The organism is Cryobacterium sp. PH31-O1, from assembly GCF_030063455.1.
GTDB lineage: Bacteria > Actinomycetota > Actinomycetes > Actinomycetales > Microbacteriaceae > Cryobacterium.
The window spans coordinates 57,672-115,342 of the sequence record NZ_JASITB010000009.1; the positions used below are offsets into that span (position 1 = coordinate 57,672).

At 66.2% G+C, this 57,671-nt stretch carries 43 protein-coding genes and 1 riboswitch (1 of these 44 only partly in view); of the genes, 16 read left to right on the forward strand and 27 right to left on the reverse strand.

Annotated elements, in window-relative coordinates; genetic code table 11:
- Nucleotides 1-689, forward strand: partial view of an MATE family efflux transporter gene (locus QMK31_RS16735; RefSeq protein WP_283502149.1) — the 3' portion only. 637 nt of this gene lie to the left of the window's left edge; only the last 689 of its 1,326 coding nucleotides appear in the window; its start codon lies off the left edge, out of view; it ends in the stop codon at nucleotides 687-689.
- A 61-nt stretch (nucleotides 690-750) separates the two neighbouring features.
- Here the strand turns inward: QMK31_RS16735 and QMK31_RS16740 are convergent, their stop codons facing one another.
- From QMK31_RS16740 to QMK31_RS16795, 12 genes are all read right to left on the reverse strand, one after another.
- Nucleotides 751-2,247: an aldehyde dehydrogenase family protein gene (locus QMK31_RS16740; RefSeq protein ID WP_283502083.1), complete on the reverse strand. Its 1,497-nt coding sequence runs from the start codon at nucleotides 2,245-2,247 to the stop codon at nucleotides 751-753.
- The gene (locus tag QMK31_RS16745) at nucleotides 2,244-2,927 is read right to left on the reverse strand and encodes an HD domain-containing protein (protein ID WP_283502084.1); all 684 of its coding nucleotides are present in this window, start codon (nucleotides 2,925-2,927) and stop codon (nucleotides 2,244-2,246) included. Before QMK31_RS16745 ends, QMK31_RS16740 begins: the two co-directional genes overlap by 4 nt.
- 2 nt (nucleotides 2,928-2,929) lie before the next feature.
- Nucleotides 2,930-4,210, reverse strand: a complete 1,281-nt coding sequence (locus QMK31_RS16750; protein ID WP_283502085.1) for an NAD(P)/FAD-dependent oxidoreductase — start codon at nucleotides 4,208-4,210, stop codon at nucleotides 2,930-2,932.
- 2 nt (nucleotides 4,211-4,212) lie between these two features.
- A complete protein-coding gene (locus QMK31_RS16755) occupies nucleotides 4,213-4,524 on the reverse strand; it encodes a 2Fe-2S iron-sulfur cluster-binding protein (protein ID WP_283502086.1) in 312 nt (103 codons plus the stop codon).
- Nucleotides 4,525-4,533: 9 nt separating this feature from the next.
- Nucleotides 4,534-5,316 carry an SDR family NAD(P)-dependent oxidoreductase gene (locus QMK31_RS16760; RefSeq protein WP_283502087.1) on the reverse strand — a complete coding sequence of 261 codons (783 nt, stop codon included), beginning with the start codon at nucleotides 5,314-5,316 and terminating at the stop codon, nucleotides 4,534-4,536.
- The gene (locus QMK31_RS16765; RefSeq protein ID WP_283502088.1) at nucleotides 5,309-7,210 is read right to left on the reverse strand and encodes a PEP-utilizing enzyme; all 1,902 of its coding nucleotides are present in this window, start codon (nucleotides 7,208-7,210) and stop codon (nucleotides 5,309-5,311) included. Before QMK31_RS16765 ends, QMK31_RS16760 begins: the two co-directional genes overlap by 8 nt.
- Nucleotides 7,211-7,290: 80 nt before the next feature.
- Nucleotides 7,291-8,382 (reverse strand): PEP/pyruvate-binding domain-containing protein, encoded by a 1,092-nt coding sequence (locus QMK31_RS16770; protein WP_283502089.1) that lies wholly within the window; start codon nucleotides 8,380-8,382, stop codon nucleotides 7,291-7,293.
- The gene (locus QMK31_RS16775; protein ID WP_283502090.1) at nucleotides 8,379-9,707 is read right to left on the reverse strand and encodes a cytochrome P450; all 1,329 of its coding nucleotides are present in this window, start codon (nucleotides 9,705-9,707) and stop codon (nucleotides 8,379-8,381) included. The genes QMK31_RS16770 and QMK31_RS16775 overlap by 4 nt, the downstream gene beginning before the upstream one ends.
- Nucleotides 9,708-9,811: 104 nt before the next feature.
- Nucleotides 9,812-10,618 carry an IclR family transcriptional regulator gene (locus QMK31_RS16780; protein WP_283502091.1) on the reverse strand — a complete coding sequence of 269 codons (807 nt, stop codon included), beginning with the start codon at nucleotides 10,616-10,618 and terminating at the stop codon, nucleotides 9,812-9,814.
- Between the two features lie 177 nt (nucleotides 10,619-10,795).
- The gene (locus tag QMK31_RS16785; RefSeq protein WP_283502092.1) at nucleotides 10,796-12,025 is read right to left on the reverse strand and encodes an ABC transporter ATP-binding protein; all 1,230 of its coding nucleotides are present in this window, start codon (nucleotides 12,023-12,025) and stop codon (nucleotides 10,796-10,798) included.
- Nucleotides 12,025-13,605: an ABC transporter permease gene (locus QMK31_RS16790; RefSeq protein ID WP_283502093.1), complete on the reverse strand. Its 1,581-nt coding sequence runs from the start codon at nucleotides 13,603-13,605 to the stop codon at nucleotides 12,025-12,027. Before QMK31_RS16790 ends, QMK31_RS16785 begins: the two co-directional genes overlap by 1 nt.
- A 72-nt stretch (nucleotides 13,606-13,677) precedes the next feature.
- On the reverse strand, nucleotides 13,678-14,721 hold the full coding sequence (locus QMK31_RS16795) for an extracellular solute-binding protein (protein ID WP_283502094.1): 1,044 nt from the start codon (nucleotides 14,719-14,721) through the stop codon (nucleotides 13,678-13,680).
- Between the two features lie 405 nt (nucleotides 14,722-15,126).
- On the opposite strand from QMK31_RS16795, the gene QMK31_RS16800 reads away from it, so the two are divergent.
- Both QMK31_RS16800 and nucS read left to right on the forward strand, forming a co-directional pair.
- Nucleotides 15,127-16,359, forward strand: coding sequence for an MFS transporter (locus tag QMK31_RS16800; RefSeq protein WP_349361576.1), 1,233 nt, complete (start codon nucleotides 15,127-15,129; stop codon nucleotides 16,357-16,359).
- Nucleotides 16,360-16,368: 9 nt separating this feature from the next.
- The gene (gene nucS / locus QMK31_RS16805; RefSeq protein ID WP_283502095.1) at nucleotides 16,369-17,064 is read left to right on the forward strand and encodes an endonuclease NucS; all 696 of its coding nucleotides are present in this window, start codon (nucleotides 16,369-16,371) and stop codon (nucleotides 17,062-17,064) included.
- Here the strand turns inward: nucS and QMK31_RS16810 are convergent.
- Entirely contained in the window at nucleotides 17,061-18,002 is a 942-nt protein-coding gene (locus QMK31_RS16810; RefSeq protein WP_283502096.1) for an aldo/keto reductase, read from the reverse strand. The two genes, nucS and QMK31_RS16810, sit on opposite strands and share 4 nt — an antisense overlap.
- 126 nt (nucleotides 18,003-18,128) lie before the next feature.
- Here QMK31_RS16810 and QMK31_RS16815 point away from each other — a divergent pair, with 126 nt between their 5' ends.
- Complete coding sequence (locus QMK31_RS16815; protein WP_283502097.1) at nucleotides 18,129-18,797, forward strand: HAD hydrolase-like protein; 669 nt, start codon at nucleotides 18,129-18,131, stop codon at nucleotides 18,795-18,797.
- A gap of 97 nt (nucleotides 18,798-18,894) precedes the next feature.
- Here the strand turns inward: QMK31_RS16815 and QMK31_RS16820 are convergent, their stop codons facing one another.
- From QMK31_RS16820 to hxlB, 3 genes are all read right to left on the reverse strand, one after another.
- On the reverse strand, nucleotides 18,895-20,325 hold the full coding sequence (locus QMK31_RS16820; protein ID WP_283502098.1) for an NAD(P)/FAD-dependent oxidoreductase: 1,431 nt from the start codon (nucleotides 20,323-20,325) through the stop codon (nucleotides 18,895-18,897).
- Nucleotides 20,326-20,686: 361 nt separating this feature from the next.
- Nucleotides 20,687-21,310, reverse strand: a complete 624-nt coding sequence (gene hxlA, locus QMK31_RS16825; RefSeq protein WP_283502099.1) for a 3-hexulose-6-phosphate synthase — start codon at nucleotides 21,308-21,310, stop codon at nucleotides 20,687-20,689.
- Nucleotides 21,311-21,373: 63 nt separating this feature from the next.
- Nucleotides 21,374-21,955 (reverse strand): 6-phospho-3-hexuloisomerase, encoded by a 582-nt coding sequence (hxlB, locus tag QMK31_RS16830; RefSeq protein WP_283502100.1) that lies wholly within the window; start codon nucleotides 21,953-21,955, stop codon nucleotides 21,374-21,376.
- A 113-nt stretch (nucleotides 21,956-22,068) separates the two neighbouring features.
- Between hxlB and QMK31_RS16835 the strand changes: the two genes are divergently transcribed.
- On the forward strand, nucleotides 22,069-22,932 hold the full coding sequence (locus QMK31_RS16835) for a helix-turn-helix transcriptional regulator (protein WP_283502101.1): 864 nt from the start codon (nucleotides 22,069-22,071) through the stop codon (nucleotides 22,930-22,932).
- 19 nt (nucleotides 22,933-22,951) lie between these two features.
- Nucleotides 22,952-23,059: riboswitch (TPP riboswitch) on the forward strand.
- Nucleotides 23,054-24,724: a phosphomethylpyrimidine synthase ThiC gene (gene thiC / locus QMK31_RS16840; RefSeq protein WP_283502102.1), complete on the forward strand. Its 1,671-nt coding sequence runs from the start codon at nucleotides 23,054-23,056 to the stop codon at nucleotides 24,722-24,724. Its footprint overlaps the riboswitch before it by 6 nt.
- Before the next feature lie 13 nt (nucleotides 24,725-24,737).
- On the opposite strand, the gene QMK31_RS16845 is transcribed toward thiC, so the two are convergent.
- The 7 genes from QMK31_RS16845 to QMK31_RS16875 form a co-directional block, all read right to left on the reverse strand.
- A complete protein-coding gene (locus tag QMK31_RS16845; RefSeq protein ID WP_283502103.1) occupies nucleotides 24,738-25,910 on the reverse strand; it encodes a glycoside hydrolase family 1 protein in 1,173 nt (390 codons plus the stop codon).
- Nucleotides 25,911-25,929: 19 nt separating this feature from the next.
- Nucleotides 25,930-27,594 carry an ABC transporter ATP-binding protein gene (locus QMK31_RS16850; protein WP_283502104.1) on the reverse strand — a complete coding sequence of 555 codons (1,665 nt, stop codon included), beginning with the start codon at nucleotides 27,592-27,594 and terminating at the stop codon, nucleotides 25,930-25,932.
- The gene (locus tag QMK31_RS16855) at nucleotides 27,591-28,535 is read right to left on the reverse strand and encodes an ABC transporter permease (protein WP_283502105.1); all 945 of its coding nucleotides are present in this window, start codon (nucleotides 28,533-28,535) and stop codon (nucleotides 27,591-27,593) included. The genes QMK31_RS16850 and QMK31_RS16855 overlap by 4 nt, the downstream gene beginning before the upstream one ends.
- Nucleotides 28,532-29,512, reverse strand: coding sequence for an ABC transporter permease (locus tag QMK31_RS16860; protein ID WP_283502106.1), 981 nt, complete (start codon nucleotides 29,510-29,512; stop codon nucleotides 28,532-28,534). Before QMK31_RS16860 ends, QMK31_RS16855 begins: the two co-directional genes overlap by 4 nt.
- Nucleotides 29,513-29,662: 150 nt before the next feature.
- Entirely contained in the window at nucleotides 29,663-31,318 is a 1,656-nt protein-coding gene (locus QMK31_RS16865; RefSeq protein ID WP_283502107.1) for an ABC transporter substrate-binding protein, read from the reverse strand.
- Between the two features lie 239 nt (nucleotides 31,319-31,557).
- Nucleotides 31,558-33,069, reverse strand: coding sequence for a glucoamylase family protein (locus QMK31_RS16870; protein WP_502853488.1), 1,512 nt, complete (start codon nucleotides 33,067-33,069; stop codon nucleotides 31,558-31,560).
- Nucleotides 33,070-33,380: 311 nt separating this feature from the next.
- Nucleotides 33,381-34,478, reverse strand: coding sequence for a LacI family DNA-binding transcriptional regulator (locus QMK31_RS16875; RefSeq protein ID WP_283502109.1), 1,098 nt, complete (start codon nucleotides 34,476-34,478; stop codon nucleotides 33,381-33,383).
- A gap of 227 nt (nucleotides 34,479-34,705) precedes the next feature.
- Here QMK31_RS16875 and QMK31_RS16880 point away from each other — a divergent pair, with 227 nt between their 5' ends.
- The 4 genes from QMK31_RS16880 to QMK31_RS16895 all read left to right on the forward strand — a co-directional run bounded on the left by QMK31_RS16880 (nucleotide 34,706) and on the right by QMK31_RS16895 (nucleotide 38,610).
- Nucleotides 34,706-35,296, forward strand: a complete 591-nt coding sequence (locus QMK31_RS16880; protein WP_283502110.1) for a hypothetical protein — start codon at nucleotides 34,706-34,708, stop codon at nucleotides 35,294-35,296.
- Between the two features lie 100 nt (nucleotides 35,297-35,396).
- Entirely contained in the window at nucleotides 35,397-36,386 is a 990-nt protein-coding gene (locus QMK31_RS16885; RefSeq protein WP_283502111.1) for an AfsR/SARP family transcriptional regulator, read from the forward strand.
- A 159-nt stretch (nucleotides 36,387-36,545) separates the two neighbouring features.
- Entirely contained in the window at nucleotides 36,546-37,271 is a 726-nt protein-coding gene (locus QMK31_RS16890) for a response regulator transcription factor (RefSeq protein WP_283502112.1), read from the forward strand.
- Nucleotides 37,264-38,610 (forward strand): sensor histidine kinase, encoded by a 1,347-nt coding sequence (locus tag QMK31_RS16895; RefSeq protein WP_283502113.1) that lies wholly within the window; start codon nucleotides 37,264-37,266, stop codon nucleotides 38,608-38,610. The genes QMK31_RS16890 and QMK31_RS16895 overlap by 8 nt, the downstream gene beginning before the upstream one ends.
- Here the strand turns inward: QMK31_RS16895 and QMK31_RS16900 are convergent.
- The 3 genes from QMK31_RS16900 to QMK31_RS16910 all read right to left on the reverse strand — a co-directional run bounded on the left by QMK31_RS16900 (nucleotide 38,567) and on the right by QMK31_RS16910 (nucleotide 47,099).
- Nucleotides 38,567-39,559 (reverse strand): hypothetical protein, encoded by a 993-nt coding sequence (locus QMK31_RS16900; RefSeq protein WP_283502114.1) that lies wholly within the window; start codon nucleotides 39,557-39,559, stop codon nucleotides 38,567-38,569. The two genes, QMK31_RS16895 and QMK31_RS16900, sit on opposite strands and share 44 nt — an antisense overlap.
- On the reverse strand, nucleotides 39,559-41,247 hold the full coding sequence (locus QMK31_RS16905) for a multicopper oxidase family protein (RefSeq protein ID WP_283502115.1): 1,689 nt from the start codon (nucleotides 41,245-41,247) through the stop codon (nucleotides 39,559-39,561). Before QMK31_RS16905 ends, QMK31_RS16900 begins: the two co-directional genes overlap by 1 nt.
- Nucleotides 41,248-41,345: 98 nt before the next feature.
- Nucleotides 41,346-47,099: a peroxidase family protein gene (locus QMK31_RS16910; RefSeq protein ID WP_283502116.1), complete on the reverse strand. Its 5,754-nt coding sequence runs from the start codon at nucleotides 47,097-47,099 to the stop codon at nucleotides 41,346-41,348.
- A 343-nt stretch (nucleotides 47,100-47,442) separates the two neighbouring features.
- On the opposite strand from QMK31_RS16910, the gene QMK31_RS16915 reads away from it, so the two are divergent.
- From QMK31_RS16915 to QMK31_RS16935, 5 genes are all read left to right on the forward strand, one after another.
- Entirely contained in the window at nucleotides 47,443-48,192 is a 750-nt protein-coding gene (locus QMK31_RS16915) for a TetR/AcrR family transcriptional regulator (protein WP_283502117.1), read from the forward strand.
- Between the two features lie 74 nt (nucleotides 48,193-48,266).
- Complete coding sequence (locus QMK31_RS16920; RefSeq protein WP_283502118.1) at nucleotides 48,267-49,448, forward strand: acyl-CoA dehydrogenase family protein; 1,182 nt, start codon at nucleotides 48,267-48,269, stop codon at nucleotides 49,446-49,448.
- 41 nt (nucleotides 49,449-49,489) lie between these two features.
- Nucleotides 49,490-51,130, forward strand: a complete 1,641-nt coding sequence (locus QMK31_RS16925; RefSeq protein WP_349361577.1) for an AMP-binding protein — start codon at nucleotides 49,490-49,492, stop codon at nucleotides 51,128-51,130.
- A gap of 38 nt (nucleotides 51,131-51,168) precedes the next feature.
- The gene (locus QMK31_RS16930; RefSeq protein WP_283502119.1) at nucleotides 51,169-53,640 is read left to right on the forward strand and encodes an excinuclease ABC subunit UvrA; all 2,472 of its coding nucleotides are present in this window, start codon (nucleotides 51,169-51,171) and stop codon (nucleotides 53,638-53,640) included.
- 292 nt (nucleotides 53,641-53,932) lie between these two features.
- Nucleotides 53,933-55,399: an MDR family MFS transporter gene (locus tag QMK31_RS16935; RefSeq protein ID WP_283502120.1), complete on the forward strand. Its 1,467-nt coding sequence runs from the start codon at nucleotides 53,933-53,935 to the stop codon at nucleotides 55,397-55,399.
- Nucleotide 55,400: 1 nt separating this feature from the next.
- On the opposite strand, the gene QMK31_RS16940 is transcribed toward QMK31_RS16935, so the two are convergent.
- A complete protein-coding gene (locus QMK31_RS16940; protein WP_283502121.1) occupies nucleotides 55,401-56,036 on the reverse strand; it encodes a hypothetical protein in 636 nt (211 codons plus the stop codon).
- A 190-nt stretch (nucleotides 56,037-56,226) separates the two neighbouring features.
- Between QMK31_RS16940 and QMK31_RS16945 the strand changes: the two genes are divergently transcribed.
- Complete coding sequence (locus QMK31_RS16945) at nucleotides 56,227-57,615, forward strand: MFS transporter (RefSeq protein ID WP_283502122.1); 1,389 nt, start codon at nucleotides 56,227-56,229, stop codon at nucleotides 57,613-57,615.
- Nucleotides 57,616-57,671 lie beyond the last annotated feature (56 nt).

Below are 57,671 nucleotides of genomic sequence, written 5' to 3' on the forward strand. Positions count from 1 at the left end.
GCCGCCACAGCGCCCCGCTGCGCCCGCACCGGGCCGGGCTGCTGCTCGGCGCCAAGAGCGGCGGCTGGCTGTTCGTGCGCACGCTGAGCCTTCGCGCCGCCATGCTGCTCGCGGTGTTCGTTGCCGCCCAGCTCGGCTCGCCCGAACTCGCCGCGTTTCAGATCGCGATGACCCTGTTCGCGACGCTCGCCTTCGCCCTCGACGCTCTCGCGATCGCCGCCCAAGCCCTCGTCGGACGCGGACTCGGCGCGGGGGACGTGCCGCAGGTGCGCGCGGTGCTCCGGCGCTGCCTGGAGTGGGGCCTGCTGGCCGGCCTCGTGCTCGCCGTCGTCGTGATCGGCACAAGCGGGGTTCTCGGGCACGCGTTCACGAACTCTGACGCGGTGACCCGGCTGCTGCCGCCGACCCTGATCGTGCTGGGGGCATCCGTTCCCCTCGGCGCGGTCGTGTTCGTGCTCGACGGTGTGCTGATCGGAGCCGGCGATGCCCGATACCTGGCCCTGACCGGGCTGCTCAACCTCATCGTGTTCGTTCCGCTCGCCGTCGCCGTGCTGCGGTGGGCGCCGGCGGGCTCTTCCGGACTCGCGCTGCTCATGGCCGCGTTTGCCCTCGGCTACCTCGGAGCCCGGGCAGTGACGCTGAGCCTGCGCGCCCGCAGCCTGGCCTGGATGGTCGTCGGCGCCCGCTAACTCCCCGCGGGTGCGCGCCCCGAGGCTGCTCGCGCGCCCGATCCGCTAGGCCGCCACCACCTCAGCGGATGCGACGGTGCACCGACTGCGGCGCGAGATAGGCCTTCAGACCCTCCGGCCCGAACTCGGCGCCGAGGCCAGAATCGTGCCGACCGGCGAACGGCGCAGCGTGATTAGAGGCGAAGAAGCCCAGGCCCACCGAACCGGTGTCGAGACGCCCGGCGATCCTGAATGCGCGTTCAGGATCCCCGGAGAAGATCGTGCCGCCGAGCCCGAACGCGGTGTTGTTGGCGAGTTCAATACCCTCGTCGAGCGAGGAGTAGCGAAGGATCGACAGTACCGGGCCGAAGATCTCTTCCCTGGCGATGCGCATGCCAGGCGTCACATCGGCGAACACCGTGGGTTTCACGAAGAACCCCCGATCAAAGCCGCTCGAAACGTCACCGCCGGTCGTGGCGCGGGCGCCCTCGGCCACGCCGCTGCGAATGTACTCCCGCACGGTCTGCTCCTGCGCGCGCGTGGCGGCAGGCCCGAACACGGTGTCTGGCTGCATCGGGTCGCCCTGTTTGGCGGCAGCGATGGTGGCGGTGACCATGTCGACGAGCTCGTCGTAGCGCTGCGCCGGAGCGAGAATGCGGGTCGAGATGTAGCAGGTTTGGCCGGTGTTACGCATGCAGGTTCTGATGAGAACCTGCGACAGGGCGTCTAGGTCAACGTCGGGCAGCACGAGCGCCGACGATTTTCCCCCCAGTTCGAGCGTGACCGGTCGCAGCAGCTGACCGCAGGCCCCGGCGATCGTTCGGCCGACCGGAGTCGACCCCGTGAACGCCACCTTGTCGATGCCGGGATGTTTGACCAGGGCATCGCCAAAGGAGCCGGGCCCGGTGACGAGGTTGATCACCCCGGCCGGAATGCCCGCCGCCCGCGCCGCGTCGATGATGAGTCGCACCGACAGCGGCGTCGGCGAGGCCGGCTTGATCACGACGGTGCAGCCGGCCATGAGTGCCGGCGCGAGCTTGGCAACGACGAGGTTGATCGGAAAGTTCCACGGCGCGATCAGAGCGCAGACCCCGATCGGGTCCTGCCGCACCACTGTTTCGCCCGATCCGTCGGGAAACGGCCGAATATCGGGTGTTTCGAGCAGACCCGCGAGCGAGGCGAAGTAGCGAAAGATCGAGGCGGCGTTGCCGGCGGCGCGCGAGGATTCCGCCACCGGCGACCCGTTCTCCCAGGTGTTGGTGTGCGAGATGGCCTCCGCGCGCTTCTCGACCTCGTCGGCCAGGCGCAGTAGAAAGCCGGCACGCTCTGTGGGAGTGAGGTCGCGCCATCCGTTTGCGTGGCCCGCACCGGTGAAGGCTCGGCGGGCAGCCGCGACGGCCCGGTCGAGGTCGGCGACGGATGCCTGCGGCACCGACCCCCAGACCTCTTGCGTCGCCGGGTTGGTCACCAGGGTGCGGCCGGTGCCGGTGGCAGGCGACCAGTCCCCCTCGATGAAGACGTCGTCGGTGTGCTGGTAGGGCAGGTTCGCGGTCACGGGAAGAGCGACCAGACTGCTCATGCGCCGCTGCCATCGAGCGCGGGGGCGACGACGCCGGTGGCCAGCACGTCTGTTTGCAGCAGGGCTTCGGCGCGTTCGAGCTCGGCGAGGGCCATCTCGTGGGCGGCCGCGGTGATCAGCTCGGGAATAATATCGGTGCGCAGGCGTCGGCAGTAGGCCGAGGGCTCCTGGCCGAACCAGCCCGAGGCGAGCGCGATGCCGGTGGTGGTGAAGCGCCACAGACGATCAGCGTCGCGCACCAGGGAATCCTCGATCGAATAGCTCTCTGCGCGGGTGTCATGGCCGTCGATGATGTCGGTCACCCTGGCCACGAAATCCGGGTCGTAGCCAAGGGCGGGCAGTACCTCGCGGGCGATCTCGCAGCCCTTGACCTCGTGTTCATAGCGGATATCGGCCTGGCGCCAGTTGGCGCCGAAACCCTCCGAGATGATCTTGGTCTCATCGACCCTGGCCCAGCCGGTGTCGTGCAGCAGAATGGCCACGCGCACGACGAGGGCGTCGGCCTCGGGGTAGGCCAGGCAGAGTCGCTCGGCGAACGCGAACGAGATCGGTATGTGAATGTCGTTCGAGCGTGATCGCATCTCGGGGCGCACCGCCCGCCACAGTGCGTTGAGGTCGATTGAGGTCACGCCCACCGCGATCGGTGAGGTGTCGACGAGTTCTTCGGTCTGCAGGGTCATGATTACTTTCCGATCAAAACGGGAAGAGGGGCGGGCAGGGCGAGTTTCTTGAGCGGGAGCGATAGGTCGACCGCACGGTCAGCGGGCAGGTGCTGCCCGGAGTGCAGCATGGCGCGCACGGCGATGAAGTCGAGCGGCCGGTTGACGCAGTCGGCGGCGATGAGCTGCCCGGCTCGGTAGTAGAGCACAGAGAACTTCTCGGTCTCGGGATCGCCGCGCAGCACGATCTGGTCGTGGCCGCCGCTCAGGCCGGCGATCTGTAGTTTGAGGTCGGCCTGGTCGCTCCAGAACCACGGCACGGTGGAGTATTCGGCGGGCAGGCCGAGCAGGGTCGCAGCGGCGACCTTGGCCTGTTCGACCGCGTTCTGCACGCTTTCCAGGCGCAGCCGGGCGATGCCGCCGGGAGTTGACGACGAGTTCGGCGTGGGGTTGGGCGTGTTGGCGCAGTCGCCGGCGGCGACGGTGAGCCCGTCGGAGCACAGCGCGCTGGCGTCGACGACAATGCCGTTGTCGACGGTGAGGTCGAGCTGTTCGGCCAGTTCGGTGCGGGCGATCACGCCAACACCGATCAGAACGACGTCGGCCTTGATCACGTCGCCGCTCGCGAGTTCAACCCCGGTGACCCGGTCGTGCTGGCCGAGAAAACGGCTGACCTGGGCGTTCAACACCACCCGGGTGCCGCGGCGCCGGTGCGCCGCGAGGTAGAAGGCGCTCGTCGCCTCGGATACCGCTCGCCCGACCAGGCGCGGCGCTGCTTCGAGCACGGTCACGGTCTTACCGGCGGCGCGAGCTCCGGCGGCCACTTCGAGGCCGATGAAACCTCCACCCACAACGACCAGGTCGGTCGCGCTGGCCAGTCTCTGTTCGAGCAGGGCGGCATCCGTTGCGGTGCGCAGGTAGCTGACCCCCTCGAGTTCGCTGCCGTCGAACGGAATCTGGCGCGGAATGGCGCCCGTGGTGAGGGCGAGCCGGGCGAATTCGAAGCGCCGGCCCGATTCGGCGGTGGCCACCCCGCCGCTGGCATCACGCTCGATCGTTACGATGCGTTCCCGGGTGACGAGCTCGATGCTGTGCTCGGCGTAGAACTCGTGGGTGCGAAAGGTCAGCGAATCTGCTGTGGCCTCACCCTTGAGAAAAGCCTTCGAGAGCGGCGGCCGCTGGTACGGGGCGTGCGGCTCTTCGCCGACGAGCACGATCGGCTCGGTGTCGCCAAGTTCCCGCAGGCTCGAGGCGAGCTGCACGCCGGCCTGGCAGGCACCGATGATGAGGGTTCCGATTCGCATGGTCAGACCTGCGTTTCTGGGGTGGTCACGCGAATGTCCGCGTCGCGCAGCTTGAGCTGGCAGGAGAGTCGGGAGTTAGCCTCGCGGTCGACGGCGGTGCCGTCGAGCATGTCGTCTTCGAGTTCTTGCATCGGGTCGAAGACGCTGTCGGCGCAGACGAAGACATGGCAGGTGGCGCAGGAGAGGCTGCCGCCGCACTCGGCAACGATGCCGGGAACGCCGTTGCGCACGGCGGTCTCCATAACGGAGTCACCCGCGAATCCCGCGACGGCCGTTTCATTGCCGGCGGCGGATATGTAGGTTACAGAAGGCATTGTTTCTCCTTACAGAAACTGTCGTCCACCGTCGACCACGAGGGTCTGGCCGGTGATGTAACGGGAGCCGGGGCCGGCCAGAAACAGGGCAGCCCCGACGATGTCGTCGGGCTCGCTGGCCCGTTTGATCGAGCCGCGGTCAACGCCGTATTCGGCGGCGCCCTGGATGAGGCCGTAGCTGGCCTCGGTGAGGGTGAAGCCGGGTGCGATCGCGTTCACGGTGATATTGCGGTCGCCGAGCTCCTTGGCGAGCACCCGGGTGAGGGCGATCACACCGCCCTTCGACGCCACATAGTGAGCCCACTGGGCGGAACCGCTGAGCACGGTGGCGCTGGACAGGTTGATCACTGCGGCATTGTTCGCGAGATAGGGCGAGCAGGCGCGGGTGACCAGCCAGGGGCCCTTGAGGTTGACCGCCATGACGCGGTCCCACTCGTCCACATCGATCTCCTCGAACGGTGACCGGGTGATGGTGGCGTAGATCGCCGCGTTGTTGATGACGACGTCGATCTGGCCGTCCAGGCCGGAGAAGGCGGCAGCATCCGCGGCCAGTTGGGTGACCGAATCGAGCTGGGTCACGTTGGCCTGCACTGCGAGGGCGGTGCCGCCGGCCGCCTCGACGAGCACGGCGGTCTGCTGCGCACCCTCAAGGTTGGTGTCGGCGACGACCACCCGGTCGCCCTGAGCCGCGAAGCCCAGGGCAAAGGCACGGCCCAGCCCACCGGCGGCGCCGGTGATCAGCACCGTTCGAACGGGTCGAAGAATGGGCTGGTCCGTGCGCGGATCAGGCATGGCTGCCTTCGAGAACCGGGCCGTCGAGCGCCTGCTCCAGCTGAACGGCCGCGTCGCCCGCCAGGGTGAGGTCGTGACTGTGCCCCTCGACGATGGTCACGGTGCCGTTGTTGCCGTCAACACGCAGCCACTGGCCGGTCACGATCTGCGACGAGGCGGTGCCGGTTCCGGTGACGGCCGGCATGCCGTACTCCCGGCAGACAATGGCCGCGTGGCTCATCATGCCGCCGATGTCGGTAACCGTGGCGCGAATCTTGCCGAAGATCGGTCCCCACGATGGTGCCGTCACGGGGGCGACGAGGATGTCGCCCTCCTGCACCTCGGAGAGCTGATCCGAGCTGCTAATGACGCGCGCCGGGCCTTCGGCCACGCCGCTCGAGGCCGCCATGCCGCGAAATTCTCCCTCTGGCGCATCGGAATCACCGAGCCAGTTCTTGATCTGGTCGCTCGTGATGCCCCAGAGCATGAGGGTGAACGGTTCGGTGATAACGGCCGGCGGCGTGTTCAGCGCCGGCTGCGGACGCTGCTGCTGCAGGGCATCCACTATGACGCGACGACGCTCGACCTCCTCGGGCCAGTACGACGGGCCGATGGCCGGCGCGCCGACCGCCCAGCCGGTGACGTAGTCGAACAGGGCCTCACGCACCTCGTCGCGGCGCAGAAAGAACATGCCGTCGGCGTCGGGCCAGAAGCCCTGCTCCTGCAGCATCGCCGAAAGCTGGCGGGCCTTACGCCAGAAGACGCCCATGGTCCAGTGCTCGATGTAGAAGTTGTGGTTCTCGACGTAGGGGTAGACCTGACGGGCCAGACCGAGCTTGCCCTCGAAGGCGGCGAGCTGCTCGGAGCTGAGCAGTTCCGAGTACTCCTCGGTGATGCGGTCGCGTTCGGCGACGAGTTCGGCGACCGGGCGGTCGATGGTCTGGCCGGCCTGCAGACGCCCGATGTAGTCGCTGATGTAGCCCAGCGGCAGTTCGAGGTGGTCCAGCCAATACTTGTCGTGGGCGTAGAAGCCGTTGCCGACGGTGAAATTGAACCACGGGTCCTTGGCCGCGTTGAAGGCGGCGAGCCACTCGGCGCCGCGGCTGGCGGCCTCGATGCCGGCGAGGGTCTGCTCGGGATCCGCGGTGTTGCCGAACAGACCGGTCAGGCCCAGTTCGATGGCGAGCTTGGCGAGCTTCTTGAGCTCGTCGTCGGGTCGGAACAGCTCCATGTCGACGCCCTGCACCATCTTCGCGACGGCCTGGTCGGGGATACCCGGAAAGACCTCCTTGCAGAAGCTGAAGAAGTCGAGGTAGGCCACGTAGCCGAGATTGAGGAATTCGAAGTGGTACTGCCAGGCGCGGTAGGTGAGCGCGATCAGCGCGTCGTACTGCGCGAGCAGGTCGTTGTTCGGACCGGTGCCCTTGCCGCTTGTGACGTCGCCCATGTCGACCCTGTCGGGCAGCGCGTCAAAGTTCAGCGCGCCCAGTTCGTCGATCGTGCCGCGAACCTTGCCCTGCCACTGCTCGAGCAGGCCGTCCCAGTTCTGAAAGTAGTGGCCGGCGCGCGCCATGAACTCGGGCACCCGGGCGGCGATCTCCGACTCGGGCACGCCCACCGGCGACATGAAGACGTAGCCGTTGTGAATGCGAAACTCGATGCCGTTGGCCGGCGGAATCAGCAGGTGCCTGGTGTTGTATTGGCCGAGGCACGACACGGCGAACTCGAAACCGATGGTCTCGAACGGCTTGGTCACCGTGGGCCAGTGCTGGCTGTCGCAGAACCAGAACTTGCCCTCTTCAACCTCGCGGCGGTTCTGCTGAAACACGAGGTTGTACGCGTACAGGTCCTTCCAACCCTCGGCGCCCGCGGCGGGAGCCTGGTCATAGGGGCTGGGAAATGACTTCTCTGTCATAAGAAAACCGTTCTCGAAGGTGGTGCGCGGGTGAGGTGTTTGCACGTGCGGTACTGCGCAAGCGGATGCTGCGGGTCGGGTTAGTCCGGTGCCTTACCGGCCTGCACCAGGAGTGATCTGGTGATGCTCTCGATGCCGTAACCATTGCTCGGAGCGGGGCTGGCGGCATCCGCTTTCGCGGCCGAGGAATGCACCGTCTCTGGGCGGGACTGCAGCAGCAACAGATTGTGGCCGTCGGGCAGGTCGCGATCGAGGGCCCACTCGATGTCCTGCGGGCATTTGAAGTGTTTCTCGGCCTTCTTGGCGATGGTCGCGATGGCGGTTATTTCGGTTTCGCTGATCGAGAGCACGGCGCGGCGTTCTGGCGAGACCTCGAGTTCGACCAGCCCCGTGTTGGCCGCGTCGGGTACCAGCTCGGCGTGCTTGTCGCCGATCACCCGCTTGACGACCATGAGCATGATCTTGTCGACGGTGACGTTGTCGGGGGTGACGAGGCCGGAGACGACGAGCTCGCCGAGGCCGTAAGAGGCTTCCATGACGATCTTGGAGCGGTCGCCGGTGGTGGGATCCATGGTGATGGCGACCCCGGCGGCGCGAGCGTTGACCATCTTCTGCACGGCGACGGCCATGGAGAGGCCCTCGTTGGGGATGTTGTTCTTGAGGCGGTAGGTGATGGCGCGGGAGGTGAACAGCGAGGCCCAGCAGCGGCGGATGTGCTCGGTCACGTCGACGATGCCGCTCAGCCAGAGGTAGGTATCCTGCTGGCCGGCGAAGCTCGCATCTGGTAGGTCCTCGGCGGTCGCCGAGGACCGCACGGCCACCGGAACCGGCTCACTGAACCGCGCCTGGAGTGCGTGGTATGCGGCCACGAAGTCGGCGCGCACGTCGGCGGGCACCGGACGGCTCTCAATCTCGAAGCGCAACTGGGCCGACACTCGGTCGACCTCGGCCACATCGTCGGCGTCGAGGTTGGCCAGCAGGGCGTGGATGTCCTGCTCAATGCCGGCGGCCGCGATGAACGCGTCGTAGGAGGCGGTGGTGATGGCGAATCCGGGCGGTACCGGCATGCCGGCCTGGGTGAGGGCGACGAGCGAGGCGCATTTGCCGCCGAGCAGCTCGTGGCGGGGCGAGTCGGTGCCGTCGAAGAACTGAATATACGGTGCGGTGGTCATTTCTGATCCCCCCAGGTAACGGGCACCGCGGTGGGCGCCCTGAACGACAGGTTGTCTCCGAACACGATCTTCTCGGCGTCGATCAGGCGCAGGCCGGGAGCCGCCTTCAGGGTCTCTTCGACGACGATTTTGTCTTGCATCTTGGCGAGCATGTTGCCCAGGCAGTAGTGAATGCCGAAGCCGAACGACAGGTGATTGCGGGCGTTGACCCGGTTGATGTCGAAGGTTTCGGGTTGCTCGAAGGTGTCGCCGTCACGGTTGGCCGACCCCATCAGCAAGAGGATGTTCGACCCGGCCGGAATCGCCACCCCGCCGATCTCGGTGTCGACGAGCGCCTTGCGCCGCCAACCCACGATGCTCGGGGAAAAACGCAGTGTCTCGTCAATTGCGGCCGGGATGCGGCTTGGATCCTCAAGCAGCTTCTGCCACTCGGCGGGATGGGCGAGCAGCTCACGAATGGTGTTGGAGATGAGCGTGGTCGTGGTCTCGTGGCCGGCGAAGAGCAAACTGTAACAAACCGAGGCGATCTCGTGGTCGGAGATCTCAGAGCCGATCGACTGTGCCTGCACGAGGTCAAAGACGAGGTTGTCGCCGTTCTCGTTTTTGTCGAGTTGCTCGTGAGCGTTGGAGACGAGGCGCAGACACTCGGTCCAGTAGTCGACGAGGTTGTGCGCGTGCGGAATCTGCTCGTCATCGCTCAGATCACCCCAGGTCATCGCGGCCCGGGAATCCGACCATTTCTTGTAGGTCGAGACCATCTCGGGGCCGACGCCGAGCAGCCCGAGGATGGTTATCGTGGGGATGTCCACCGCGACGTCTTTCAGAAAGTCGCCGCGTTCACTGGGGTGGGCGAGCATCTGCTGCAGCAGACGCGCGGTGTTCTCGCGAATGGTGGGTTCGAGCTTCTTGTAGCGGCGGGGCGTGAATTCCTTCTGCACGATGGCGCGCATGCGGGTGTGCTCCGGGGGAATGCGGGCGGAGAGGCCGGAATAGGCGGTGAAGCCGCCGTCGTTCATGATCGTGGTAGCGGCCGCGCCGCGGGCTCGCACGGGTGCCTGGGCGTTCTCGCTGCTGAAGACCTGCCAGTTGTCGAAGGTGGCTTTGACGTCGTCGTAGCGGGAGACGACGAAGTAACCGATCTCCTCATCGAACATGACCGGTTCGTTCTCGCGCAGGGCGGCATACGAGGGGAACGGGTCGGTCATCGCGAAGGGGGCGTAGCCGTGGTGTGCGCTTGCGGCACCGTTTTCGGCGCTGCCACCGCGGGCGACCGGGCATTGGCCGGTCGCGGCGGCCGGGTGGGCGAGTGCGGGTTGAGCGGTCACGATGGCTCCTTGGTCAGCAGTTCTCAACGTTGAGGTCGACGAGGTCTATCTAAGACGCGTTGGTAGCCGTAACTGCCGCGCTGTCCCACTGGATGGAAGTGGCTTCACGGTTGGGCTGGTTTTGGCACGCTGGCCGGCAGCCGCAGAGTGGCGGGCGGCAGGTGCGCGATTCCAGCCTGGATGCGCTCAGCCGTGCCCTGCAGCACGGGCAGGTAGCGCTCCAGCTGGTGCGCGCGCGAGGTAGGCAGCACGATGCCGAGCGCGCCGAAGATCTGCCCCGACGCCTGGAACACCGGCACCGCGAGCGAACAGGAGCCCTGCCGCACCTCTTCGGAGGCGAGGGCGAACCCGAGTTCCTTGATCTTGCCGAGCTCCCGACGCAGCTCGGCCGGATCGGTTTTGGTCAGCGGGGTGCGGCGCACGAGTTCGCCGTCGAGCACCGCGTTCTGCACCCACTCCTCTTCAAAGGCGAGAATGGCGCGGCCGACCGCGGTGGCGTGCAGCGGTAGGCGACCGCCGACCCGGCTGGCTTGAGGGACCCGGCGGCTGCCGTAAACCCGGTCGATGTAGAGCACCTCGGCACCGTCACGAATGGCCAGGTGCACGGTCTCCTGGGTGAGCCCGAACAGGTCTTGCAGGTAGGGCCTGGCCACGTCGCGCAGCTTGCGGCCAGCGTGCTGGCCGAGTTCCCAGAGGCGTAGCCCAATTTGGTAGCGGCCCTGGGCGTCCCGCTGCACGGCGCCCCAGGCCTCGAGTTCACCGAGCAGGCGGTGCGCTGTGCTCTGCGGCAGCCCGCTCTCCCGGCTGATCTCCGATAATGACCGAGCGGATGCGCTGTGCTCAAACGCCGCCAGAACGCTCAGCACGCGGCTGGTCACCGACTGACCGGGGGCGTTCGTGTGGCCGGCCATGGTGCCTCGTCTCGAGTTTTCGCTCCCCTTCATCGGCGGGCAGGCTCAATCTAACCAGCGGCGACCGGGCGGCGCGAGGGCCGAAGGTCCCCCGTTCGGGGCTGCGCCCCAACGCTTCTCACGCCACCCAACGCCGCAGCGCACCGTCTGGTCGGCGCCCCGGGCTGCCGGAATCCGCTACGCCAGCGGGTAGGCGAGGGCGTTCTGGCGCACCCCAAGAGTCAGCCGGTCGCCGATGCGCGGCAGGTCGGGAGCCGCCACCCTGGCCCGCACGACGAGGCCGCCGGCGAGGGTAAAGCTCACCAGTGCGTCGTGGCCGGCGTAGGCGATGGCGGTGGTGACGGCATCCGTTTGTTGCGTGGCCGATGGCCGCGTTAGCGTCAGCCACTCGGGTCGCAGCAGCACGCGCACCCCGGTGCCGTCGACCGGAGCGGATGCCGAGCCCGACGACGACCCGCCCATGCCGTCCGCCGGGAGCGAGCCGAGGGCGCAATCGACGCGGCCGCCCTGCCAGACGCCGTCGAGTTCGACGGTATCGCCGACGAACCCGGCGACCCACGGGTCAACCGGGCGCTCGTAGACGTCGGCGGGGGTGCCGAACTGCAGGATCTCGCCGCCGCGCATCACGGCCACAAAATCGGCAAGGGAGAGCGCCTCTTCCTGGTCGTGCGTCACGAGCAGGCTCGTATTGTGCTGGCCGCGCAGCAGGGCAGCGACCTCGGTGCGCAGTGCTGCCCTCAGCAGCGGGTCGAGGGCCGCGAAGGGTTCGTCGAGCAGCATGAGGTCGGGCCGGGGGGCGAGCGCCCTGGCCAGCGACACGCGCTGGGCCTGACCACCGGAGAGCTGGGAGGGGGCGCGATCGACGAGTTCGGCCAGGCCTACCAGAGTGGCGAGCTCAGCGATGCGGGCGGCGCGGCTGGTCTGGCGACCGCGGTCGGGGCTGATCGGCACGGCGGCGAGGGGGCTGGGGCTCAGCGAGGTCGGTCGGGGGCGGTTTGCGCGCCCACGCCGGGTGAGACCGGCGAAGAGTCCGCCGACTCCCCCCGCAGTCTCGCCGGGCTCGCAGTAGAGATCGTCGCTCTGCCTGGTGCGGGGCAGCCCGAAACCGATGTTCTCGCCGACGGACAGGTGCGGAAACAGCGAGGCGTCCTGCGGAACCCAGCCCATGCCGCGCTTTTCCGGGGCTCGCTGCACGCCGGGACCTGTAACGAGTCGCCCGCCGACCGTGATCGTGCCTGAGGTGACCGGAAGCAGTCCCGCGATTGCGCGCAGGAGTGTGGTCTTGCCGCATCCGCTCGGGCCGAGAACGGCCACGATTGAGCCGCGCGGAATGCGCAGGCTGACGTCGTCAAGCACCCGCCGAGCACCGTAGGCGACGTTCAGCGCTTCGATCGATACCCAGCCCACTAGTTCTCCCTTGCCGTTTGGCGGATGCCGCTCAGCAGCACCGCGGGCACCATCGCCACAAGCACAAGCGCCGCCGCATAGGGCGCCGCAGCGCCGAACTCGAACAGGGCCGTGCGACTCCACAACTCGGTCGCGAGCGTGGAAACGCCCGTCGGCCGCAGCAGCAGCGTCGCTGGCAATTCTTTCATGGCCGAGATGGCCACGAGCAGTGCGCCGATAGCGATGCCGGGCAGTGCGAGGCGCGCGGTGACCCGCCACCAGGCTTGGAACGGCGAGAGGCCGAGCATGCGGGAGACGTCGCCGAGGCTCGCCGGCACCGCGGCGATGCCGCTGCGCACGCTGCCGATCGCCCGCGGCATGAACAGCACAACATAGGCGAAGACCAGCACGACCGACGTCTGGTAAAACATCGGCACCGCGGCGAGCGCGAAGAACACGAGGGAGAGGCCCACGACGATGCCAGGCAGGGCATGACCGAGAAAGCCTACGGCCTCGATCAGGGCAACCAGGCGACCGCGGTACCGGGCGGCGAGAGCGGCGATCGGCAGGGCCACGAGAACAGCGACCACGGCGGCGGCCAAGGCGAGCCCGAGGGTCGCGCCGATCGCTTCGATCAGGCGCGGCACGTCGATCGCGCGCAGGGTTTGTGCTTCGAGCAGGCGGCTGAGCAACCCGACCACCGGAACCACGACCCCGGCGAGTGGCGCGGCGACGAGCACGAGCACGTAGATGGGCCAGGCGCGGCCCGGCCCTCGGGCCGGCATCGTGCTGCGCCCGGGAACACTGGAGACCTGGCGGCGGCTGCGCCGTTCGCCGGCCACGACCACGAGGGCGAGCACGACGAGCACGAGCGCGAGCATGGCGGCCTGGTTGCGATCGAAACTCGCACCGTAGGCGGCATTGATTCCCCAGGTGAGCGTCTGAAACCGCAGCATCGAGACGAGCCCGAAATCGCTCAAAGAGTAGAGACACACGAGCAACGCCCCGGCGATCGCTGCCGGGCGAATCTGCGGCCAGGTCGCCGCCGCGAACGCCCGAAGCGGCCCGCGACCGAGGGTACGCGCAACCGATTCCAGATCAGCGGATGCCCCGCGCAGCGCCGCCGCCACCGGCAGCGTCACGTAGGGGGTGCAGACCATGGTCATGACGAACCAGCTGGCCCAGAAACCATGGAGCTGCGGAAACCAGACCAGCCAGCCGTAGGCGGCCAGGTAGCTCGGCACCGCGAGCGGCAGCGCCGAGACCAGCAGCAGCGTGCGCTGGAACGGCAGGCGGATGCGGGTGAGGATCCAGGCGCAGATCGTGCCGAGCACGAGGCACGAGAGGGTGACGGCCGCTGCGAGCAGAACCGTGTTCACCGTGAGCTGCAGCACCCGCGGGCGCACGAGGGTCGCGAGCAGCTCGGTCAGCCCGGCCTCGGTCGTGCGCACCACGAGGTAGACCAGCGGGATGGCGGCGGTCGCGGCGCAGAGCGCGGCGAGCAACAGAAGCCAGGGTGGCGCGCCGAAACGGTACCGGCCGGGCGCGCGGGCCGGCGGTGGGGCATCCGTTTCGAGTGGTGGAACGAGCAACTCGGTCACGAGAGGCTCCCGGCGCAGGGTAGGGCGCGGCCGCCGACCTGAGCCCGCACCCGCGCCTTCACTGCCTCAATGTTAGATCAGGCCGTGCTTGCCGAGCAGCGCCTGGGTGTCTTCGAGGGTGTCGAGGTCGGCGAGGTCGAGGTCGAGGTCGGGGTTGATCAGCGAGTCGAGTGCGGGCAGGCCGGCCGGGGCGTCGATGCCGGCAATCAGGGGGTACTCGAACGTCTCGTCGACGAAGTACTGCTGCGCCTCGACGCCGACCAGGTAGTCGATGAACTCGAGCGCGTCGGCATCCGCTTCGGCACCGGCCAGCAGGCCGGCCCCGGTGACGTTCACGATGGAGCCCGCGTCGCCGGCTTCGGGGTAAGAGAGCTGGGCACGCATATTGGCCTCACCGGTTTCGGCGGCCTGGGCGAACCAGTAGTAGTGATTGATGAGTCCGGCCTCGATGACCCCGTCGTTGACGGCGGCGAGAATGGCGCGGTTGTTGTCGAAGATGACCGGGCTGTTCGCGGCGACGGCAGCGACCCACTCGTCGGCGGCATCTTCGCCGTTCAGCACCCGGTAGGCGGTGACGAAGGCCTGGAAGCTCGCGTTGGTCGGCGCGATGCCGAACTTTCCTGACCACGCGGGGTCGGTGAAGGCGTCAACGGATGTTGGCACGTCGGCCGCGCTCATGGCCTCGCTGTCGTAGGCGATCACGCGGGCCCGGCCGGTGACGCCGACCCAGGTGTCGTCGGTCGAGGTGAATCCGGCCGGAACGGCGTCGGTCGTCGCGGCCGGCAAGGTCGCGAACAGGTCGGCGTTGGCGAGGGCGCCGAGCGCGCCGGCGTCCTGGGCGAGGAAGACCTGGGCGGGGGTGGCGTCGCCCTCTTCGAGCAGCAGGGCGCCAAGCTCGGCGGTGTTGCCGTAACGCACCTCGACGCTGATGCCACTCTGCTCCTCGAATTGGTCGATGAGCGGCTGAATGAGCGCTTCGTCTCGCCCGGAATAGAGGGTGAACGCGCCGTCGCTCGTTTTCGCTGTGGCTGCTGGCTCGGCGGCCGGCGTGCACCCGGCGAGGGCGAGAACGGTGGCGCCGGCAACGAGCACGGCGACAGAAAGGGGGATGCGCATTTTTCTCCAGAGCTAGAAAGACCAAGGTAAGGCTACGCTAACCCGTTCGGGGGTGCGAATTAGCGCGGTCTCTCGCGTCATCGGGCGTCACGCGAACTGGCACCCGTCTCTGCCCGTCTCTGCCCGTGTCTGCCCGTCTCTGCCCGTCTCTGCCCGTCTCTGCCCGTCTCTGCCCGTCTCTGCCCGAAGATCGGGGATCGCGCGCTGTCGACCCCTTGCGAGCCGTGAGTATGAACCGACGAGGCGTGAGTTCTAAGCCGATTCTGGCAGCAAATAGGGTCAAACTCACGGCTCGGCGAGCGAAATCGGCGTCGTCACGTCGACCGGTGGAGTCAGTGTCGTTCCCGTTGTAACGTTAAGACACCCATTCACCCGAGGCCTCCCGCCCGCTGGCTGAGGAGCCCGATGATGCACTCCCCCGTGCCCAGCACGCGACCGGCCCTGCTCGGCTGGCGCAACGCCGTGTTCGCCGTCTTTTTCGTAGCCGGGCTCGGCCTGGCCAGCTGGATGGCGCGGGTTCCCGCCGTGCGCGACGGTCTCGGGCTCGATACCGCCCAGGTCGGCATCCTCATCTTCGGGCTCTCAGCCGGTTCGGTGATCGGGTTGCTGATCGCCGCTGGTCTGCTGGGTCGCCTCGGCGCCCGCCGGGCGATGCTGCTGTGCATTACATTTTCGGCCACCGGCCTCGTCTTCATGGGCGTCGGCGTCAGCATCGTGCCCTCGGCCCCGTTCGTGTTCGCAGCCCTCGCCGTGTTCGGAGTCGGCATGGGTTCCCTCGACGTCATGATGAACGTCGAGGGCGCCGCCGCAGAACGCGCCATCGGACGCACGCTCATGCCGCTCATGCACGCCTGCTTCAGTCTCGGCACGGTGGTGGGGGCGCTGGGCGGCGCCGCCGCATCCGCTTGGCAGGTTTCGGTGTTCTGGCACCTGCTCGTCATGGCCGTGCTGGTGCTGGGCACGATCGTCGTGGCCGTGCGGTTCCTTCCGGCGGGCGGCCAGAGCGCTGAAACAGCGGATGCCCCGCGCCAGGCCTGGCCCGCCCGCCTGCGCGACAGCCTGGCCGTCTGGCGGGATCGTAAATTGCTGCTGATCGGGGTGATCGTGCTCGGCATGACCTTCGCCGAGGGCTCGGCCAACGACTGGCTCGCGCTCGCCTCGGTCGACGGGCACGGCTTCAGCAACACCGACGGCGCCATCGTGTTCGGTGTGTTCGTGGCCGCGATGACCGTGGGTCGTGTGCTCGGCGGGCCCGTGCTCGACCGATTCGGCCGGGTGCTCGTGCTGCGGGCCTGCGCCGGCGTGGGCGTTACGGGGCTCGTGCTGTTCATCCTCGCGCCGAACGCCCCGCTCGTGTTCGTTGGCACCGTGCTCTGGGGCATCGGTGCTTCGCTCGGGTTTCCGGTGGGCATGTCGGCGGCCGCCGACGACACCAAGAACGCGGCCGGCCGGGTCAGCGCCGTGGCCATCATCGGCTACTTCGCCTTTTTGGTCGGGCCGCCGGTGCTCGGGCTGCTCGGCGAGGCCTGGGGCATCCTCAATGCCCTCTATTTGATTTTGATCCTGATGGTGCTGGCCGGGCTGGCGGCCCCGGCGGCGCGGCCATCCGTTGCAGCTCTTTCCGGCTCGCGCCGTTAAGATCGTCCAGTGCGCCTTGTAATTGCGAAATGTTCCGTTGACTATGCCGGGCGTCTCAGCGCGCACCTGCCGATGGCCACCCGCCTGCTGATGATCAAGTCCGACGGCAGTGTGCTCGTGCACTCCGACGGCGGCTCGTACAAGCCGCTCAACTGGATGAGCCCGCCCTGCTCCGTCGCGATCTCCGAACCCGACAGTGATCAAGCGGATGCCGGCATCACCGCCCTCTGGACCGTCACCCACGCCAAGACCGCCGACCAGCTCGTGGTCAGCGTCTACGAGGTGCAGCACGATTCAGCGCACGACCTCGGCATTGACCCCGGCCTGATCAAGGACGGCGCCGAGTCGCACCTGCAGAAGCTGTTGGCGGAGCATATTCACCTGCTCGGTGAGGGCTTTAGCTTCGTTCGCCGGGAATATATGACGGCGATCGGTCCCGTCGATATCCTCGCGCAGGACGCGAGGGGCCGGTCCGTGGCCGTCGAACTCAAGCGCAACGGTGACATCGACGGGGTCGAGCAGCTCACCCGCTACCTCGAACTCATGAACCGCGACCCGCATTTGGCGCCAGTCAGCGGGGTTTTCGCCGCGCAGACGATCAAACCGCAGGCCCGCAAGCTGGCCGAGGATCGCGGCATCCGCTGTCTGCTGCTCGACTACGACGCCATGCGCGGCCTCGACGATACGGCCTCGAAACTCTTCTAGGGCAGCGGTCGCCCGCGCGCCGCGAGATACAGCGCGAACCACTCGTCGCGGGTCATCGCCGCGGCCTGATTCACCGCATCCGCGCAGGCGCGAATACGGGCAGGGTCGCTCGACCCGAGCACCGGGTCGATGTGCGCCGGGTGTCGCATCAGCCAGCCGAGCACGATGGCCTCGCGGGTCGTGTTTTTCATCTCGGCCAGCGCGTGCACGAGAGCGGATGCCGCCTCGTCGGCCGCCGTGCGCGTCGGGGCCGGCGCCCCCGAGTAGCGGCCCTGGGCCAGGGCGCCCCAGGCCTGCAGCCGCACCCCGTTGCTCGCGCAGTACTCGAGCGTGCCGTGCGGAAACGTGTTGCCGGCGGCATCCGGGTGGTTGACGAGTACCGTGCTGTCCACCCAGTCGTGCCGGTGGAGGCTCATCTCGAGCTGGTTCACCACGATCGGCAGCGGGGTCTCGCGCTGCAGAAAAGCGATCTGCTCCCCCGACATGTTCGAGACGCCGAGCGCGCGAATCTTGCCGGCCGCGAGCAGGTCGGCCACCGCGGCAGCCATGTCGGCCGGCTCGAGCAGCGGATCGGGCCGGTGCAGCAGCAGGGTGTCGACATAGTCGACGCCGAGCCGGGCGAGACTGTCATCGACCCGCGCCACGATCGTGGAGAGGTCGTAGGGAGCGTGGTCGGCATCTAAGCGGATGCCGCACTTGGTCTGGATCTCGATGCGTTCGCGCAGTCCAGGGGTGCGTTTCAGCACCTCACCGAACGCCGTCTCCGCCTTACCGAAGCGATAGATGTCGGCGTGGTCGAACACGCTCACGCCGATCGACAGCGCGGCTTCGATTGCGGCAGCGGCCTGGTCGATCGCTGCGGTTGTGACCTGCCCGGGGGTCCAGTCGCCACCGAGGCCCATACATCCGTAAATGAGGCGGGCGGGAGGCAGAGTCATTTGGGTCCTTCCAAAATAACAGGCTAACCCGTTGACACCCCGGCCGGAAAGTGCGTTCCCGTGCAAAAGCTGAGGAATAGTGGGCAAATGGGGTAGATGTGCGGAGAACCGCCTAGGCTATGCCGAATGAACGCAACACTGACGCGCACCTGGAGCGCCATCCTCTTCGACCTTGACGGAACCATCACCGATTCCGCCCCGGCGATCACCGCCTCGCTGGCCCGCACCTTCGCCGTGCTTGGCCGCCCCGTTCCCTCCGCTGTCGAACTGCTCGCATACGTCGGTCCGCCGATGCTCGATGCCTTCCAGGAGTACGCGGGCATGACCGCCGACGAGGCCGGGGAGGCCATCGCGGTCTACCGGGAGGAGTATCACGGCGCCGCAGCGCTCGATACGGCCGTCTATCCCGGCGTGGCCGGCCTGCTCGAGCGCATCCACGCTGCGGGAATTCCGCTCGCCCTCGCCACGAGCAAGCCCGAACTCAGCGCAATCGCCATTCTCACGCACTTCGATCTCGCGAAGTATTTCACGGCGACGGTCGGCGCCTCCGCCGACGATACCCGCAGCCACAAAGCGGACATCGTCGCCGAGGCCCTGGCCCGCCTCGCCGCGACCGGCGTCGACACGAGTGGAGCCGTCATGGTCGGCGACCGCAGCTACGACGCTATCGGTGCTGAAGCCAACGGCATTCCGGCGATTCTGGTGGAATGGGGTTACGGCTCTCCCGCCGAAGCTGCCGCCGCGACCGCTGTGGTGCACTCCACCGACCAGCTCAGCAAGCTGCTGCTCGGCTAAGCAACGGTGTACCGGCCCTCCGGGTGGCCACTGGGCGCGCGCCCGAACGTAGCTCGGGCTGCCGAAAGCTGCACTCGCGTCTGAGGTGGCTCGAGCACTAGGAGTCGAAGCCCAGCCCGAGGGCATCGAGGGTTTTGAGCAGGGCGTTGCGCTTGCCGCCGTTGTGGTCGGCGCGGTTGAGCGCCCAGCGCGTGGCCTGTATTCCAGCGGATGCGATGGGTTCCGGCGGAAACGGCAGCGGCCGGCCGCGCACCATGGCCAGTTCGGTGCGTTCCGTGGTGCGGCCGGCCAGCTGGTCGAGCATCACCTCGGCGGCAAAGTGCGTGGCCCCCACGCCGAGGCCGGTAAACCCGGCCGCGTAGCTGATGCGCCCCTGGCGGGCCTGGCCGAAGAAGGCGCAGAATTGCGTGGAGGTGTCGATGGCGCCGGCCCACTTGTGGCTGAAGCGCACCCCGGCCAGCTGCGGAAACGTCGTGAAGAAGTGGCTTGCAAGCTTTTCGAAGCTTTCGGGTCGGTTCTCGTAGGAGCTGCGCACCCGGCGGCCGTAGTGATAGACGGCGTCGTAGCCGCCAAACAGAATGCGATTGTCGGCGCTTAGGCGATAGTAATGAAACTGGTTAGCCAGGTCACTCAGGCCCTGCCGATTGTGCCAGCCGATCGCGGCGAGCTGGCTCGCATCGAGCGGTTCGGTCATCAACACGTAGTCATAAACCGGCACCGTCGCGAGTTTGTTGCGCTTGAGCAGCGACGGGAACACGTTGGTGGCGAGGGCAGCCTTCCTGGCCGTCACGATGCCGCCCTTGGTCACGACCCTGGTGCCCTGGGCGGCGCTGAGACCGGTCGTGTCGAGGTTTTGCACGAGCGAGTGCTCGAAGATTTCAACGCCGAGCTTGGTGGCTACCCGCGCCAGCTCGGCGGCGAGCTTGCCGGGATGCACGAGGGCATTGCTGCGTCGATGCCAGACTCCGGCCAGGTAGGTCGGCGAGGCCACCTCGGCCTGCACGGCCGCATGGTCGAGAAACACGGTGTTCTCGTCGGTCGACTCCTCGCGCAGCCACTCCACCTGGTGCTCTTCGATGGCGAGGTCGATGGCCCCGGTGCGCTCGAAGTCACAATCGAGGCCGAGGCTCGCCACTGCCCGCTCGATCTCGTCGAGGTTCTCCGTGCCCAGCTCGGTCAACCGGTCGATCTCCTGCGGCCAGCGCGTGCGGCCATTCTCCTCACCGTGGGTGAGGCTTGCCTCGCAGAAGCCGCCGTTGCGACCGGATGCCGCCCAACCCACCGTGCGCGCCTCCAGCAGCACCACGCGAGCCGCCGGATTCTGCTGTTTGGCGAGCACAGCGCTCCACAGGCCGAGGTAGCCCCCGCCGACGATTGCGAGGTCGCAACTCAGGTCACCGCTGAGGCGGGGATAGCTCGCTCGCGGCGCGAGGTCATCGAGCCAGAAGGAGCTCTGCCGCGTGCCGACCAGCGAGGCGGTCACGACGGATTGAGCGGGCCGGGCTCGGTCAAAAATAGTGCTGCTCATGCGGGGCGCGTCCTCTCGCGGCAACGATGCCGCCGACTGTCTCGGGCGCCCCCAGCCTAGCCGGGGCCCGACACGGTGGCGCGCTGCCGCCCCGCGGAGGTCGACGGCGCCCCCAGAGGTTCGCGGCCTGTCTCTTTTTTGGACGGGGCCCGGGCCCGGAACGCGGGCCCAGTCTATAAACTGGGCCCAGGGACGGGGCCTGGGCCCCGTCCCTGTTCTTGTTCTTGTTCTTGTTCTTGTTCCCGGCGCCAGCGCTGGCCCCGGCCCTGAATCGACCCGAGTGGATTCGGCGGGCGCCGGCATCCGCGCACGCACAAGTGCCGCCCCGCAGACGCGGGACGGCACCAAAGAGAAGCGCGGGCTAGATGATCGCGGCGCGCAGGGCGGCGGCAGCGGCGGCCGGGTCCTCTGCGCCGTAGATGGCTCCGCCGGCGACGGCAACGGATGCACCGGCGCGCTGCACCGAGGCGATGGTCGCCAGGCTCACGCCACCGGCGAGCGAGAACGGCACCTTGGCGGTTTCGCCCTGGTTCAGCAGCTTCTCGAGCGAGAAGCCGGGCTCGGCCTGCTCGTCGAGTCCGGCGTGCATCTCCACGAACTGGGCGCCCAGAGCGGTGACCTCACGGGCGCGGGTGACCTTGTCGGCGACGCCGATGAGGTCGACGACGACGCCCTTACCGTGCTTGGTCGCGGCGGCGACCGCACCGATGATGGTGCTGTCCCCGGCCGTGCCGAGCACGGTCACGAGGTCGGCGCCGGCGGCGAAGGCAATGTCGGCTTCCAGCTCGCCGGCATCCATCGTCTTGAGGTCGGCGAAGACGATCTTGTCGGGGTGCGCGGCCTTGACAGCGGTGACGGCGCGCAGGCCTTCAGCCTTGATCAAGGGAGTGCCGAGCTCGATGATGTCGACGTATGGGGCGACCTGCGCGGCGAGCACGAGTGCGGCGTCGGTGGTCAGTACGTCCATTGCTACCTGAAGCTTCATGGGGGTTCTACTTTCTGTTGGTTTCATTGTTTTGTGTGTTGCCGGGCCCGGGCCCGGAAGGCGTTATTCGAGGTTGGCGTGACGCGGCCAGAGCTGTTCGGCCGTAGAACCGCTCAACCTCCAAAGCGTGTGGAACAGGGCGTCACCGACCAGCATCACGGACTGTTCGAACAGGCCGCCCGAATACTGGGCCGATTCCTGCCCGTCGTGGTCCTGCTTGGCGGCCGCAGGAATGAGCACGGTCACCGCGGCGAGCCGCCCGAGCGGCGACTCGGGCGCCGTGGTCAGCGCCAGAATGCTCGCTCCCACGCCGTGAGCCGTCTCGGCGGCACGCACGATGGCGCCCGTCGTGCCGGATCCGCTCGCGACCAGCAGCACGTCGCCGGCAGCGATCGCCGGGCTGGTCACCTCGCCGACCACGTGCACGTCGAGACCGAGGTGCATGAGCCGCATCGCGGTCATCTTGAGCGCCAGCCCGGAGCGGCCAGCCCCGAGCACGAACACTCGCGGTGCCGCGGCGAGCAGACTCTCCGCCTCATCGAGTGACGCAGCGGATGCCCGCAGCGCGTCGACGACGCGGCTGTTCTCGGCGAAAATGAGGCCGAGGGCATCCGCGGTTGTCGGGGTGGTTATCGTTTGTGTCATAGGTCAATGCTCCGCTCTTTCGAGCGGGTGCGCGGCCCGCCAAACGAATGGTTAAACTACCCGAACGAATGGTCATAGGTTGGCTCGGAGCATGGTTCGGATAGGCTGGCGGCATGACCTTTCCCGTCAACTCCACCGTTCAGGCCACGCAGACCCTGCAGGCCGTGCAGACAGCGCAAACCGCGCGCACAGCGGCCGCCGAGCGTTCCAAGCTCATCGCCGACTTCACCGACGCGCACGCGACGACGTTGGAATCGCTGCTGGCCGTGCTGCGCTCGAGCAGCACGAGCGACTCCATTGCCAGGCAAAAAGCCACCGAGCTCGCCGCCGCTGCGATGGTCGCCCTGCGCGCGGTGAGCGACCTCGATCGCAGCCTCACCGAGGAGCCCGTGGCCCGCGCCTTCGAACGCCTCCAGAACGACCTACGCCCGCTCGTGCGTTTCGGCGACCTGGACGTGCAGTTCATCGAGCCGCCGGTCAACGGGCGCGCACTACCCGGCGAGGTCGCCCACGAAGCCAGGGCCATCGTGCGCGGCGCCGTGCTCGCCCTGGTCGAACAGGCCGGCGTCAGCCGAGTGCGCGTGCAGTGGGACTGCGACGGCAGTAACCTGCTCATTCGCATTCGCGACGACGGACCGGGCGATCTCGATGCCGAGGTGCCGAGCGTGCGCCAGCTCGCCACGCGCGTCGTCGCGCTCAGCGGAACCTTCGGCGTCGAGGCGACCGCCGGCTGGGGATCCGAGATGGCGGTGTCACTTCCGCTCGACGCGCCCACGGCATCCGTTTCTACGGCGGCGGCCTGGGGACTCAGTCCGCGCGAACGCGGCGTGCTCGAACTCGTCGCCTCTGGCGCGCGCAACAAGGCGATCGCCGAAGCGCTAACCATCAGCGAGAACACGGTGAAATTCCACGTCGCCAACCTGCTGCGCAAGGTCGGCGCCTCAACTCGTGCTGAACTGGCCTCTCTCGCCCGCTAGGGTGAGAGAGTCAGAAGACACACACCACCACGGGAGCGCGCACCAGCGAGCTGAGAGGACGGCCAGGGCCGTCGACCGTTGAACCTGTCCGGGTAATGCCGGCGTAGGAAGTTCGAAACCAATGCGCACAATTGACGAAACAACCATGTTCGAAACGGTCACCACGGGCCCGATCCAGGGCAGCAGCAAACGCTACGAACCGGTGCCGGCCTGGCCCGGGCTGGAGATTCCGGTCCGCCGGGTGAACCTCAGCAACGGCGAACACTTCGACCTCTACGACACATCAGGGCCGTACACCGACGACGCGGCCACCATCGATCTCGAGAAGGGGCTGCCGAAGACGCGGTCTGGGTGGGAGCATCCGCTGCCCATCGACGGCGCCGCTACCCAGCTGGTCTGGGCTCGGGCCGGCATAGTCACCCCCGAGATGGCCTACATCGCGGCGCGCGAGGGCGTCTCGGTCGAGCTCGTGCGCGACGAGGTGGCGCGCGGGCGGGCCGTTATCCCGGCCAACCGAATGCATCCCGAGAGCGAGCCGATGATCATCGGCAAGGCTTTCACCGTGAAAATCAACGCGAACATCGGCAATTCCGCCGTGACCTCCTCGATCGCCGAGGAGGTCGAGAAGATGGTCTGGGCCGCCCGCTGGGGCGCCGACACCCTGATGGACCTCTCGACGGGCAAAGATATCCACCTCACACGGGAGTGGATCATGCGCAACTCGCCCATTCCGGTGGGCACCGTTCCGCTCTACCAAGCCGTCGAGAAGGTCAACGGCGACCCGGCCCTGCTCACCTGGGAGATCTACCGCGACACCGTGATCGAGCAGTGCGAGCAGGGCGTTGACTATATGACCGTGCACGCGGGAGTTTTGCTCCGCTACGTTCCGCTCACCGCCAACCGGGTCACCGGCATCGTTTCACGTGGCGGCTCGATCATGGCCGCCTGGTGCCTCGCGCACCACCAGGAGAGCTTTTTATACACCCATTTCGTGGAGCTGTGCGAAATTCTGCGCCGCTACGACGTGACGTTCTCCCTCGGCGACGGCCTGCGCCCCGGCTCGATCGCCGATGCCAACGACGAGGCCCAGTTCGCCGAACTACGCACCCTCGGCGAACTCACCAAGGTCGCCAAGTCCTACGGCGTGCAGGTGATGATCGAGGGACCAGGCCACGTTCCGATGCACAAGATCGTCGAGAACGTACGTCTCGAGGAGGAACTGTGCGAGGAGGCTCCGTTCTACACGCTCGGCCCGCTCGCGACCGATATAGCCCCGGCCTACGATCACATCACGAGCGCGATCGGCGCGGCCATCATCGCCCAGGCCGGCACCGCCATGCTCTGCTACGTCACCCCCAAAGAGCACCTCGGCCTGCCCAATCGCGACGACGTGAAAACCGGTGTGATCACCTACAAGATCGCCGCCCACTCCGCCGACCTGGCCAAGCAGCACCCGCGTGCGCAGGAACGCGACGACGCTCTCAGCCGGGCCCGCTTCGAGTTTCGCTGGACCGACCAGTTCGCGCTCTCACTCGACCCGGACACCGCGCAGAGCTTTCACGACGAGACGCTTCCGGCCGGCCCCGCCAAGGCCGCTCATTTCTGCAGCATGTGCGGACCCAAGTTCTGTTCGATGCGCATTTCAGCGGATGTGCGGGTGTACGCCGCAGAGAACGGCCTCACCAGCATCGAGGCGATCGAGGCAGGCATGGCCGAGAAATCGGCCGAGTTCACCCGGATGGGCAGCTCGGTCTACCTGCCGCTCCGGGTGCTCACGGCCGACGAACGCTGAGCATCCGCTCGCCCTACGCGAGACCGTTGGCCCGCGCGACCCCGCCCAGCCAGGCCAGGCTCGGCTTCGGGGTGCGCACGAAGGTCTCGCGGTCCACGGCGATGAGCCCGAACGTCGGCCTGAACCCGCTCGCCCACTCGTAGTTGTCGAGGGCGCTCCAGTGCTCATAACCGATCACCGCGATGCCGTCCTCGATCGCCGCGTGCAGGCCGCGGAGCGCGCCATCCGTGTAGTCGATGCGGCGGGAGTCGTCGGCCGTCGCGATGCCGTTCTCGGTCACGAACACCGGCACGTGCTCGGTCAGCTCCCACGCCGCACGCACCCCTAGTTCGAGCGCGGGCGGAAAATACTCCCAGCCGGTGAGCGTGGTTTCGACGTCAGCGCGCACCTTCATCGGCCCGTCCGGACCGATGAAGGTGCGCGTGTACGCCTGCACCCCGATGAAATCGTCGCCGCGGGCGTTCTCGAGGTACCAGTCGTCGCTCGGATAGGCGTACTCGCGCAGTTTCTCGTCTGCGCCGGGCTCACCGGTCGAATGGAAGGCCTGGGTGGCCACGGTCCAGCCGCTCTGCAGGCCAGAAACGGACTGCAGCACCTCGCGTGAGCGCTTGTGGGAGGCGAGCAGGGCATCCGCTACCTGCAGGTCGGGGCGGGGCAGGCCGAACGCGACGAGGTTGGCCGCCGTCTCGCCACCGGCCAGCATCGCCGCGATATTGGGCTCGTTGATGGTGCAGACGTAGTCGACCTCGGCCAGGATCGGCAGAGCCGCCTCGGTGAAGCGCGCGAACAGGTCAGGCGCGGCCGGGTTGCGCCAGAAACCGTTACGAAACATCCACTGCGGCACCGTGAAGTGCAGCAGCGACACGACCGGGTTGAGGCCGAGGTCCCGCGCGGTGTCGACCATGCGCCGGTAGTGGTCGATCTCAGCGCGCGAGACGAAGCCTTGCTCTGGCTCGATGCGGCTCCATTCCAGACTGAACCGGTACGAGGTCAAACCGGCGCCGGCGAGCAGCCGCATATCTTCTCGATAGTGGTGGTAGCTGTCCATCGCATCGCCGCTCGGCTCGACGATGCCGGTTCCCGGCGTGTGCTCCTTGACCCACCAGTCGTTGTTCGTGTTGTTGCCCTCGACCTGATGCGCGGCCGTGGCGGCACCCCAAAGAAAACCGTCGGGAAAAGTCAGCATGGTGCTCCTAGCTATGTTGTTAACGATCGGTTTGCGGGTGCGGAATCGCCTCGAGCAACCGAATCGTGTAGTCATCCTGCGGGTTCCGTAGAACGGATGCCGTGGCCCCCTCCTCGACGACGGCCCCGTGATTCAGCACCATGATCTGGTCGGTGACCAGGCGGGCGCTGAGCAGATCATGGGTGATGTAGAGCATGCTCACGCCCCAGGTTTCGCGCAGGCTGTCGAGCAGTGCGAGCAGCCCGGCTCGCAGCGACACATCGAGCATCGACACCGGTTCGTCGGCGATGATCACCTGCGGGTCGCTCGCGAGCGCCCGGGCGATCACCACCCGCTGGCGTTGTCCGCCCGACAATTGGTGCGGCAACCGGGCGGCAAACTGTTCGACCGGGGTCAGCCCCACGGTGTCGAGCAGTTCGAGCATGCGCCGTCTGGCATCCTGCCCGCGCCGCTGGGAAAAGTTCAGGATGGGCCGCATGAGAATGTATTCGACCGTGTGCAACGGGTTGAGCGCCGCGTACGGGTCTTGAAAGACCATCTGCACCTCGGTGTGCAGCCGTTTGAGCGAGCGGCGTTTGATGGTGTCGACCTGCAGGTCGCCGAATCGTATGGTGCCGCTCGTGGGGCGTTCGACGCCGGTTATCATCTTGGCGATCGTGCTCTTACCGCTGCCGCTCGCCCCGACGAGCGCCATCGAGGCGCCCGGCTCGAGGGTGAACGACACGTTACTCACGGCCTGCACTGGCTTCTCCCCGCGCCGCGGCGGCGGGTACACCTTGCTGACCCCGCTCACCACGATGGCCTCACGCGCCGCGCGTCCCTCGCGACTGGCGACCCGGCTCGAGACGTTTCGTGCGGTTCCACGCACGGCGAGCCCCGGCACCTCCACCACCTCGGCTCGCGGGTCGCCGTAGTGACTGAGCAGCATCTGAGTGTACGGATGCTGCGGCGCGGCCAGAATCGCCGCCGCCGTGTTGTCCTCGACGATGAGGCCCTCGTGCATCACCATGACCCGTTCGGTCACCTCGAGCACCATGCCGAGGTCGTGGCTGATCAGCACCGCGGTGAATTTCTCCGCCGCTTGCAGCTCGCGAATCGTGTTCATCACGGCGTGCTGCACGAGCACGTCGAGGGCAGTGGTCGGCTCGTCGAAGATCATCAGCTTGGGTTCGAGCGAGAGCGCGAGGGCGATCGACACGCGCTGCCGCATTCCGCCGGAGAGTTCGCCGGCGAAGCGGTCGAGCACGCTCGAGGGCAGTTCGACCTTGCCGACCAGCACCTTGGCACGCTCTTCCCGGTCGGCGCGCGAGACGTGGCCGTGCGCGGCGAAGATGTCGTAGAAATGGTTGCGGATGCTGCGCACCGGGTTGAGCGCGTTCATTCCCGACTGCAGCACCATGGCGAACCCGCCGTGCCGCTGCACGCGCAGATCGGCCAGGCTGAGCCCTGCGATATCAACCCCGTTAAAGAGGATGCTGCCAGCACTGACCCGCGCGGGTGGTTTCGACAGCCCGGTCAGGGCGAACCCGAGGGTGGATTTGCCCGACCCGCTCTCCCCGACCAGCCCGACGAAGTCGCCCTGTTGCAGCTCGAAGGTCGCGCCGGTGACGGCGGGCACCGGGTCGCCGCCGCGCGGTTCGTAGACAACCGAGAGGTCGCGCACGCTCAGCAGGGGCTCGTTCATCGGTTTGCTCCTTCGCGCAGGCGCGGATTGCTGAGGCCGTCGACGCCGAAGTTGATCAGGCTCAGCGAGGTCGCGAGCAGGGAGATGCACAGGCCGGGCGCGAACAACAGAATCCACTGGCCGGTGAGCAGGGCGTTGCTGTTCTGCGCCCAGAACAGCATGGTGCCCCAGCTGATCGTGGTGGAGTCGCCGAGGCCGAGAAATTCCAGGCCGGCTTCGGCGAGAATAGCGGCCGTCGCAGCCCCGAAGAAACTGCCAACGATGAGTGAGGTCATGTTCGGCAGAATCTCGCGGAACACGATGCGGGCGGGGCCGTCGCCGCTGAACACGGCCGCCGTCACGAAGTCACGGCTGCGCAGAGACTGGGTCTGCGAGCGCAGCACCCGGGCGCCCCAGGCCCAGCCGGTTATCACGACCACGAAGATGATCATGCCGATGCCGCCGTTCTGCAGGTAGGCGGCGATCACGATCATGAGCGGCAGCGCCGGAATGACTAAAAACAGGTTGACCACGAAGTTGATCACGTCACCGGTGATGTTGCGCAGATAACCCCAGGTGAGGCCGATCGTGACGGCGATGATGGTCGACAGCAAGCCGGCCACGAAACCGACGAACACCGAGGTGCTCGCGCCGTGAATGATCTGCGAGAGCACGTCCTGCCCGGCGGCGGTAGTGCCCATCCAGTGCGCGGCGCTGAAATCCTCGCTGCGACCGAAGCTGTTGTCGCTTGGATCGTACGGTGCGATAAGCGGCGCGAAGACAGCGAGCAGCACGAAGAAGCCGAGCAGGGCGACGCCGACGCGCGCCTTCGGAACGCTCCAGATAGTGGCGACCGCCCGCCAGACGACGCGCAGCGCGCTGGTCGCTGGTGCGACATCCGCTTGTTTGCGCCTGACCATCACGGCGTGCGTGCCCTGCGGGTCTGGGGTTGAAGGAGTCATCGTCTCGTCCTCGGATCCAGAATGCCGTACAGAATGTCGACAATGAAGTTGGCCATCAGCACGCTGATGGTGATGATGAGAAAGAGGCCCTGCATGAGGGGAAAGTCCTGGTTGACCACCGCGGTGTAGAGCAGGTAGCCAACGCCGGGGTAGTTGAACACGCGTTCCACGAGCAGCGAGCCGCCGACCACTCCGCCGAGCGCGAGCCCGAAGCTGGTCAGGTTGGGCAAAATCGCGTTGCGCGCGGCATAGCGGATGGCCACGGTGCGGGGGCGCAGACCGTTGGCTTCCGCAAAGGTCACGTAGTCATCGCCGAGCGTGTTGATCATCGTGCTGCGCATGCCGAGGATCCAGCCGCCGAGCGAGGTGATCAAAATCGTGGTCGCCGGCAGAAGGGAATGATAGAGCGCGTCGAGGAGAAACGCGCCGGTGAATTCAGGGGTCGCACCGCGGCCGTAGGCACCGCTGGTGGGAAACCAGCCCAGAACGTATCCCAGAAAGAACAGCAGCAGCAGGGCGGTCCAGAAATAGGGGAATGCGCTGGCGAAGGTTCCGCCGACGGTCGGCAGGGTATCGAGCCAGGTGCCGCGTTTCCAGGCGGCGAGCACGCCGAGCAGGGTGCCGGCGATGAACGCCACGATCGTGACGAGGCCGACGAGCACGAGGGTCCAGGGCAGGGCGGCGCCGACCAGGCCGGCGACGCTCTGCGGAAAGAACGTGTACGAGACACCAAAGTCGAACTGGGCCACGTTGCCGAGGTATTGCAGGTACTGGTCGAACATGCTCCCGGTCGGCACGCCCAGCTGGGCCTCGATCGAGGCCCGCGTGGCGTTACTGACCGGCCCGTTCTGGGCCAGTTTGGCTATCGCGGCGTCGGCCGGGGATCCCGGCATCAGGCGCGGCAGCAGAAAGTTCAGCGTGATGGCCGCCCACAGCGTGAGCACCAGCAGACCGACCTTCGTGAGCAGAAAACGCACTATCCCTCTCCTTTTTCTACGAACCGTCAGTCTCACAACGGATGCCGCGCAACGCGGCGGTCGTAAGGCCGTCAGCATCCGCGTGCCCGGTGGTCGAGCCTGTCGAGACCACAGGGGGCATGCTCTCGACCGGCTCAGCCACGGATGGGACTATTTCGCCTTTTCGAGATTGGTCAGAATGAGCAGGGGCGTCGAGTTGTACGTGTTCGGCGGTGCATACGGGTCGTCCGCACTCGGCCAGCCTGTGTAATTTGCGTCGCTGTACAGGCCCCAGAGCCCGCCGTAGAACATGCTGATCACGGGAAGCTGGTCGTAGACCGTCTGCTCCAACTCGGCGGCGATGGTCTTCTGCTCGGCCTCATCGGTCGAGGCTTTGAACCGAGCCAGCAGCGCATCGGTGTCGGCGTTGCTGAACCGGCCGAAGTTGCCGGTCGTGGTCGTTCCGAGCGGCGTCGCGAACTCGCTGTTGAGCAGCAGATTCATGTCCTGGAAGACGCTGCCCGTTCCGCCGAAGCCGGTCATTGCCATGTCGAAGTCGCCGTTGCCGAGCGACTCGTAGTACGCGGCCGGTTGGGGCTGGCTGAGTTTCACGTCGATGCCGATCGCACCGAGCTGCGACTGCACGGTCTGCAGGCCTTGCAGCCAGTCGGTGTAGCCGTTGGCCGTCATGATGTTGATCGACGCCTGGGCACCGCTCGCGTCGACGAGTTTGTCGCCGTCCATGGTGTAGCCGGCCTTCTCGAACGCGGAGAGTGCGGCGTTCGCATCCTGCGCGACCTCTCCACCGTTCGGCAGGTCGGCGCTGAGCCAGGCGTCCTGGTTGGGCAGCAACAAACCGGACTGACCGGCCGCCTCGACGTAGCCTTGCTCGGCATCCGTTGCGATCTTGTCGCGGTCAAGGGCGAGGCTCAGGCCCTGCCGAAAGTTCACGTCGTTGTAGGGCGCCTTGGTGAGGTTGGGCACGAGCGCGATGGTTCCGCCCGGCGGAAACCAGTACTTGTTGTGCTGCTCGTCGGCCTTGACCCAGGTGCCGTCGACATCGGTGATGAAGGCGTAGGCCCAGTCGTAGCCGTTGTTGACGACGTCGAGCTGGCTGTTCGCGGCGGGAAGCACGAGTTTCTCCACGGCGACCTTGTCGGCCTGCCAGTAGCCCTCGTTCTTCTTCAGGGTGTACTCGTTCGGCGTGAACGTGTCGAGCACGTACGGGCCGGTCGCGATCGGGTCTTCGTTCGTGAACGTCAGCGGATCCTCGACGTCCTTCCAGATGTGCTCGGGAACGATGAGCTGCTGGTCGATGATCGAGGCGGCCGGCACGTCCTCCGAGCTCAGGTGGAACACGACGGTGTCGCCGTCGACCTCGAGGCTCTCAATGTGCTGCCACATTCCCTTGTTGTCGAGGGCGGGGGTCTCCTTGATCAGGTTGAAGGTGAAGGCCACGTCGGCGGGGGTGAAGTCTTCGCCGTCTGACCATTTCACGCCCGTGCGGATCGTGTAGACCACGGTCTTCGCGTCGGGCTGCGTGTACCCGGTCGCGAGGAACGGGGTGGCCTCGCCGTCGAGGGTGTTGATCACCTGCAGCGGCTCGTACATATAGGTGGCGGTCACCCGTTTGCTCGTGGAGAACGGGTTGAAGTTGCGCTCGAATGTGGGCGAGCCGTTGTCGGCTGCGACGAGCATGGAGCCGTCCGCCGAACTGGCGCCGGAGTTGTTGGCTGTGTTGATGCTGCACGCGCTCGTCGCCAGCACGGCGGCAATGCCGATCACGGCCAGTGCGGTACGGGTGCTGCGCCCTCTCAAATGCTTCATTGCAGTGTCGTCCTTCGTGTCGTCGTTGACCCCAGCCCCGCCTCCATCGGGGGCGCAGCGTACCCCTACTGTAAGCGCATACATGCCGCCGCCGCAACTATTTTCTTTCCCCCCAAGCGACACCGCCCGCCCCGCTCCCATTTCGGACGGGGCCCGGGCCCCGTCCCCGGGCCCAGTTTCTAGACTGGGCCCGGGGTCATAAGGTGGGCCCGAAACGACGGACGCGACGGAGACCTCGCTCACCCCAGGCGCGACCCGAAGATCTGCGCGGCCACGAGCGGACGCACCGCGGTCTCGAACTGTCGGTCGACGAAATAGTCCTTGAGACGGTCCGCGAGCAGGTTGTTCGCAATCGAGGCCATGATCATCGACTGGTCAAGCGACAGGTACCGGTCGGCAACGGTTCCGCTCTGGGTCGCGATCGCATCGTAAAATCCGCCTGGACCGTACGACGCGAAGTCCTTTTTGAGGTTCGCGAGGTTCGCCAGCACCGCCTTCTTGTCATAGGCGAGGGCGAGGAACGAAGCGTGCGGGGTAACCACGCCGTCACCGTAGGTCGGTGTCGGGTTGGTGGCTTCGCGGCATCCGTTGTAGCCGGCGTCAACATTGGTGCGCTCCCGGTCTGAGGGATAACCGTCGGTCGACATGCCGACGCCCTCGACACCGTACTCGGCGTACTCGCCGAACGGGTCGCTGGCCGGGGAGAAGCCCCAGTAGCCGTACTGGGCTTCGTCGAGGCCGTGCAGAACTTGGGCCCGCACGGAGGCTGGATGGTTCACACCCCAGGACTGCGGGCCCCATTGCGCTTCGGGCACGAACAGGTCGGGCATCAGCGCCTCGAACATGCTGCCACCCCAGGCAGGAACGAGCGACATGCCGCGGTACTGGTAAACACCCTCGTAGACCGGCACGCCGAGGTATTCACGGGTGACGCCGGTGGGCTTCTGTTCCTGCCAGGCGTAGTCGCAGCCCTGGTCGGGCATCGTGCGCAGGGTGCCATAGTAGGCCTCCGGCGGAATCTCGCCCTTGCTGATGCCGAGGTAGGTCGCGATGCGGGCCTCGCTCACCGTCGTGTCGTAATGGTGGCAGGTGTAGTAAACATCCGGGCCGTCATCGCCATAGTTGCCGGGCACGTTGCAACCAGCTGGCGGTACCACCCAGAATCCGCCGCGGTTCAGACCAACGCCGGGCCGGGCGTCGAGGTCGTGAAAGAAGCCGAAGTCCATGCTGTCGTACAGCTTGTCGGCCGTTCTCTCGAGTCGGGGTTCGGCCTCAGCCACGATGCGAAAAGCGGCGGCGAGCCAGCCGTTGTCGACCGTGCTCAGGAACGGATCAACCGGGTCGCCACTGTCAGGCCAGGTCACGAGCTTGTGCCCGTCGAGCGGCGAGTACCAGTTGTAGTACATGCCACTGGGTTCGTGTCGCTCGAGAGTCGAGAGGGTTTTCAGGGTGGTCTTCAGGCGCTTGTAGGCCTCCTTCTTGCTGATGATTCCCAGGTCGCGCGCCGAAACCGTCGACCAGAGGTAGCCGCCGATGTTGGTGGGACTCGTGTTCTCGCTCGCCACCGACAGGTCACCGGAGAGCTTGTCGGCTGGCAGGCCGGTGGCTGGGTCGGTCATCGCGGCGAGCGACTTCCAGGTGTCGACGGCGTACCCGCGCAGCACCTTGTCGTTGCCCTGCGGACCGTGCCCTGGGGCGGCAAGGGCGCTCGGCGCGACGAGCAGGGTGCCGGTCACCAGCGCGCCCGTCATCAGTGCGCCCGTCAGCGCCAGTATTCTCGGTGTTCGTTTCACAGCAATATCCTTCGTGTCGTCGTTGACCCTCGGTAGCTTCGCTTCGGCGCGGGCAATGGATACCTGCATGGCGCCTCGAGGATCGAGTGTAAGCGCATACAACGAGCGAGGCAAGCGTTTCAAGCGGATGCCGACGCCCGCGAGCCGCCTCCGGCCATTTGTGTCGGGCAGTCCGACGCACTCGCAGAAATACGCAAAAGTGCAATCCCGCGGTCTCGAAGCACTACTCACCGTCCGGGCGCAAGGGGCGCGCGCGGCGGCTCATCCGCTTAAGACGGGGGTCCCTCGGAGCTCTCGCGCAGCAGCACCTTGACCGGCAGACGCAGCGAGATCGGCGGTTGCTTGGGATCCTCCAACCGGCTCAGCATCGCCCGCATCGCCGCACGGCCGAGATCGACCATGGGCTGGCGAACGGTGGTAAGCCGCGGCGACGCGGTGCTGCCGGCCTCGATGCCGTCGAATCCGGTCACGATGACATCACTCGGCACACCGACACCGTGGGCGCGCAGCACGTCGAGCGCGCCGAGGGCCATTTGATCGTTGGCGCAGATCAGCGCGCGCGGCAGCATGCCGGTGTTCACGAGCTCCGTCGTCACCTCACGCCCGCGCTGGCGGGAGAATCCACCGCGCAAGACCGGGCTGGCATCGGGGTCGAGGCCCCGGTTTTCGAGCGCCCGTCGAAATCCGTCGAACCGCTCGGCGCCGTCGGGGGAATCCTCCGGGCCGGCCAGATAGGCGAAGTTGGTCACTCCCTTCACGTCGAGCAAGTGGGTCGTCAGCGCGTCCATGCCCGCAGCATTGCTCACACTCACGTGGTCGTAGTCGTCACCGCGGCGCGGTCCGGCGATCAGCACGATCGGAATGCGCCGCGACACGTGCTCCAGCACAGCGTCGGGCACACTCTGCGCGAGTACGGCCATGCCGTCGACGCGACCGGCAATGTCGTTGACCATGTCAGCCGGAAAGGCACCTCGACCGACACCGACCATGAGCGCGAACCCCTGGCGCCAAGCCTCAAGTTCGCTGCCGCGGAGCACCTCATCGAAGTACAGGTTGGGCGGACGCACGAGGCCAGAGTCGGGCATGTCCCGCACCACCTCGACCAGTCCAGACCCGTGAAACTCGGCGTCGTCGAGCTCTTCCATGGCGTCGAGGTTCGGAAAGTACAGCCCGAGCACGCCCGTGCGCCTCGCTGCGAGTCCGCGCGCGTTCGCGCTCGGTACATAGCCGAGCTCCCAGACCGAAGCGAGCACCTTTTCGCGAGTGGATGCGCGTACATCCGCCGGACGACGAAGCACCCGGGAGACGGTCGCAATAGACACCCCGGCGTGGGCAGCCACGTCGTACACGGTCGATGCTTTGGCCACGGTGCCCCTCCGGTGATCGCTCGCGCGCTGTGTTCCACATTCTAACGCCCGCACTATTTCGGACGGGGCCCGGGCCCCGTCCGTGGGCCCATGATAGAACCTGGGCCCGGGCTCGGGCCCAGGCCCCGTCCAGATCCAGCGGGGACAGCGGGGACGCTCCGATCGTCGTGAGCGCTCGCCCGGGCAGCAGCAGGGTTTTCCCATGGTGCCGGCACCAGAATTCCGCCATGACCCCCGCAAACGGCACGCTGCGCCTGGTGCGCCCCGACGATGGCGAGCACCCAGAGACCACCCAACAGACTCGGCCGGGCACCAAGCGCTCCCTGGTCCAGCGCCGCCGCACGATCCTGATTGTGCTGGCCATCGCCTGGCTCGTGATGGCCGCCCTGGCTGTCGTGCTGCTCCTCACCGGCACGAAGCCGAGTACTCCGCTCGGAGAGACGGCCGCCGTTCCCGGCGGGCTCGCCCGCATCAGCGCGGTCATACCGCTCGAATCCGACGGTTGGGTGCCGCCTCGCTCGGCCGACCGCCTCGCCGGCCCCGCCCAGCCGGGTGCCCACCGCGTGCGCATCCTGCTCGAGCTCACCACAACGGATGCCGTCGGCCTCACTTTCGACGCCGCCGACTACTCATTGTCGGGCCTCGGCTCCCGTGCCACAGCGCTCTGGGTCGACCCGGGACGGCAAGTTGCGCCGGCCGGGGCATCCGTTCTGGCGACGCTGATTTTCGAAATCCCGAATCAGGCGATCGCACTGGTTCTCGACGGCCCGCAGGGGGCGCGGTTGTCACTCGGCACCGCCCACCACACCGCGCCCTGACTCGTCCCCCGAAATTGGGGGTAATTGGCTACTCCACACGCGGCTACCCCGGCTCGGAACAACCGGGCACCATGGTCGCATTCCAACAGTGGAGGTCGTCATGACAACCGGATTCGACACTCAAGAACAGCCAACGATCACGACCATGGCTCACCTGACCGTGCACGTTTTCGGTAACCTGACCATTCGACGCGGGCCGGTCATGCTGCACGGCCATCAGCTGGGTGGCCCCAAACCCCGCCAGATCTTTGAGATCCTGCTCGTGAACCTCGGGCTACCCGTTTCCAAGGACCGCCTGATCGAATTGCTCTGGGGTGCAAGCGCGCCGGTCGAAGCATTGCCCACCCTCGAAAGCTACGTGAGCGTGCTGCGCCGCCACCTGCAGCCCGGCGAAGGAAAATTCGGCCCGCTCCAGACCAGGACCGGCGGCTACGTTCTCGACCGCAACCTGGTCGATACCGACCTCGACCAGTTCGACGTTTTGCTACAACGAGCCCAGAAGACCATTCCTGGCCTCGCCTACCCTTTGCTGCTGCGCGCCCTCGACCTCGCGACAGCACCGCTGCTCGGCGACGAACTCGTGCCCGCCTGGGCAGCAGAAGCCCGCGATCTGCACGCCGCCCGCCTCACCAGCGCCCGCATCCTCGCGTCGGAGACCGCCGCGGCGTTGCACCGTATCGATGATGCCCTCGAGTTCGCGAATCTGGCGCTGGCCGACGAACCGCTGAATGAACGAGCCTGGACGGCCCTTATTCTCGGACTCGAGACGAGCGGGCGTCACGCCGAAGGCCTGCAGGCCTACGACCGGTGTCGCCACGCGATGCAAAACGAGTTGGGCTGCTCTCCCGGCTCGATTCTGCGGGCCGCCCAGCTTCGCCTGCTGCACGCGACGGCCGACGGGGACGGCGACCTGGCCGACGTGCTCTCCGCCTTGCTCATGCTGCACGATCAACTCCGAGTTTCGCCGGCGAGCGGGCCAGCTTCCCGCCCCGCCACTACTTCTATGCGACCAGAGCTGGTCGCGGATTCCCTCAGGGAGGCTACTGATGTTGTTACGTCATTTTTGCGACGCGTCGTCGCTCGCGCCTGAGCTGGCAACTCGCCCGCCCGCGCCTATACCACATGGGGGAAAAAAGAGACAGTACTCGACAGATCCTCATGTTGTACTGATACTGGTCTCTGCAGCTCGAACAGGGCCGTGCTGTCCGTCAACTTCGAGGCTTGGGAACGGGCAGAGAGGTAGCCGCAAATGACCACCCAGATGTTCCCTAGCGAACCCGGTGTGCACGGAACAACAGCGACCGCGTCATTGCCCGGGTCAACGACCGAGCAGATTCGTATTCTCATCGTCGACGATCACACCACCTTTGCCGAACTCCTCACCGGTTCCCTCAATCGTGAACCCGACCTGTGCAGCGTTGGCTCTGCCAACAGTGTGGCCAGCGGCATCGCCGCCTGTTTGGATCTGGTCCCCGACGTCGTCGTCATGGACTACCACCTGCCCGACGGCAGCGGCCTCGTCGCGGCCACCGCGATTCTCGCTCGAGCGCCACACACCCGCATTGTTATTCTCACCGGCGACCCGGCCCTGGAAGCCCTGGAGCAGGCCGCTGCCATCGGCGTCTGCGCGTTCCTGCCCAAGGACGGCTCCCTCGCAACGGTGCTCGATACGCTGCGGCACGCACGCATTGGTGGTTTCATCGTGCATCCGTCGCTGGTGAGCCTGCTGAGCGCACGGCGTCGGCAGCGCAGCGAAGAAATTCCGTTTCCCGACCTCACCAAGCGTGAGCTCGCCGTTCTCCGGCTCATGGGCGAGGGCTCCGACGTGCGAGCCAATGCCAAGGTTCTCGGTATTTCCGAGAACACCTGTCGCGGCTACGTCAAGGCGATCCTCGGCAAGCTCGGCGCCCACTCTCAACTCGAAGCCGTGGTGATTGCGACCCGACTCGGTTTGGTGCCGGCCCAGCATGTCTAAACCCGCGGCGAAGCCCAGCAGCCTCGACCGAGCCCGATCCACCGAGCGGTCCGAGGTTCGCGCCGCGGTCGGCCGTTTTCTGGCCGTGGGTATAGTCGCGATGGTCTTCGTAGCGGTACCGGCCGCCCTCTGGGTGCGCGAACTCTCCGAGCGTAACGCCATGGACAACGCTATTCAGCACGCCCAACGCCTTGCCGACTACTCCGTCGGGCCTCTCCTCTCCGAGGCCCTCCTCGCGGGTGACCCAGGCTCGACCCTGCGGCTGGACGAACGATTAGCCCCCCGCATCTCAGACGGATCCATAGTGCGCGTCAAGGTGTGGGATCCCTCCGGCCGCATTGTGTACTCCGACCTCCCGGAGCTGGTCGGCCAGGTCTTCACGCTTCCGTCCTGGGCGCCCGAGCTGCTCGCGGGCGGTAAGGGGCGAGCATCCCTGGGGGTGCAGAACGATCCCGGCGACGAGAACGAGACCGAGTCCGGCGAGCTGGTCGAGGTCTACGTGCGCGCTTCATCGTCGAGCGGCGACTCACTCATCTTCGAGGCCTACTTCAACGACGACGCGGTTCGAGACGAACAGAACGCTCTCGTAGTCGGCCTCATCCCCGCGTTCCTGCTGTCCCTCGGTGCCTTGCAACTGGCCCAGCTGTTTCCGGCGGTACAACTGGCGCGGCGCATTCAGGGCCACCAATCGACCAAGCGCCAACTACTTCAGCATGCCGTCGACGCGTCCGACCTGGAGCGGCAGCGCATCGCCCGCGACCTGCACGACGATGTCATCCAGGATCTTGCCGGGCTGTCCTACGCCCTTGAGGCCGAAGAACGGCATTCGGCGCCGGAGAACCGGGCGCTGTTCGGCCAGGCCAAGGCGATCCTGCAAAAAAACGTGCAAACCCTGCGCGCCATGACCACCGAGCTGTACCCTCCCGACCTCGATGAACTCGGTCTGCCCGCCGCTTTGACTCGGCTGACCGCACCGCTGATCGAGCAGGGCATCGACGTCAAACTTCATATTCCAGCCGACTGCGACCTCGACCGTGATCGTGCCGCCATGTTCTACCGGGTGGCCCGCGAGGTGCTCGTCAACACCATGAAGCATGCCAAGGCTGGCGTCCTCGAACTCACACTGATGCAGGATGACGACCGCACGATCCTGCTGATTCACGACAACGGCTGCGGGTTTGATTTGTCTGCGGATGCCCCCGACCACCATCTGGGGCTGCGCATTATGCGCGACACCATTCAGGTCGCCGGAGGATCCCTCGAGGTGCGCTCCTGGATGGGCGGCGGCACCTCGGTCATGGCCACTCTCGATCGGGTTGCCCCCGTTCGAATACGCTAGCCAGACGCCGGCGCCGTCGTTGGAACGGGCTCCACCCGGCGAGCGCCACTGTCACGCTCACCACTGCCGCGAGGCCCATGCCGTAGCCGAGCCAGGGGGCAAACGGTGACGGGTCAGCGCCAGAGACAGGCCCCGTTGAATCGCTCACCGCCTCGTGCGAGGCCCCGCCTGCCAGCACCACCGGTTTCGGGATCGGTTCGGCGGCAACGTCAACGCCCGCCTGGCCGGGGGTCCCTGCGGTCACCGACACTCGCATGGGCGTGGTGCCGGCCGGGCGCGCGATCGCGCTGCGCACCGAGTCGACCACCTCGTCGCCCAACAACGTTCCCAGATAGGTCACGCCCAGGGTGTCGGCACCCAGCGTGGCGTCGTAATTGCCCAGCGCATCAGAGAGGATGCCTTCCCGCGCAATCGCATCGGCCAACGTTGGCGGATCGGCGGCAGCCACCGCGAAGACGAGGTCGTGCACGAGCACGGTCAGCACAAAATACTGCGCGGGCGAGTTCGACCCCGTTTTCTCCTCGATGAGGGCGCGCGCCTCCACCTCCGAAACCCCCGTCGGCAGCAGCAGAGTCAGCTGCGGTACAGCTTGTTCGAGCACACCGGCCGGAAGCACATCGGGAGAGATGTCCTCCAGGGTGACCCCGGCGGCGTGAGCACGCTCCTCCAGATCGAAGCGCATGACCGACGCAGCGGCATCCGCTGCTGTCGTGACGGCGAGCACGACCCGGCGCTGCACTAAGGGTCCGTCGTAGCTCACGGTCGGTCGACCGTTGCCAATATCGCTGGTTCCTGCGTCGGATACGAGGGCAATGGCGCTCGTGGGAGTTGCCGAAGCGGGGGCCAACGCCCCCGCGGTGCAGCCGCTCAGAAGAGCACAACCCAGCAGTCCAGAACTGAGCAGGGCGAACAGCACTACCGCCGGGGTCGGGCGATCGGCGTGGTACATCAGGTACCCGCTGGCAGCCCCGGCAGATACACCGGGGGGTAGGCATCCATCGACATGGTGTCCGCATAAGCTGGGTCGGAGGTGATCGGGTCGTTCACCCGATAGTCACCGACCGCAAACTGCACCATCATGTCGTGGTCTTCGTGCACGAGGTTGTGGCAGTGGATCATGTAGCGGCCGCCGGCGTCCCGCCCGGTGTCGAACTGCATCAGCGCCGTGATCGACTCATTTTCACCCGCATAGAAGACGTCCTTCGGTCCGTTTTCCCAAGCGAACGGCTTGCCGCCGTTGGTATTGCGGCCGATGATCTTGGCGTCGATCAGGTGAATGTGCACCGGGTGGAACCAGCCGCCGGAAGCGTTGGTGATGGTCCACTGTTCGACGTCGTAGGGCTGCGGATTACCAAACAGTTTGGTGAATCGGGAGGCCGCGACGTCATCCCAGGTCGTGCCGTTGATTTTCCAGACGCCGTTCACTTTCTCCACCTTGAGCTGCCTCTTGACCTTTGCCATGTCGGGGGTGAGGCTCATCGTGGCGATACCGCCCAGGTGAGGGTGGACCGAGCCACCGTCATCGAGCGTCGCCGGAATCGACGAGATGCTGCCCAAGTTCGACCCGGAATCGGCAACGACTTCGAATCGCATGATCTTGCCGGTATTTGCAAAATTGACGTTGTTTTTGTTACTCAGATTTTTTAGGTCAATTTTCTGTCCGACCCGATACTTGCGAAAGTCGACCAGAATCTCGTAGCGCTCGGCGGTACCGTGCCGCCAGGAGCTGACCGCCTGCACGATCGGGGTCATGCCAGCATCAGTGCCGACCACATACATCGGGTCGCCGGTCGACAGGGTCGGGCGGTAGGAACGGGAGATTGAGGCCACCAGCACCCGAAACCGATAGATGCGCGGCTTGACCTTCATGGTCGGCCAGGGCACGCCGTTGACCAGGATGATATCGCCGTAGAGGCCGACGTGCAGGCGGTCGTTGTAGCCGAGCGACCCGTCCGCATTGAACATGGCATCGGAGATCATCAGCGGCACGTCGAACTCACCCTGGGGCAGCTGCCCACGCTCATAGTCGTCCGAGAGGGGATAAAACGCAGCCAGACCCGAGTAGACATTTTGGGCGGTGAGGTGGTGGTTGTGGTCGTGGTACCACAGGGTTCGCGCGGTCTGCCAGTTCGGGTAGTGGTAGGTTTTCACGCCGCCGGGGGCAGTGAAGTCGTGGGCATAGCCGTCGTACTGCGGCAGGGATGCTGAGCCGTGCAGGTGGGTCACGGTGCGGAAGGCGTTGGTGTGCAGCAGGCCCTTGGCCGGCAGCGCGTTGCGAATGCGCACCTCGCACCTCGTGCCCTGCACCGCCCGAATCGTCGGCCCTGGGAAGATACCGTTGTACCCGGCGATCGTGGTCGACAGGCCAGGCACGAACTGCGCCTGGCCGAGTTTTTCGGTGAGTGCGTACCGGGCGAACGGGCGGTCGGGGTCTCCGTCATCGAATCCGGTTTGGAACGGAGCGAGTACCGGCGGGCGACGAAAGACGCCGGCGTATGGCACGGGCATGTTCTGAGGGGCGAGCAGGCTCTGGGTGAGCAGTGGCACGGTCGGAACGACATCGTCGTTGCCTCCCATGCCGGCCAGACCGAGCGCTCCAAAGGCACCGAACTGGAGAACTTCCCTGCGTGATGTCATGACCTCTCCTCAAGGCTTTGTGCGTGTGTGGTGGTGCTGGTGGGACCGGCCGGCGACTGGATCAAGTCACCGGCCGGGTGAAGCGGATCAGGTGTTTCTTAGAGCACGGTGCCGGTCGTGAAGGTCCACGTACTCGTCACCAGGGGGTTTCCGATCAGATCTCGAACGCTCGTGTTGCCACCGGTAATGGTCACCCGGTACTGCACGTTCGAGGTCAGGGTCACCGAGGGGTTGATCGTCAGCACGTTGGTGGTGGCGTTGAACGCCGCTGCCGATGTGACGACCGCCCCGGTGGAGACCCGGGTGATCCGAACCGTGGTCGCGCTGACTCCGGTGATGTCTTCACTGAAGGTCGCGGTCACGTTGGCGTTCCGGCGCACCGCGGTGGCTCCCGCTGCGGGAGTCCTCGTGGTGATCGTCGGTGCCGGACCGGTGATGAACGACCAGGTGCTCGTCGCCATCGTGTTGCCGGCCGCGTCACGGATGCCCGAGAGCGTGGCCGTGTAGGTGCGGTCGGTGAGCAGTGTCACACTCGGGTTCAGAGTCGCGACTCGTGTCGTGGCGTTGTACGAAACCACGGCTGCAATCACCGTGGTACCGCGCCGCAACACGAACGTCGTGCCGCTGACCCCGGTGACCGGTTCGCTGAACGTCGCCGTCAGGTTGCCGGTCTGGCTGATCGAGCGAGCATCGGCTGCCGGTGTGCGTGCGGTCACCGTGGGAAGCACGAAGTCCGTACGCGGTGTGACAACCGCCGAACGAGCGGATGCCGCTCCGGTACCGACTGCGTTGATCGCGGCGACATCGAAGGTGTATCCGGTTCCATTCGTGAGCGACCCGATCACCGCGCTGGTGACGTTAGCCACCGTCGTGGTACCCGTGGCCGTCGCGCCCGCTCCGATGAAGGTGCGAACCCGGTAGCCGGTGATCGGCGCCTGGTTGGCCACCGGCGCCGGGGCGGCCCAGTTCACAGTCGCCGAGGCGTTTCCAGCGACCGGGGTTCCGATCACTGGAGCGCCAGCGACCACCTGCACTACCGGGGCTGTCGGCGTGACCACTACCGAACGAGCCGAGGCAGGTCCGGTGCCGACCGCGTTGATCGCGGCGACATCGAAGGTGTACCCCGTTCCGTTGGTCAGTACCGTGATAGTCACGGATGACTGGCTGGCGACATTCGAGGTGCGGGTTGCAGTGGTGCTCGCGCCGACAAAGGTGCGAACGCGGTAGCCGGTGATCGGTGCCTGGTTGGCCACCGGTGCGGGGGCCGTCCAATTGACGGTCACCTGAGCGTTACCAGCGACCGGGGTTCCGATCGTCGGAGCGCCAGCGACCACCTGCACCACGGGAGCCGACGGAGTCACCGCGTTGGACGAAGCCGAGAATGCGCTCGTTCCCTCCGCGTTGGTCGCCGAAACCTGGAAGGTGTAGCTGGAACCGTTGGTCAGCCCGGTGACAACCAGGTTGAACGCGGTGCCGGCGGCGGTGCGCAGGGCGCCCACCTGTGCTCCGGCCGAATCGAGCACCTTCACCGAGAAGCTGGTGGGGATGCCGGTCAGTGATGCGATCCAATCAACGGTGGCCTGCCCATTACCGGCAACTGCGTTGACGGCGGTCGGGGTTCCCGGGGCTACGGTGTCGCTGAACTGCAGGCGTTCGACGTTGCGCAGGGTGTCAGTGCCATCGGTACCGCGGTTGTCGAGAACCGTGGTGGTCGATCCCGCCGAACCGAGAGTGCCGTCGCCACCGGTGGTGGTGACCTCGTAATCGCTGGTCAAACCTGAGAACTGTGCGGTGTCGGTGCCGCCAGATCCGGACAGGATTTCGCGGACTGTGACGATGTTGCCGGGGTCGACAACTCCCGCAAAGACCGCTTCCTGCAGTGTCTGACCGGTGAGGTTACCGGCGCCATCGCGCAGGTACTGGCTCGCCATGGCGGTCTGCCCCGCATTCTCGACGCTGGCACTACCAATCTCGGTCGCCGGGTCGCTCGGATTAGTCCGAACGCTCAGTCGCACATTGAGGTAGGCGTCACCGTCGATGATGTCATCGGCGCCACGGCCCTCGATCAGGTCGCTGCCGCCGCCACCCAGGAGGATGTTGCCATCACCCCAGACGTTGGCGCCAGTGAGAATCGGGCAATCATTCGATGCCGACTGCGCGACGACCGCACTCAACGGAGTGGCCAGTGGTGGTACCAAAGCGTCCAGACCGTCAATCCGGTTAAGGCCGTCCTGATCCAGCACGTCACACCCGATGAAGCCACCACCGCCAACGGCACTGGGAACAACGTCGTCGCCACGAAGGATGTCATTGAGGTTTGCGCCAGAGAGCGCCTCAGCCTCGTTGAACTTGTCGCGAACTCCAACCTGAAGGACACCTAGCGCCGGGAATGGCAGCGCGAGGTCCGCATCCTGTGGCTGCGGGTCTCCAAGGCCGATCTCCCAGTCATAGCCAGAACCGCCGGCGACCTTTTCGATTCCGGGGCCAGCAAGACCGACGTCATCGCCGCCCTCCATGTCGTAGTCGTCGTCACCGCCCTGGCCGATGAGGATATCGGAACCGGGCTTCTGGGAGTCATCCAGGAAGAACAGGTTGCTGCTATCTCCGATCAATAGGTCTGGCTGATCGCCGCCCTCCTCCCAGTCGTCGCCACTGTCTCCGAGGGCTTCATCGATGCCCTCGCCCAGAATGATGAAGTCGTCACCGGCTCCACCGAAGGTCACGTTGGCATTGGCTCCACCGTTGGTGAAGTCATTGCCCTCGCCACCCATGACGATGTCAAGACCCGGACCGGCGTTGATCGCGTCGTTGCCGGGACCGCCCTTGGACACATCATCGCCCCCAAGGTCGGTGAGGATGTCGTTGCCTTCGCCACCGAGTGCGACGTCGGCACCGCCACCACCCTCGATGATGTCGTTACCGGCACCACCCCAGAAGGTGTCGTTATCGTTGCCGCCGAACATCCGGTTGACTCCGAGAGCGCCGTTGTAGACGCTCTGGCCATTGATACCGGCCGGGTCGAGGCTGTTGCGGGCGCGGTATTTAATGGTGCCGTCGGGCATACGAATCAGCAGTGCCGTTTCGTCACAGTCCGAGTTCACGTCATTTGCGACCGTGTTGCCGAAGGTTGCATAGCCCGCGGCCGTTCCAGCCAAATTCTTCAACTCGAACTTGCAATCAGCAGTCGCAAACGCATCGGCCTTCAGGGTATGGGCGGGGGTGTTGCGCATGATCATCTCGGCGAACGAGTTGCCCTCGAGCTGGGTGCGCAGATTCATGCCGGGTGTGCGCGCCAGGTAGTACAGGCGGTCACCGTTCTGCAGTTCAGTCAGCTGGTTCTCAAACACGTAGTTGAACGTGGTTCCCAACAGACCGCCGAACGGTGTCGTCACCTCGGCGAGGCCACCAACCCACAGGTCGATGTCATCGACTCCAGTGACCGAGTGGGTTCCGGTGTTGGCATACGCATCGGTGCTGTTCATGAACGCTGCAGCATCGGCGGGTGAAACCTCGCCAGCCAGCACATTGGGGGCAACGATCAGCCGTGCGGCCTCACGCTTTCCCGCCATGGTGCCCTCTCCGGTGATCGACGGGTGCTGCCCGTACGCAGCGACAAAGTTGACCAGCGAGGTGGGGTTCTTGAGGTTTTCACCAAAGTCGACCCAGCTGATGTACGGCTTGAGCGCGCCATCATTCGTCGAGTTGAACAGCTCCCGGCGAAGAACGTTGAGCGTCGAGATGCCCTCCGAGCGAGCGCGCGTCATGTTGATCGCCGCAAGGTCCAGGGGAAGACCGAGCAGGTTGTTGCGCAGGGTGTCGGTGACAAACTCATCGAGTTCGTTTGCGACCTGATCGGACATGCCCATGATCACGCTGCTGGCCGCCTGTTCGGAGGTCAACTCACCGGCCGGACCGCCATCGGTGTACGACGGTGGGTTCAGGAAACCGTCGAGCAATGACACGTCGTTCTTGCTCCCAAGGATGTCGTCGGAAGTTCCGTAGACACCATCGGCGCCGACCCGGTCCTCGTTCGTACGCGAGATCGTCTCGGTCAACATGGAGTGACCGAAGCGATACACCGCGTGAGCGAACTCGGCCTTGATGGCCGGGTTGATCTCGGTCTGAGTGAACGCAAACGGCTGGAAGGGGTTGATCCCCGGCTGAACCTTGCGCGCAAACTCCTCAAAGACGAGGTGCTGGTATTCCATTTCTGTGATGAAGCGAGCCGCCTGGAAGATGCGCTCACCGTTCCAGCCGTCTGCTCCGCCAGCCAGCTTCCACTCGGCCAGGGCCGCGATGCCTTTGGCTGACGTGTCGTTGGTGAGGGTGTTCTCGATGTCAGCAACGAGACGGTCGTGCTCGGAGTGGAAAATCTGGTGAACCGCGGTGAGGCCAATGTTCTCGTTGACCCGTCCATCCCCTGCGATGAAGTGCGCGTTGAGCATTTCATCGTCGTAGGTACCGGCGGGCTGGTTGGCGAAGTCGGCACTGGCGGTGTTGTTGAGGTCAGGCGAAAGTCCCGTCTTCGGCTCGGCATTGTGCGCGATGTCGGTTAGGAACGGAGTGTCGAAGTAGAGCACGTTGCTCGGCACGGGCACCGGGGCGCTGATATTGCCTTCGACCATTCCGGTCGCTGTGACGTACATCGGCAGGTTGCGATCTGGCCCCGGGATGAACTTGCCATAAGCGTCAACAGCCATCTGCGGAACGTTGAGCACGTCCTTGTCTTCGAGAAGGAGCCCGAGAAGGCTAGCCGCCTGAGCCTTGGTGGTGGCCCAGGTAGCCATGCCACCAGCCGTCGGGCCGGCGGGACCGCCGAGCAGCTTGCCGGTCGAGACCGGAAAGCCAGCCGAGTTGTTGACATACTCGCGCAGGAACAACTGGTGCGAGGCGTGCGAGGTATAGGTCTGGCTCTGATCGACCCAGGGTGAGTCGGTGTTGACCGCGTCCTGGACGTCATCCGCTGTACCGAGGGCGCCATCGGCACCTGGCTGATTCTGCCCACGGGTGAGCACCATGAACGCCTGGTTGGCCGGAACTTCGTCGCCGTTACCGACGATGCCGTCCGGACCGGCGACCCGGAGCGGGTCATCAGACTTGAGCGGCACGAAGACGGTTCCGCCGCCCTTTACGGTCTGGTCAACGCCGTGGTCGAAGAACTGACCGAACAGGGTGAACAGGGAGTTATACGGCGGCGAGAGGCCGACATCCGTAGTGACATTAGGAATGAACAGGGTCTGGCCAGCCGGCACGCAGCCAGCGGGCACGCCTGCGGGCTGGGCCGGCGTCGGGTCAGTCGTGCAGGGCACGACGCTTTCGCCGCCCTGAGCACGCACGGGGAATCCGGCTGCCGCGATGGCCGAAGGGTTCGTGGAGGTCTGGTCTACGATCAAGTTGCTGACGATGCGGGGGTCGGCGTCGAAGACGTTGCCGCTCTTCTGCTGGTACGACGAGGGGCCGGTTGGCCCGAAGCCCGGAAGCACCGGGTCAGCGTCGCGGAACGATGTCGTCGTCAGCCGCGGGAACACTTGGTCTGCCGCGCCGAAGGTCTCCTGGCCGGGCTGCAGGTTGTTGCAGGAACCGTCGACCGTGCGCAGTCCGAGCGAGAGCAGCGGGCTGGCAATTTGGTTAGCACCGGTGCCGACGAGCGCACCGCAGGGGCCGGTCGCCGAGGTGGTATTGGCCACGTGGGCTTCGGCGATCTTGATCTGCTTGAGAATGTAGGCGAGATCCGAGGCGGTAACCGCGAAGCCCTGGCCGACCGGGGCAACCGCCGCCTGGGCCGGGAGTGCGGCCGAGAGGCCCAGCCCCGCATAGAGCACGGCGGCCATGCCAGCCGCCAGCATGCGCATGGGCTTTCCGAAGACTTTCCGCGGTCTGCCACTGTCCGGAGAAGGGGGACTACCTCGCATCCCGGTTGTACTGCGACTGCTGCGAACAATTCCTTTGCCTTCGAACCTGCTCATGACGCACCTATCTCTTCAGGGTGAGCGAATGCTGTAAGAGTGCGATGTGGGCCTTATGGAAACCTTGTGCATTCCCCGCGACGTCCGCCCCCTCTACTGCGGACGGGGCCCAGGCCCCGTCCCGGGGCCCAGGTTATAAACTGGGCCCACGTTCCGGGCCCGGGCCCCGTCCACGTTTTCCCGGCGGGTACGACGGCCGCCCACCGTTCCGTGCTAATTTCGCCAGATCATGTCTGATCTGCCTGCCCCCTCCGAACTGCCCAATTTCGCCCTTCCTCAGGCCGCGCGGCAAGCGGATGCCCGCAGCCGCGTCGCCGTCGCCGACATCGCCGTTGGCCTGTTCCAGGCCCAGGGCTATGAGGCCACGAGCACCGCGCAGATCGCCGCCGCTGCCGGCGTGTCCCGCAGCACTTTCTTTCGCCAGTTCCGGTCGAAGGACGACGTGATCTTCGCCGACCATGATGAGCTGCTCGAGCAGATCGGCGACTATTTCTCCGCCGAACACGACGACCCCTGGCTGGCCGTCTGTACGGCAGCGGCGCTCGTATTCGAGCGGTTTCGGGAGCGCCTTGAGATCGTGCGGGTGCGCGACCTGCTGGTGCGCCAGACATCCGTTCTGCGTGACCGGGAAACCGTGATGGTGTCGCGCTATGAGAAGACCTTCTCGGCCTTTCTGCGGCGCGTGCTGCCGGGCGTCGACCCGGTGATCGCGATTCAGTTCGCGGCCGCCGTGACCGCCACGCACAATTTTGAGCTGCGCCGCATGATTCGCGCCAACGACTCAGAACGGATGCCCGATTCGGCCGGCCTCGCCGCCCAGCTTCAAACGGTGCGCCATCGCTTCGCCCCCGTCGTCGCTCGACGCGAAGCCGCCGAAATGCCCGCCAGCGACCTGCTCGTCGCGGTTTTTCCCGCGTCGGCACTGCCAGAGAGTGTTGCCAAGGCGCTCGAGAAGCAGCTCCGCTCTCTAACGCTTTGACACTAAGTGTCACTTGACGTGACACTCCGTGTCAGGTAGAACTGTAGTCACGCCCGCAACCGTGAAAGGCACTGATGCCCGATTACGATGTCTCCGCCCCGCTCGACACCGACTACTACGGTGTCTTCGCCGATGTTCCCGACGCCGATCGGGCGTTCTGGAGCCGGGCCCGTACCTTCGCGGTCGAAACGCTCGACGAACTAAGCGAGGCCTGGGATAAGGCCGAGTATCCGCTGCACCTCGCCCGCCGCCTGGGTGAGCTCGACCTGCTCACCGACGGAGTCGTGGGGCCGGGGCTCACCCCGATGTCCCCGCTCGCCGCCGGGCTCGTGAACATGGAAATCTCCCGTGGCGACGGCTCGATGGGTACCGTCGTGGCCGTGCAGGGAGGACTCGCCCTGCGCAGCATTGCCATGTTCGGCAGCGACGAGCAGAAAGCCACCTGGCTGGTTCCTCTCGCCCGGGCCGAAAAGCTCGGCGCTTTCGCTCTGACCGAACCGGACCACGGCTCGGATTCGGTGGCCCTTGAGACCACCGCGCATCGTGACGGCGACGAATGGGTCATCAACGGCGAGAAGAAGTGGATCGGCAACGGATCGGTCGGCGACGTGACCGTGGTCTGGGCCCGCGACGACGACGGCAACGTGCGCGGCTTTCTGGTCGACCAATCCCTGCCCGGATACCACGGCGAGACGATGCTCGGCAAAGGCTCACTGCGCGCGGTGCACCAGGCCCGCATCACCCTAACCGACGTGCGTATCCCGCTCGATGCCGTACTCTCAGGCACGCACACCTTCAAAGACACCGCGGTCGTGCTGTTCGCCACCCGGCTCGGCGTGGCCTGGTCGGCGCTCGGACACGCCACGGCGGTCTTCGAAGCCGCCCTCAACTACGCTCAGCAACGGGTTCAGTTCGGCAAACCGATCGCCGGATTCCAGATCGTGCAGGAGCGGCTCACCCTCATGCTCTCCGAGCTCACCTCGATGCAGCTGCACTGCATCCGCCTGGCCGAGCTCGACGCCGTTGGCACCCTGCGGCCGATCCAGGCCAGCCTCGCCAAGTTCCACAACACCCGCGCGGCCCGCTCGCTCGCCTCGCTCGCCCGCGACATGCTCGGCGGCAACGGCATCCTGCTGGAGAACCACGTCATCCGGCACCTGGCCGACATCGAATCAATTCACACCTATGAGGGAACTGAGAGCATCCAGTCACTGCTCATCGGTCGCGACCTGACCGGGGTCAGCGCCTTTCACTAAGCCCGCACTTCCATAGATTTTTTCGGACAAAGGAGTCCCACGTGATTGACCTGACGACATTATTGAGCAGCACCGGCACCCCCAACGACTCACCGCTCACGCCAATGCGATTTCTACAGCGCAGCGCCGAAGTATTCCCGGGCAAGGATGCAATCATCTACGGCACCAGGCGTTATACCTACCGGGAATTCTTTAAGGCGGCCGAGAAGCTCGCGCACGCCATCCGTTCACGCATTTCCCCGGGCGACCGGGTTATATTCCTCGCGCCGAATATACCGGAGATGCTCATCGCCCACTACGCCGTTCCGCTCGCCGGCGGAGTGCTCGTCGCGTTAAATTCGCGGCTCGCCGGACCGGAGGTGCACTACGTTCTCGAGCACTCCGAGGCAACTCTGTTGTTCATCGACGCCGAACTCGTCGCCGGGGTCGGCGACGCGTTCGCGGCATCCGCTGCTTTGAAGGGCATCATTGAAATTGCCGACGGCGAGTTCGGACTCACCGAGAGTGGCGTAAAGGTCGGCCAGCAGACCTTCGAATCATTCCTGGCCGAAGCCGACAATGACGGAGCCGATCCACTGGCCTGGGAAGTCACCGACGAACGCTCGGTCATATCGATCAACTACACCTCGGGCACGACCGGCAAGCCCAAGGGCGTCATGTACTCCCACCGCGGCGCCTACCTCAACTCCTTCGGCGAGATTTTTCACAACAAATTCACGAGCGACTCGGTGTACCTGTGGACGCTGCCAATGTTCCACTGCAATGGCTGGTGCACGCCGTGGGCGGTCACAGCCGCCGGTGCCACCCACGTCTGCCTCCGCACAGTGCGGGCCGAAGCGGTCTGGTCGGCCATCGACACCCTCGGCGTGACCAACCTGTGCGGCGCTCCCACGGTGTGCGGCGTCATCGCCAACGCGCCGATGAAGCACGTGCTCGACACCCCGCTATCAATCACCACGGCCGGCGCTCCGCCGTCGCCGAGCGTGATTGAACAGCTCGACGCGCTTGGCATCACGGTCGTGCACGTGTACGGCCTCACCGAGGTCTACGGCCCGTACACGATTTGTGAATACCAGCGCGAGTGGGATGACCTACCCGCCGACGAACGTGCCCGCAAGATCTCTCGTCAGGGCGTCGGCATGGTTCAGGCGGAATCGGCGCGCATCGTCGACTCCGCCATGACCGATGTTCCCGCCGACGCGCAAACCATCGGCGAGATCGTGCTGCGCGGCAATAACGTCATGCTCGGCTATTTCAAAGACCGGCAGGCCACAGCGGATGCCTTCCGTGGCGGCTGGTTCCACACCGGCGACCTCGGCGTCATGCACCCAGACGGGTACATCGAAATCAAGGACCGGGCCAAGGACATCATCATCTCCGGCGGGGAGAACATCTCCACCATCGAGGTCGAGAACGCGATGCTCAGCCACCCCACCGTGCTCGACGTCGCCGTGGTCGGCATGGCGCATCCGAAGTGGGGCGAACGGCCCAAGGCCTACGTGGTGCTGCGACCCGACTCAATGGTGACCGAGGTCGACCTGCTCACCCACACCCGCTACCTGATAGCCGCGTTCAAGGTCCCCGACTATGTAACCTTCGTCGACGCCCTGCCACGCACCGCCACAGGCAAGGTCATGAAGGTCGTGCTGAGGGAACTGTCAGAGGACGCCACCGCGATCTGACCGGTCGACACACAACCGCACCAACTATGGTCGTTTGGATGCTTAGCGAAAATCAGTCAGAGGGATTCGTGCGGGTGCGCGGCGCCCGCGAGAACAACCTGCGCAACGTGGACGTCGATGTGCCCAGAGACGCCATCGTCGCGTTCACCGGCGTCTCGGGCTCCGGCAAGTCGTCGCTCGCCTTCGGCACCATCTTCGCCGAGGCGCAGCGGCGCTTCTTCGAGTCGGTCGCGCCCTACGCCCGCCGCCTCATTCAACAGGGGCACACCCCGCACGTCGACGAGATCACCGGGCTGCCGCCAGCCGTCGCCCTGCAGCAGCGCCGCGGAACACCGAGCTCGCGCTCGAGCGTCGGCACGGTCACGACCCTGTCCAACTCGCTGCGCATGATGTATTCTCGGGCCGGCATGTATCCAGGGGATACTGCCGCTCGCCTCGAATCCGACTCCTTCTCGCCGAACACGGCGATGGGCGCCTGCCCGCGCTGCCACGGCCTCGGACTGGCGCACACCGTCAGCGAGGCCTCCATGGTGCTCGATCCCACTCTCAGCATCAGGGACGGCGCGATCGCGGCGTGGCCCGGCGCCTGGCAGGGAAAGAACCTGCGCGACATCGTCGCGGTACTCGGCTACGACATCGACCGGCCCTGGCAGAACCTGACCCGCGCCGACCGCGACTGGATTCTGTTCACCGAGGAACAACCGGTCGTCGAGGTGGTGCCGCAACGCGACCGCATCGCCAAGCCGTACCAAGGCCGGTTCTGGAGCGCGAAAAGTTTCGTGCTGCACACTCTCGCAGACAGCAAGAGCCCGAACGTGCGTCAGCGGGTGCTGCGCTATGTCGACACCGGCCCCTGCCCCGACTGCGGTGGCAGCGGTCTTAAGCCCGAAGCCCTCGCCGTGACCGTGGCCGGCCAGTCGATCGCCGAGCTCAATGCCCTGCCGATGACGGCCCTGGCCGAGGTGCTGCGCCCGATCGTGGCCGGCAACGAATCGACCGAAGTGGCCGTCACCCTGGCCGGCGATCTGCTGCGCCGCATCGACGTGCTGCTCGAACTGGGCCTCGGCTATCTGTCCCTCGGCCGCTCGACCCCGACCCTCTCTCCGGGCGAGATGCAACGGCTGCGCATCGCCACCCAGCTGCGCTCTGGCCTGTTCGGCGTGATCTACGTGCTCGACGAGCCCTCGGCCGGCCTGCACCCGGCCGACGCCGAGCCGCTGCTGCTCGTGCTTGAGCAGCTCAAGCAGTCGGGCAACTCGGTCTTCGTGGTCGAACACAATATGGACGTCGTGAGAAGCGCCGACTGGGTCGTCGACGTTGGCCCTCAAGCCGGTGAGGGCGGCGGCGAGGTGCTCTACAGCGGTCCGACCGCTGGACTCGCCGAGGTCGGGAGTTCTGTCACGCGAGAATACTTGTTCACTGCGGAGCGTGAGCCGGTGGTGCGGGGTGAGCTGCGGCATCCGCTTGGCTGGTTGGGCCTGACCGACGTGACCCGGCACAACCTGAAGGGTCTCGACGCGCAGATCCCGCTCGGAGTGTTGACGGCGGTCACCGGAGTAAGTGGTTCGGGCAAGTCCACGCTGGTGAGCCAGGTGCTCGCCGAGGCCGTGGGGCGGCACCTGCATCCAGACCCCGATGACGTGCCAATGCTCGATCTCGCCGATGCCGACGCCGAGATCGAGCTGGCCGAGCGCTCTGACACGCCCGCGGTGACCGGGCTCGAGGCCGTCGACCGGCTGGTGCAGGTGGATCAGAAGCCGATCGGGCGCACGCCCCGCTCCAACCTCGCCACCTATACCGGCCTGTTCGACGCCGTGCGGGCCACCTTTGCCGCCTCCGACGAGGCCCGCGCGCGCGGCTTCACCGCCTCACGGTTCTCGTTCAATGTGGCCGGCGGCCGCTGCGAGACCTGCCTCGGGGAGGGTTTCGTGGCCGTTGGACTGCTCTTTCTGCCGGGCAGTTACGCGCCCTGCCCGGACTGCGGCGGGTCGCGCTACAACCCCGACACCCTCGAGGTGACCTACCGCGGCAAGAACATCGCCGAGGTGCTCGGCCTCACAGTGGATGCCGCGCTCACCTTTCTCACCGACGTCACCTCTGCCGCGCGCAGCCTCGACACCCTGCGCGAGGTGGGCCTTGGCTACCTGCGGCTTGGGCAGCCGGCCACCGAGCTCTCCGGCGGCGAAGCGCAGCGGATTAAGCTCGCGACCGAGTTGCAGCGCGCCCGCCGCGGCCACACGCTTTACCTGCTCGACGAACCGACGACCGGGCTGCACCCGGCCGACGTCAAGCTGCTCTTGCTGCAGCTCGGACGCCTCGTCGATGCCGGAAACACCGTCGTTGTGGTCGAACACGAAATGGACGTGGTCGCCGCTGCCGACTGGGTGATCGACCTCGGCCCCGGTGGCGGAGACGCCGGCGGCCAGATCATCGCCGCCGGCACCCCCGAGACGGTGGCCGCGCACGTGACGAGCCGCACGGCCCCTTACCTGAAGCTTCGCCTGCCCTAACGGGAGAGCGAGAGAGAATCGGTCACGCTGCATCCGGTCTATCGCAACGATTTCGTCGTCGTGCGGCGGTCCCTGAATACCGATCCGGGCATCCGTCGGCTGCGCGATCTGGTTGCGGCCTCCGCCCGCCGGGTCTTCGTACAACGCGGCGTTCCGCCCAATTTTTCGGCGCAGGAATAATTCACGCCCCGCAGAACGCTGCACCTACAGGCGCACAGAGCGAACCGGCCCGGCGGCGCACGGCCGCTCAACTTCGTACGCTCCCTTTTTCGCACGACCGTCAGGACCAGCAATGACCGCATTAGACACCGCCAAGCCGATTCTCAGGGCCGAGTCGCCCCCCGAGGCCAAACGCAATCAGTTGGTGATTCGGCTTCTCCTGGTCTCCGCGTTCGTCGTCATTTTGAACGAGACCATCATGGGTGTGGCCCTGCCGCACCTCATGGACGACCTGAGCATCACCGCCACCGCCGCGCAGTGGCTGACCACGGCGTTCATGCTCACGATGGCCGTGGTTATTCCGATCACCGGTTTTCTGATCCAGCGTTTTCACACCCGGCCGGTCTTCATCGCCGCAATGACGCTCTTCAGCACCGGAACCCTGATCGCTGCGCTCTCGCCCGGCTTCGAGATGCTGCTCCTGGGTCGCATCGTGCAGGCCAGCGGAACGGCCATCATGATGCCGCTGCTCATGACGACGGTCATGACGCTCGTCGCACCGGCGTCCCGCGGCAAGACCATGGGAAACATCTCCATCGTCATCTCGGTAGCCCCGGCGATCGGCCCGACCATCTCGGGTGTGATCCTCAGCGTCCTCGACTGGCGCTGGATGTTCATCCTCGTGCTGCCGATCGCCGTCTGCTCACTCATCCTCGGCGCCTCGCGCATCCAGAACGTGACGACGCCGCGCAAGGTTCCCCTCGACGGGCTCTCCGTCATTCTCTCGGCCTTTGGCTTCGGCGGGTTCGTCTACGGGCTGAGCAACCTGGCTGGGGCCTCCGCAGCTGGCTGGGTGCCGCTCGGCATCGGCCTGGTCGCCCTAGCCCTGTTCGTGCTGCGCCAACTGCAGTTGCAGCGCACCGATCGCGCCCTGCTCGACCTGCGCGTGTTCAGCTCGCGCACCTTCACCCTCTCGATCTCCATGCTCAGCATCAGCATGCTCGCCCTGTTCGGCACCATCATCCTGCTGCCGCTGTATATGCAAAGGGTGCTCGGCCTGACGGCCCTGGAAACCGGGCTCCTGCTGCTTCCGGGCGGCCTCACCATGGGTCTGCTCGCACCGTTCGTTGGCCGCATCTACGACCGCCGCGGCCCAACCCTCCTGCTGGTTCCTGGATCGATCATGGTCAGCGCCGCGTTCTGGGCGATGACCATGATGGGCGAAACCACCCCGCCGTGGATGCTGCTGATCGCCCACATCGGCATGAGTGCCGGCCTCTCCCTGCTCTTTACACCACTGTTCACGTCGGGTCTCGGCTCCCTCAAGCCCAGCCTGTACTCCCACGGCAGCGCGGTTGTCGGTACCATCCAGCAGCTCGCCGGCGCCGTCGGAACGGCCCTGTTCATTGCCGTCATGACCTCGCAGTCGGCCGCGCTCATGGCGCAGGGCGTTTCCGAGATCTCAGCGACGGCCTCGGGCATTCGCGGCGCATTCCTGTGCGGCGCCATCATCTCACTGTTCGCGATTCCGGCGGCGTTCCTCGTGCGGCGCCCGCCGCTCGGCGACGCGGTTGAGAGCGCTCCCGTCAGCGCGCACTGAGTCAGCGGATGCGCTGGGCCAGCACCGCGGGGTGATCTGCCGGCAGACCGTGCCGCCGGCCGCCCTGCAGCAGCACAACGTTCTTCTTCTCCCAGTCGCGCAGCGCCTGGCGCAGGGGGTCGATCGCGGCGCTCTCGGCGCAGCTGCCCGCCGTCCGGCCGCAGGAACATTTCTGCGCCTCTGAGTCGTGGTGCAGCGCTTCGATGCGCCAGAGGCCGGCCATGGCCCAGTCGATCTGTCGGCGGGCCAATTCCGTGTTGCGTTCGGCACGCTTGATCAGGTCGCTCTGCAGCAGGCTCCGCACCCCGTCAATCCCGGTCGTGAACTGGCCGGCGACGACGGCGCTGAGCTCAGCGACCTGGTCGCGCAGCGTGGTCAGGTCATTGTCTCGGGCGACGAGTAAGGCATCCGTTTCGGCGATGTAGTCGGCGTGGGCGGTCTCGGAGGCCGCCCACCGAGCGGCCCACAATTGCACGTGCTCCAGGTCGCGGCGCTCTGATTTCTCGGCCCCGATGTGGTGCACGCACTTCACGCAGACCACTTGGTCGCTGCGCGAGGTGAAGTGAAACGGCTGCGGCGCGAGGCAGCACAGGCACGCTACTTCAACGTCGACGTGCAGCGGATGCGCGTGCGTCACTGTTGCCCCACCTCCCTGTTGTTCCTTCGAGAATAACCGTGCTGCGTTCGCTCACCGCGCCACCGTGTGCTTTTTTGCACGTCACCCCTGTGTGAATCGCCTTTGACAGCCACCAACGCGAAGCGCAAGCTAAGACGAGCCAGACGACGTGCACGCACGTTGTGTCAATGACGACACCAGGGGGAATCCCATGAGCACGACCAGATCCGACACTCGAAACGATCCGCAGTCCTCCGGACTGAAAAAGGTCGTTGCGGCCTCCATGGCCGGCACGGTCGTCGAATGGTACGAATTCTTTCTCTACGCCTCGGCCGCCACCCTGGTCTTCGGCACCCTGTTCTTTCCGAACGCCGGCACCGAACTGGAGGGCATCATCGCCGCCTTCGCCACCTATGCCGTCGGCTTTTTGGCCCGCCCCATCGGAGGCATCGTCTTCGGACACTTCGGCGACAAGTTCGGCCGCAAACGCCTGCTCCAGTTCAGCCTCGTTCTTGTCGGCGTCGCCACCTTCCTGATGGGCTGCCTGCCGACCTTCCAGCAGGTCGGTTACCTCGCACCCGTGCTGCTCGTGCTCTTGCGTTTCATTCAGGGCTTCGCCGTCGGCGGCGAATGGGGCGGCGCGGTTCTGCTCGTCGCCGAGCACAGCCCGCCGAAGTCGCGCGGCTTTTGGGCCAGCTGGCCCCAGTCCGCCGTGCCGATGGGAAACCTGCTGGCCACCGCCGTTCTCTTCGTACTCGCCTCGACCCTGTCCGATGAGGCTTTCCTGAGCTGGGGCTGGCGCGTCGCGTTCTGGCTCTCCGCCGTCATCGTGCTGGTCGGCTACTACATTCGCACCAAGGTCAGCGACGCGCCCATCTTTCTCAAGGCTCAGAAAGAGGTGGTCGCCGGCGATAAGGGCTACGGCATTGTCGAGGTGTTCCGCCGGTATCCGCGCGGGGTATTCACCGCGATGGGCCTGCGGTTCGCCGAGAACATTCTCTATTACCTCGTCGTGGTCTTCTCGATCACCTATCTGAAGATCATCGTGCAGATGGACACCTCTCGGGTTCTGCTCCTTCTGCTCATCGCCCACGCAATTCACTTCGTCGTCATTCCGCTGGTCGGCCACCTCTCCGACCGGGTCGGCCGGCGCCCGGTGTACTTCGTGGGCGCCCTGCTCGCCGGCACCTGGGGCTTCTTCGCCTTTCCCATGATGGACACCGCGAACGACTTCATCATCATTGTCGCGATCATGATGGGCCTGCTCTTCCACGCCCTCATGTACGCCGGCCAGCCCGCAATCATGGCCGAAATGTTCCCCACCCGCATGCGCTACTCCGGCGTCTCCCTCGGCTACCAGGTCACCTCGGTCATCGCGGGCTCGATCGCTCCGATCATCGCCGTGAGCCTGCTCTCCACCTTCGAGTCCTCGGTGCCGGTGGCCATCTACCTCGCAGCGGCCTGCCTGATCACGGCCCTCGTCGTGCTCACCCTCAAGGAAACGCGCGGGCTTTCCCTGCACGACATTGACGCAGCGGATGCCGCCGAATCGGCCGATCGTGCCGCCCAGGCCGACCTCGCCGAGGTCGGTCGCCGGTAACGCCTGGCGGGCGGCCCGATCCCACCGATCGGGCCGCCCTTTTCGCGCCGGCGGGG

Bases quoted from the DNA above. Each gene is read 5' to 3' on its own strand.
- QMK31_RS16850 (WP_283502104.1), bottom strand. From the start codon at position 27,594: ATGAACGAGCCCCTGCTGAGCGTGCGCGACCTCTCGGTTGTCTACGAA.
- hxlA (WP_283502099.1), bottom strand. From the start codon at position 21,310: ATGAAGCTTCAGGTAGCAATGGACGTACTGACCACCGACGCCGCACTC.
- QMK31_RS16760 (WP_283502087.1), bottom strand. From the start codon at position 5,316: ATGCCTGATCCGCGCACGGACCAGCCCATTCTTCGACCCGTTCGAACG.
- QMK31_RS16795 (WP_283502094.1), bottom strand. From the start codon at position 14,721: ATGCGCATCCCCCTTTCTGTCGCCGTGCTCGTTGCCGGCGCCACCGTT.
- QMK31_RS16815 (WP_283502097.1), top strand. From the start codon at position 18,129: ATGAACGCAACACTGACGCGCACCTGGAGCGCCATCCTCTTCGACCTT.
- QMK31_RS16845 (WP_283502103.1), bottom strand. From the start codon at position 25,910: ATGCTGACTTTTCCCGACGGTTTTCTTTGGGGTGCCGCCACGGCCGCG.
- QMK31_RS16905 (WP_283502115.1), bottom strand. From the start codon at position 41,247: ATGACATCACGCAGGGAAGTTCTCCAGTTCGGTGCCTTTGGAGCGCTC.
- QMK31_RS16765 (WP_283502088.1), bottom strand. From the start codon at position 7,210: ATGACAGAGAAGTCATTTCCCAGCCCCTATGACCAGGCTCCCGCCGCG.
- QMK31_RS16745 (WP_283502084.1), bottom strand. From the start codon at position 2,927: ATGACCCTGCAGACCGAAGAACTCGTCGACACCTCACCGATCGCGGTG.
- QMK31_RS16740 (WP_283502083.1), bottom strand. From the start codon at position 2,247: ATGAGCAGTCTGGTCGCTCTTCCCGTGACCGCGAACCTGCCCTACCAG.
- QMK31_RS16870 (WP_502853488.1), bottom strand. From the start codon at position 33,069: ATGACGGGCGCGCTGGTGACCGGCACCCTGCTCGTCGCGCCGAGCGCC.
- QMK31_RS16750 (WP_283502085.1), bottom strand. From the start codon at position 4,210: ATGCGAATCGGAACCCTCATCATCGGTGCCTGCCAGGCCGGCGTGCAG.
- QMK31_RS16755 (WP_283502086.1), bottom strand. From the start codon at position 4,524: ATGCCTTCTGTAACCTACATATCCGCCGCCGGCAATGAAACGGCCGTC.
- thiC (WP_283502102.1), top strand. From the start codon at position 23,054: ATGCGCACAATTGACGAAACAACCATGTTCGAAACGGTCACCACGGGC.
- QMK31_RS16930 (WP_283502119.1), top strand. From the start codon at position 51,169: ATGCTTAGCGAAAATCAGTCAGAGGGATTCGTGCGGGTGCGCGGCGCC.
- QMK31_RS16900 (WP_283502114.1), bottom strand. From the start codon at position 39,559: ATGTACCACGCCGATCGCCCGACCCCGGCGGTAGTGCTGTTCGCCCTG.
- QMK31_RS16865 (WP_283502107.1), bottom strand. From the start codon at position 31,318: ATGAAGCATTTGAGAGGGCGCAGCACCCGTACCGCACTGGCCGTGATC.
- QMK31_RS16780 (WP_283502091.1), bottom strand. From the start codon at position 10,618: ATGGCCGGCCACACGAACGCCCCCGGTCAGTCGGTGACCAGCCGCGTG.
- QMK31_RS16910 (WP_283502116.1), bottom strand. From the start codon at position 47,099: ATGCGCATGCTGGCGGCTGGCATGGCCGCCGTGCTCTATGCGGGGCTG.
- QMK31_RS16800 (WP_349361576.1), top strand. From the start codon at position 15,127: ATGATGCACTCCCCCGTGCCCAGCACGCGACCGGCCCTGCTCGGCTGG.
- QMK31_RS16935 (WP_283502120.1), top strand. From the start codon at position 53,933: ATGACCGCATTAGACACCGCCAAGCCGATTCTCAGGGCCGAGTCGCCC.
- QMK31_RS16810 (WP_283502096.1), bottom strand. From the start codon at position 18,002: ATGACTCTGCCTCCCGCCCGCCTCATTTACGGATGTATGGGCCTCGGT.
- QMK31_RS16770 (WP_283502089.1), bottom strand. From the start codon at position 8,382: ATGACCACCGCACCGTATATTCAGTTCTTCGACGGCACCGACTCGCCC.
- QMK31_RS16920 (WP_283502118.1), top strand. From the start codon at position 48,267: ATGCCCGATTACGATGTCTCCGCCCCGCTCGACACCGACTACTACGGT.
- QMK31_RS16855 (WP_283502105.1), bottom strand. From the start codon at position 28,535: ATGACTCCTTCAACCCCAGACCCGCAGGGCACGCACGCCGTGATGGTC.
- QMK31_RS16890 (WP_283502112.1), top strand. From the start codon at position 36,546: ATGACCACCCAGATGTTCCCTAGCGAACCCGGTGTGCACGGAACAACA.
- QMK31_RS16885 (WP_283502111.1), top strand. From the start codon at position 35,397: ATGACAACCGGATTCGACACTCAAGAACAGCCAACGATCACGACCATG.
- QMK31_RS16880 (WP_283502110.1), top strand. From the start codon at position 34,706: ATGACCCCCGCAAACGGCACGCTGCGCCTGGTGCGCCCCGACGATGGC.
- QMK31_RS16820 (WP_283502098.1), bottom strand. From the start codon at position 20,325: ATGAGCAGCACTATTTTTGACCGAGCCCGGCCCGCTCAATCCGTCGTG.
- QMK31_RS16915 (WP_283502117.1), top strand. From the start codon at position 47,443: ATGTCTGATCTGCCTGCCCCCTCCGAACTGCCCAATTTCGCCCTTCCT.
- QMK31_RS16895 (WP_283502113.1), top strand. From the start codon at position 37,264: ATGTCTAAACCCGCGGCGAAGCCCAGCAGCCTCGACCGAGCCCGATCC.
- QMK31_RS16945 (WP_283502122.1), top strand. From the start codon at position 56,227: ATGAGCACGACCAGATCCGACACTCGAAACGATCCGCAGTCCTCCGGA.
- QMK31_RS16835 (WP_283502101.1), top strand. From the start codon at position 22,069: ATGACCTTTCCCGTCAACTCCACCGTTCAGGCCACGCAGACCCTGCAG.
- hxlB (WP_283502100.1), bottom strand. From the start codon at position 21,955: ATGACACAAACGATAACCACCCCGACAACCGCGGATGCCCTCGGCCTC.